Source organism: Pseudomonas machongensis, assembly GCF_034961125.1.
GTDB lineage: Bacteria > Pseudomonadota > Gammaproteobacteria > Pseudomonadales > Pseudomonadaceae > Aquipseudomonas > Aquipseudomonas machongensis.
Window position 1 is genome coordinate 1 of sequence record NZ_JAYFUI010000053.1, and the last position, 43,058, is coordinate 43,058.

Genomic DNA, 43,058 nt, shown 5'->3' on the forward strand with positions numbered 1-43,058 from the left:
CGCATGGAGAATGATGTCTTAAAGGAGTTAAAGGCTCTGCGGGAGGAGAAGGAGCGAACACGGACGAAAAAGCCCTGATCGTCTGCAAATTCAGACACAGGTATCCGCTGCCTGATCTTCTGCAGATCGTGGGGTTGGCGCGCAGCACCTTCTATTACCAGATCAAATGCCAGCAGAGGCCGGACAAACATGCGGCGCTCAAGGAGTTGGTACAGCAGGTCTATCACCGAGAGAAAGGGCTGTATGGCTACCGCCGCGTTGCCCTGGCGATCAGAAATCAGGGGACCTTGGTTAATAAGAAGGTCATTGAGCGGTTGATGGCTGAATCTGGCTTGCAGTCCATTGTACGCCCGAAGAAGTACCGATCTTATCGAGGCACTGTCGGCAAGGTGGCAATGAATTTGCTGGAGCGTAATTTCGTTGCGCAACGGCCTAATCAGAAGTGGGTGACCGATGTCACCGAGTTTAAAGTGGCCCAGCAAAAGCTCTACCTCTCGCCGGTGATGGACCTGTACAACGGCGAGATCATCGCCTATGAAACAGCCAGCCGGCCTACGTATGGTTTGGTCGGGAACATGCTGGAAAGGGCTCTCGATGGGTTGTGAGAAAAGCCAAAGCTAGTGATCCACTCAGATCAGGGATGGCATTACCAACAGGCCCAATACCGCCACAAGCTCACAGCGCGAGGTGTGAAACAGAGCATGTCTCGCAAAGGCAATTGCCTGGACAACGCTGCGATGGAAAGTTTTTTTGGCACACTAAAGTCAGAGTTTTTCTACCTAAAACGCTTTGAGAGCGTCGAGGAACTGAAGGCAGGGCTGGATGAGTACATCCACTACTACAACCATGACCGCATCAAGCTGAGGCTCAATGGCCTGAGCCCTGTGAGCTACAGGACTCAGGTCACCGGTTAAAACTGTCCAACATATTGGGGGCAGTCCATCCCTGTGGGAGCGGGCTTGTCCCGCAAAGAGGCCGGTAATGCCGGCCTCAATTCCAATCCGTTCCCCCTGGGCGCAACGCCCGCGCATAGCAGAACAGAAACAGATTCCTCACCAGCTCCTTCAGTACTCCAGGCTCACTCGAGTTCAGGCCGTCGAGGTCCAGGTCGCCCTGGTCACGCAGTTCGTCGAGCGCTTCTTCCTCGAGTACGGCACAGACTTCGCCGGTCTCGCGATGGAGGATGCGCAGGTAGGGATGGGGGCGGTCGAGCCAGGCGTCGATCAGGTAGGTCATGGCTATTCTCCTTGGAAAGCGTTCCAGTGAGAATAATTCTTATTATCAAAATAGCAAGTGACTATTGGATTAATTCTGCCGAAGGGTGCAGATGATCCCGTTGCAGGATCTGTCAGGGCCACCCGAGGGCAGCCCTGCAAATAGCCTCAGACCTTGCGCACGAACTCGGACTTGAGTTTCATCGCGCCGATGCCGTCGATCTTGCAGTCGATATCGTGGTCGCCGTCGCACAGGCGGATGTTCTTGACCTTGGTGCCGACCTTGACCACCAGCGACGAGCCCTTGACCTTGAGGTCCTTGATCACGGTGACGGTGTCGCCATCCTGCAGGACGTTGCCGACCGAATCTTTTTTCACCACGTCATCGCTGGCCGTCTCGGCGTCGCCGCTGGCCGACCACTCGTGGGCGCATTCGGGGCAGATCAGTTGGGTGCCATCCTCGTAGGTGTATTCGGAGTTGCAGGCGGGGCAGGGCGGCAGAGTGCTCACTTCGGTTCCTTGGTGTACAGAGGGTTAAAGGCGCACATTGTATAAGGTTTTGCCGCGAAAATGTTTTTTGTCCGCACAAAAGCATTCGCGGGCAAGCCCGCTCCCACAAAAGGCCTGATGTGCACGGGCCCTGTGGGAGCGGGCTTGCCCGCGAATGAAGACGATGCGATCTATCAGTGCGTACGCGCGACCGCAAACTCGCTCAGCTCGACCAGTGCATCACGGTATTCGCTTGCTGGCAGCACTTCCAGGCAGGCGATGGCGCGGGCGACGTAGTCGCGGGCCATCCGTGCGGTGTAGTCGAGTGCGCCGGAGGCTTCGACGGCAATGCGGATCTGCTCGAGGTCTTCCAGGCCGCCCTTCTGGATGGCCTGGCGCACCAGCGCCGCCTGCTCTGGCGTGCCTTCGCGCATGGTGTAGATCAGTGGCAGGGTGGGCTTGCCTTCGGCCAGGTCGTCACCGACGTTCTTGCCCAGGGTTTCGGAGTCGCCCTTGTAGTCGAGCAGGTCGTCGACCAGCTGGAAGGCCACGCCCAGGTGGTCGCCGAAGGTGCGCAGGGCCTCGCGCTGTTCGTCGCTGGCGCCGGCCAGCGCCGCGGCGCTGTGGGTCGAGGCTTCGAAGAGCATGGCGGTCTTGCCGCGGATGACGTCCATGTACACCTCTTCGGTGGTGCTGGCATCACGCACGCGCGACAGCTGCAGCACTTCACCCTCGGCGATCACCCGGGTGGCCTTGGACAGGATCTGCATGACCGGCATCGAGCCCAGTTCGACCATCATTTCGAACGAGCGCGAATAGAGGAAGTCGCCGACCAGCACGCTGGGGGCGTTACCCCACAGGGCATTGGCAGTGGAGCGGCCGCGGCGCATGCCGGACATGTCGACCACATCGTCGTGCAGCAGGGTGGCGGTGTGCAGGAATTCGATGGTCGCGGCCAGCAGGCGCAGGTCGTCGCCTTCACGGCCCAGGGCCTTGCCGCACAGCAGCACCAGCAATGGGCGCAGGCGCTTGCCACCCGCGGATGTGATATAGTCGCCGATCTTCGATACCAGCGGCACGCGCGAGGTCAGCTGCTTCTTGATGATCTCGTCGACGGCGCTGAAATCGTCAGCTACCGCGCGGTAGAAGGATTGGGGTTGCATCGGCTGCTCCATTGAGGTTGCGCGGCATGCTAGGTCGCGGGTCCCGGTGTGTCAAGGCGCGCTGCCTGCACGCTCGGGGCGGCACTTGCAAGGCTTTACCGGGTTGCGTACAATCGCGCACCCTAACTTCCTGGGCAGCACCTGCCTTACGCAATTGCACCGGGCCGTTCCAGCCTTGTGCAGCCATGCCAGCCAATACTCATCATATAAAGCGCTGGGTGAGCAGGATTATCGGAGATTCAAAATGTCCTACGCAGTAATCGTTACCGGCGGCAAGCAGTACAAAGTCGCTGAAGGTGAATTCCTCAAGATCGAAAAACTGGAAGTCGCCACTGGCGAATCCGTGACTTTCGATCGCGTTCTGCTGGTCGCCAACGGTGAAGAAGTCACCATCGGTGCTCCAGTCGTTGCTGGCGCCAAAGTAGTGGCCGAAGTTGTTTCGCAAGGCCGCCACGACAAGGTTCGTATCATCAAGTTCCGTCGTCGTAAGCACCACATGAAGCGCATGGGCCACCGCCAGTGGTTCACCGAGATCAAAATCACCGGTATCCAGGCTTAATCCCCTAGGTCCCCTGAATTTATTTGGAGAATTGAACCATGGCTCACAAGAAGGCTGGTGGTAGTACTCGTAACGGTCGCGACTCAGAATCGAAACGCCTTGGCGTGAAGATGTATGGCGGCCAGGTTATCAAGCCGGGCAACATCATCGTCCGTCAGCGCGGCACCGAATTCCACGCTGGCTACGGCGTTGGCATGGGCAAGGATCACACCTTGTTCGCCAAGATCGACGGCGTGATCAAGTTCGAGAAGAAAGGCGAGTTCAACCGCCGTTACGTGAGCATCGTCGCCGCTTAATCGCGACGTCGCTCCAGAAGCCCCGTCATGCGACGGGGCTGTTTCGTTTGTGGTGAGCCTCTTGCAAAGCTGTTTGTCTGGGCTGCCGGCGTTGGTTTCTGATGATACGGGGCCGCCGCGCTCATTTTTGCAAGAGCCTCAGGGTTTTCTGGTTTTCAGCTCGTCGTCCGACGAGAGGCGGTTTTGAATGAAGTTTGTTGACGAAGTATCGATCCGGGTAAAAGCCGGTGACGGCGGTAACGGTTGCATGAGCTTCCGCCGCGAAAAATTCATCGAGAACGGTGGTCCCAACGGCGGTGACGGTGGCGACGGCGGCTCGGTGTACATGGTGGCCGACGAGAACCTCAACACCCTGGTCGACTACCGCTACACCCGCCACCACGAGGCCCAGCGCGGCCAGAATGGCGGCAGCACCGATTGCACCGGCAAGAAGGGCGAGGACCTGTTCCTGCGCGTGCCGGTCGGCACCACGGTGATCGATGCCTCCACCCAGGAAGTCATCGGCGACCTGATCACCCCGGGTCAGAAGCTGATGGTCGCCCAGGGCGGCTGGCACGGTCTGGGCAACACCCGTTTCAAGTCGAGTACCAACCGTGCGCCGCGTCAGACCACGCCTGGCAAACCAGGCGACCAGCGCGACCTGAAGATGGAATTGAAAGTGCTCGCCGACGTCGGCCTGCTGGGCCTGCCGAACGCTGGCAAGAGCACCTTCATTCGCGCCGTCTCGGCCGCCAAGCCAAAGGTGGCCGACTACCCGTTCACCACCCTGGTGCCGAACCTGGGCGTGGTCAGCGTCGACCGCTGGAAGAGCTTCGTCATCGCCGACATTCCCGGCTTGATCGAGGGCGCCTCCGAAGGTGCCGGTCTGGGTATCCGCTTCCTCAAGCACCTGGCCCGTACCCGTGTGCTGCTGCACCTGGTCGACCTCGCGCCGCTGGACGAGAGCAGCCCGGCCGATGCCGCCGAAGTGATCATCAACGAGCTGGCGCAGTTCAGCCCGGCGCTGGTCGATCGCGAGCGCTGGCTGGTGCTGAACAAGGCCGACATGCTGATGGAAGACGAGCGTGACGAGCGTGTGAAGGAAGTCGTTGATCGCCTGAACTGGGATGGCCCGGTCTACGTGATCTCGGCGATCTCCAAGCAGGGCACCGAGAAGCTCAGCCACGACCTGATGCGCTTCCTCGAAGACCGCGCCGACCGCCTGGCCAACGACCCGGCCTACGCCGCCGAGCTCAACGAACTCGACCAGCGCATCGAAGACGAGGCCCGTGCCCAGCTTCAGGCCCTTGACGACGCTCGTACCCTGCGTCGTACCGGCGTCAAGAGCGTCCACGACATCGGCGACGATGACGACTGGGATGACTTCGAGGACGACGAGGACGGCCCGGAAATCATTTACGTGCGCGACTGACCGGTTGCAGTACACTGGACGCCGCTCTTCGAGCAGTGTGCCGTGATCAGGCTTGGGCGTTGAGCCCATCGCGGGACGAGCCCGCTCCCACAGGTCCGCTGCGATCCTTGTGGGAGCGGGCTTGTCCCGCGATGGCCTCAACACCCTCTCACGGTACGCCGCTCAAATGAGCGGCGTTTTGGTATCTACAGATTCGACATAGGTTGGAAGAGAAGATGCGAAGCAAGGTGACGGGCGCCAAGCGCTGGGTCGTGAAGATCGGCAGTGCGCTGCTGACCGCCGATGGCAAGGGCCTCGACCGTGGTGCGATGGCGGTCTGGGTCGAGCAGATGGTCGCACTGCGTGAAGCGGGCGTGGAACTGGTATTGGTCTCCTCCGGGGCCGTGGCCGCAGGCATGAGCCAGCTGGGCTGGACCACGCGACCGAGTGCGATGAACGAGCTGCAGGCGGCCGCCTCGCTCGGCCAGATGCGCCTGGTGCAGGCCTGGGAGTCGAGCTTCGGCGAGCACGGCAAGCACACCGCACAGATCCTCCTGACCCACGACGACCTCTCCGACCGCAAGCGCTACCTCAATGCCCGCAGCACCCTGCGCACCCTGGTCGACCTGGGCGTGGTGCCGGTGATCAACGAGAACGACACCGTGGTCACCGACGAGATCCGCTTCGGCGACAACGACACCCTGGCCGCGCTGGTGGCCAACCTGGTCGAGGCTGACCTGCTGGTGATCCTCACCGACCGCGACGGCATGTTCGACGCCGACCCGCGCAACAACCCTGAAGCCCAACTGATCTACGAAGCCCGCGCCGACGATCCGTCGCTCGACGCCGTAGCGGGCGGTACCGGTGGCGCCCTGGGGCGCGGTGGCATGCAGACCAAGCTGCGTGCCGCACGCCTGGCTGCGCGCTCCGGTGCCCACACCATCATCATCGGTGGCCGTATCGAGCGTGTGCTCGACCGCCTGAAGGCCGGTGAGCGCCTGGGCACCTTGCTGTCGCCTGAGCGCGGCATGCTCGCTGCGCGCAAGCAGTGGCTGGCTGGCCACCTGCAGACCCGCGGCACCCTGGTGCTCGATGCTGGCGCTGTGAAGGCCCTGCGCGAATCGAACAAGAGCCTGTTGCCGGTCGGCGTGAAGACTGTGCAGGGCAGTTTCCGCCGTGGCGAGATGGTGGTCTGCGTCGGACCCGATGGCCTGGAAGTGGCCCGTGGCCTGGCCAACTACAGCGCCCTGGAGGCGCAGAAGATCATCGGCCAGCCGTCGGACGCCATCGAAAGCCTGCTGGGCTACAGCGCCGAACCCGAGCTGGTGCACCGCGACAACCTGGTCCTGGTCTGAAGGAGACGCCCATGCTGAAAAGGATGTTTGCCGTGGCAGCGCTGATGCTGCCGATGCTGGCCGGCGCCGAGGAAATCGGCCAGGTGTCCACCGTGTTCAAGTTCCTTGGGCCCAACGACCGCATCGTGGTCGAGGCGTTTGACGATCCCAAGGTCGAGGGTGTGACCTGCTACCTTTCGCGAGCCAAGACCGGCGGCGTGAAGGGTGGGCTGGGGTTGGCGGAGGACCGCGCGGAGGCATCGATCGCCTGCCGTCAGGTCGGGCCGATCAACTTCAAGGGTGAGCTCAAGGATGGCGAGGAGGTGTTCAAGGAACGCACCTCGCTGGTGTTCAAGACCATGCAGGTGGTGCGTTTTCTCGACAAGAAACGCAACACGCTGGTGTACCTGGTGTACAGCGACCGGATAGTCGAAGGTAGCCCGCAGAATGCGGTGACGGCGATTCCGATCCTGCCTTGGGCGCATGCCCAATACACGACGCAGCTCCCCCTGTGGGAGCGGGCTTGCCCCGCGATAGGGCCCGACCTGGCGGCGAGGTTGCCAAGTCGGGCCCTATCGCGGGGCAAGCCCGCTCCTACAGGAATGGGCCGCGGTTGCCTCAGGCCAGCTCTTCGGCCTGATCCTCACGCACGATTGCCTTCACTTCATCCCGGCGGCTGATGTACTTCCAGTCCGCCTCGTCGATATAGATCCCGTTCGGCCCGCTGCCGCCTTCCAGGTCGATCGCCACGCGCGCCGACACCTGCGGCTTCACGCTCGCCAGAATCGGCACGAAGCCCAGTTGCTGACTGGTCTCCAGCAGCGCTGCCTGGTTGCGTTCGTCGATGTCCGCCGCTTCGTCGAGGTAGTAGGGCAGGCGGATGCGCCCGGCCAGGTCGCGGTCCATCAGGTGCAGCAACAGGTACATGTTGGTCAGCGCCTTGATGGTCATGGTGGTGCCGTTGGACGCGGCGCCGTCGATGTCGGCGTGGATCACCGGCTGGCTGTTGATCTTGGTGATCTCGAAGGCCAGCTCGAACAGGTCTTTCAGGCCCAGCTGGTTGTGGTTGGCCGCCACCAGCCGCGCCAGGTACTCCTTGGCCTCTTCGTTCTTGTGATCCTGCTCGGCGCTCTGCGTGAGGTCGAACACCGACAGCGTTTCGCCTTCCTCGTACTGGCCGGCACTGTGGATGATCTGGTCGATGTGCTTTAGCGCTTCCTTGTTTGGCGCCAGCACCACGCGGAAGCTCTCCAGGTTGGACACCTGGCGCTTGTTGATCTCGCGGTTGAACAGCGCCAGCTGGTGCTCGAGGCTGTCGTAGTCGCTGCGGATGTTGCGCAGGGTCCGGGCGATGTCGGTGACTGCCGCGCGGCGCGCCTTGGCCAGGGTGAGGGCTTCTTCAGTGCGGTGCGAGTAGGCGTTGATCAGCAGCATCAGGCGACGTTCCATGTCGTCTTCGCTGTCGAACTTGGCCACGCCTTTCAGGCGCACCTGGGCGTACAGCGCCTCGATCTGGTTGTCGACGCGCTGCAGCGCCTGCCAGCTGTCCTGGTAGTCGTTCAGCAGCGGCAGCAGGTTGTCCATCGAGTCGTCGACCGGCTCCATGAATGGCGTGCCGAACGGCAGGTCGGCCGGCAACAGTTGGCGGCGGCGCAAGGCGTCGTCCAGGGTGCGCTGCTTGGCTTCCATGTCGGCGATCTGGCGGCCGACCAGTTGCAGCTTGGCCGACAACTGCTGGACGCGTTCGGTGAAGGCGTCGCTGGAGCGCTTGAGCTCGTCCTGGGCGGCTTCGAACTGCGCCAGTTGCTCCATCTTCTCTGGCTCTTCGGCGCTCAGTGTCTCGGTGCGGCGGAAGTCCTCAAGGGCCTTCTGTGCATCCAGCACCTGCTGGTACAGCGCCTCGGTCTGGGCCTTGCTCGCGGCGCGGTCCAGGGCCACGGCCTGCTGGGTCTTGAGCTGCTTGAGCTCCTTTTCCAGGCGTTCTTTCTGGTCGCGCAGGGCCGCACGGTCGGCCAGTGCCTGCAGCGCTGGCGGCTCGATGTGCGACAGGTCGATGGACAGGCCCGGCACTTCGAAGCGCTCGCCCTTGAAGCTGTCGAGCACGCCTTCAAGCGTCTTGACCCACAGGTCGCTGTCGTCCAGTTCGATGCCCCGGTCACCCAGCGGCAGGCTGAACAGCGCGCCGTTGAACAGGCGCATCAGGCGGTCGACGTCTTGCTGCGAGAACTCTTCGCGCAGGCGTGCGTAGCTGTTGTTGTCGGCGTGTTCGAGCTGCTGCTTGACCGCCTTGACGCGTTTTTCGAGGTCGCGCACGCGTTCGTCGAGGTCTTCGGCGGAGAACTGGCGCGACTGCGCCAGGGCGCCGGCCAGCTCGTCGTGGGCGTCCTTGGCGGCGAGCAGTTGCTGCTCCAGGACCTTGACGTCATCGACCAGGGCGAAGCGGTGCTTGAGCACCGACAGCTCGCCGAGCCAGCGCTGGATGCCGGTGATCTCGCGTTCCAGGCGCATCAGCTCCTGGGTGCCGCCACGCTGGTCGTTCTGCAAGCTATCCTGCTCGGCGCGGTAGTGCTCGGCCTGGATCACCAGCTCTTCCTTGCGCGCTACGGCGTAGTCCTGCCAGGTGCCGAGCAGGCTGTCGAGCAGGGGGGAGAGACGGTGCAGCTTGCCGCGCAGGATGTCGCGCTGGGCCACGCCGCCGGCAAGTGCTTCGACCAGCGGGCCGGCAGCGACCAGGGCGTTGTAGTCCTGCTCCATGCGGCGCACGTCGCGGAAGGCTTCTTCACAAGCCGCAATGTAGTCGACGCTGCCCGAGCGCAGGCTGTGCTCGAAGGCATCGAGGAACAGCTGCTTGAGCTTGGCGGCAGTGATCTCGCGCATGTGCAGCAAGTTGATGAACAGCGCGCGGAAGGTCTTCAGGCTCTGCTCGCTGGTCGAGCGCAGCGGGATCAGGGTGAGGTCCAGCGGCACCGAGGTGTGGCCGCCGACCAGCAGCCGGCGCAGTTCGTCCGGCTTGAGTTCGTAGGCCTTGAGGCCGTTGCGCTCGAGGTTGGTGAACAGCTCCTTCTGGCGCAGGCAGGTGTCGTCTTTCTGGTAGTGAGCCAGGTCCAGCTCACCCTGGTAGGCGAAAAACTGGTGGCCGAAGCCGCCGCCCGGGCCGCGCCCGACCACGCCGATCACGTGCGGGCCGTGGGGCAGGTTCAGTTCGCAGAGGATGTAGCTGGTGTCGCTGGCGAAGTAGAAACGCCGCGATTGCTCCAGGCTGTACTTGCCGAAGCTCATGTCCGACATGCGCGCCAGGATCGGGAATTGCAGGGCGTTGATCGATGCCGATTTACCCAGGTTGTTCGCGCCATAGACCGACAGCGGATGTTCCAGCGGGAACAGGCCGAGGCTGTAGCCGGCGGTGTTGAGCAGTGCGAAGCGGCGAATGCCGTAGCGTTCCTGGCTCATGCGTCAATCTCCTGTTGCTCTTCGCGGATGGCCCGGGCCAGGGCGTCCTCTTCGCTCTCTTCGCCCTCGAAGGGGGTGAGGTCGAGCGGATCGTCGGTGCGGTTGAGTTGTTCCGGGGTTTCTTCCTCGACCAGCACCGGGACCGGCAGCGGCAGGTCGCTGTGCAGGGTGGCGGCCAGGTCGCGGTCCTGCTGGACCGACAGGCACACATCGAGGAAGCGGTGCATCGGCGGCAGGAAGCGGTAGATGCCGCCTTCTTCGTGGGCGAAGCCCAGCTGGGTCATGCGGCGCAGGATCTTCTCTTCGAGCTCCTCGACCGTCTGCACTTCGGCCTGCAGGAACAGGTCGCGGTATTTCTCCAGCAGCGAGGGCAACTCGTCGCGGCCGATGCTGCCGCCGTCGAGCACGGCCATCGGGTCGCGGCCCTGGTCGGCCAGGTGCTCGACCAGGATGAAGGTGAACAGCGACAGGCGCTGGGCGGTCTTGTTGACCTGCGCGGCGGCCTGCTCGGGGACGAAGTAGTAGAAGCCACGGGTGTCGCAGACCAGCTCGAAACCGAGCGCCTTGAACAGGGTGCGGTACTGGTCCTGGAAGTTCGACAGTTGGGCGTACAGTTCCGGGTCGCGGCGGCTGACGTGGAAGCCCTTGAACAGCTCGCGGAAGATCGGCGCGAGCTGGGACAGTTCGGAAAGATCAAGATGCATTGGCTGGGCTCGCGGTGGATTCGGTGGCTGCCGGTTGTTGTTCGCGGCTGGATGTCAGGGCGAAGGAACGCAGGCTGACCAGGTGTTCGCGGGTGGTGTAGTCCTGGCGCTGCAGGCGCTCGCGGCTGAAGCGCTTCTCGCGAGAGAGGCGCGAGAACCAGTACAGCAACTCGTCGGTGGCGCCTTCGGGTTCCTGCTCCAGCAGCCAGACCATCAGGTCGGGCAGCGGCAGGGCGTCTTCGCAGCGCTCGAGCATTTCCTTGACCGTACGCGGCGCGCGTGGCAGTGGGCCCTTGTGGGTCTTGTGCGCCTTGGGGAAGCGCGCAGGCTTGGGCTCGAAGCGGGCCAGGGCATAGACATAGGCCTCGACCTGGCTGGCGCTGCCGAGGAAGGTGCTTTGCGGACGGGTGAACATCGGCATGGCCGCTTGCGGTACGGCATCGATGCCTTTCTTGCGGATCACCGACAGCGCCAGTGCCGCGCCGCGGGTGACGGCGTTGTGCCGGCGCGCTTCCTCGCGCAGCGGCAGCAGCAGCTCGCGGGCGTGGCGCAGGGTGAGCTGTGCGCTGGTCTGCATCTCGAGGATGCGCGCGTGGGTGCGCAGCAGCATGTCGTCATCGACCAAGTGGCCGAGGCGCGCCTGCTCGCCCAGCAGGCGCAGCAGCACGGTCTCGACCTTGCGTACGCCCTGCTCGAAGGCACCGTCGGCGTTGACCAGCTGGATCATCGGCTCGACGTATTCGTCCCAGGTCGCTAGCACTTCGGCGTAGCGCTGGCGCAGCGGGATCTGGCGGTTGCTGGTCTTGGCCCGTTCGGCCACCGCGACCAGCGCCTGTTCGTCGTTATCGAGCTTCTTCAGCACATCGCGCACGCGCATGTCGAGCAGGCGCAGCTGGCGCGCCAGGTCGTCGCTGTCGCGGTTGTCGAAGGCGTCCTGGATGTGCCCGGCCAGGCGCTCGAGGTGGCGCAGGTAGGCTTCGATCTCCAGGCACAGGCCCAGGCGGTGCTCGCGACGCAGGTAGGCGAGGAAGTCGTGGATCTGCGCGTTGAGCTCGAAGCGGTTCGGGCTCTTGGCCACCGGGACCAGGATATCCAGGCGAATCCACACGTCGAGCAACTGGGTGATGTCCTGCGGCGTGCTCTCCACCTGCTGGCGGGCCAGTTGCTGACGCAGCTCGACCAGGCTCAGGGTGCCCTGGTCGAAGCGCTCGCACAGCGGCTCGATCAGGGCCCAGTGTTCGGCTAGGGCGCGCAGGACGCGCTTGGGTTCGATCATTGGCGGGTCGACTCTTGCCAAATAAAAGGGGCGATTGTACTGCATACGGGGGGGAGGATTTCACCCCTTGGTCCGGGATTTGCGTTGATCTGTGCCAGCCTCTTCGCGGGCAAGCCCGCTCCTACAGATACAGCGCCTGCCCCGTGGGAGCGGGCTTGCCCGCGAAGAGGCCGACAGAGGCAATAAATTTCCGCCAGCCTGTTGCGGCACGCCGCCGCCAACAGCGTTAGAATGCCCGACTGAACCAAACCCCCGGATACTCGAGCCTTGCTGACCGAACCCCGCCGCCGCGCCTACCTTTCCGCCATGCAAGTGGTGCACTGGCTGCCGCGTGCCGAACTGCCGTTCGCCGCGCCTTCGCGCCCCGAGCTGCTGTTGCCGGTGGCGCCGGTCGAGGATCTGGATGTCGAGGTGCAGCCTGTGCGCCAGGCGCCTGCGCAGGGCGAAGCCGCGCCGGCCCATGCCCGTTCCGGCGAACGCCCGAAAATCGAGATCCCACGCCCCGGCAGCACGCCCAAGCCCGTTGCCAAGTCGGTCGAGCGCGAAGAGGAAGCCCCCAAGGCCGCACGCCCAGCCCCGGTGCCGCCGCCGCGTTTCGCCCTGCAGCTGCTGCGTGCCGGCACCTGCCTGTTGCTGGTGGAACTCGCCACCGGCCAGCCGTTCCAGAGCCGCGACCCTTCTTACCTGTTGCTCAAGGACATGCTGCGCGCCGCCGGCCTGCCGGACGCGCCGCAGATCATCGGCGAGCCGGTGCGCTGGCCGCTGTTCGTGCGCGGCAACATGGAGCAGGGGCCGGAGGCTGCGCGTGATTTCGTCCAGGGTTTCATCCAGGCCCGCCTCGAAGAGGCCCCCTGCACCTGCCTGTGGCTGATCGGCCTGCCAGCAGTGCGGTTTGCCGGCGACGCCGATGCCCAGGCCTACTACCAAGCACTGAAGATCGATGGCCTGGGCGACGTCTGGGCGTTGCCGGGTCTTGAACTGTTGATGGACGAGCCGCAACGCAAGGCGGACGTCTGGAAAGCGATGCGCCAGCTGATGGCGCGCTGGAAGAGCGTTGAATGAGTGACTCGATCAGTTTCCGCCCGATGACCGAGGCGGATCTGGATAACGTGCTGAAGATCGAATATGCCGCCTTCAGCCACCCCTGGACCCGCGGGATCTTCCAGGATGCGCTCAAGTCCTACGAAGTGTGGCTGATGTTCGACGGCCAGCAACAGGTCGGGCATGGCGTGATCAACGTGATCATCGACGAAGCGCACCTGCTCAACATCACGGTCAAGCCGGAAAACCAGGGGCGCGGCCTGGGTTTGCGGCTGCTCGAACACCTGATGGCGCGAGCCTGGCAGCTCAATGGGCGCGAGTGTTTCCTGGAAGTACGTGCCAGCAACCAGTCGGCCTATCGTTTGTACGAACGCTACGGATTCAACGAAATCGGTCGGCGTCGGGATTACTACCCGGCCGCTGGCGGACGTGAAGACGCCCTGGTGATGGCCTGCACCCTGTTCGAAGAGTGACCGCCTGCACGGCTACCAGCCGAACAGCTCACAAGCGTTGCGTGTACTGGCCGCGGCCAGCGCAGCGCACTCCACGCCCATGACCTCGGCCAGCGCTCGGGCGATATCGGGCAGATGTTCGGGGCTGTTGCGCGCACCGGGGTGCATCACCGGCGCCATGTCTGGGGCGTCGGTTTCCAGTACCACGCTCTCCAGTGGCAAGCGTGGCAAGGTCTTGCGCAGGCGGAAGGCTTGCGGCCAGGTGGCGGCGCCACCCAGGCCCAATTTGAATCCGAGCTTGATGTATTCGCGCGCTTCTTCGTAGCTGCCGGCGAAGGCGTGGATGATGCCTGCGCGTACGGGCTTGTAGCGCTTGAGCGTGGCGATCACCTGGGCATGGCTGCGGCGTACGTGCAGCAGCGCAGGCAAGTCGAAGTCGCAGGCCATCTGCAATTGCGCTTCGAACAAGGCCTGCTGGCGTGCCTTGTCGAGCTCGGGCAGGTAATAGTCCAGGCCGAACTCGCCGACCGCGCACAGGCGCGGGTCGCCCCGCAGGCGTTCGAGCCACGCACGCAGTTGCGCCAGGTGCTCGGGCTGATGCTGCTCGAGGTACACCGGATGCAGGCCGAGGGCGGCTGGCAGGCGTGTGTCGCTGCAGGCCAGGTCCCAGACTCGCTGCCAGTTGCCCTGATCCACCCCCAGTACCACCATGCGCTCGACCCCCAGCGCCGCGGCGCTGGCCAGGAGGCGCTCGCGGTCGGCGTCGAAGTCGGGGAAATCCAGGTGGGTGTGGGTGTCGATCAGGCGCATGTTCAGGCCGAGATGCGCTGCTTGAAGGTTCGCGCCACGGCGTGTACGCCGGGGGCGTAGGTCTTCTGCTCGATGGCGGCCAGGGCCAGTTCCAGCGCGGTGGCGGCGATCTGGCCGTGCTGTTGGGCCATGGCGTTGACTGGCAGCGGCAGGAAGTCGAGCAACTGGTTGTCGCCGAAGGTGCCCAGTTGCAGCTCGCGTGGCTCGCTGGCACGGGCTTGCAGGGCATCGAAGACGCCTTGCAGCAACACATAGGAGGTCGTCACCAGTGCATCGGGCAGGTCGCCGAGCTCGTCGATCAGCGTTTCCATCAGGCGCTGGCCACAGGCGCGGCTGAAGGCGTCGCCTTCGTAACGGCGAACTTCGCCATCAAAACGCTGCAGGGCCTCGTCGAATCCTCCGGCGCGGGCCTGGCTGACTGACAGCTCCGGACGCGCACCGATCAGGGCGATGCTGCGAGGCTTGCTGCCCAGCAGGCTTTCGGTGAGTTGGCGGCTGGCCTCGCGGTCGTCGCTGATCACCGAGCAGAAGTGCGCGGGGTCGAGGCGACGGTCAATGGCAATCACTGGCAGGCCCTTGCTCTGCATTTCGCGATAGCTGTCATCTTCCGGCGGCAGGCAACTGGCGACGAACAACGCATCGCAGCGGCGAGCGCGGAACAACTGCTGCAGCTGGCGTTCGCTTTCGGGCTGGTCATCGCTGCTGGCGATCAGCAACTGGTAGCCACGGGCTCGCGCGCCTTGTTCGAGCTGCTTGGCGATGCGTGCGTAGCTGGGGTTTTCCAGGTCCGGGAGGATGAAGCCGAGGGTACGTGTGTGCCGGCTGCGCAGGCCCGCCGCCTGGGGGTTGGGCGTGAAGTCGTGGGCCTCGACCACCGCGCGCACTCGCTCGACGGTGGCGTTGCTGATGCGCTGCTGTTCGGCCTTGCCATTGATGACGTAGCTGGCAGTGGTCACGGAAACACCGGCCAGACGTGCGATATCGCTGAGTTTCACCGCATTTTCCTTGTTATTACCGGGGCGGCCAGGGGCGCCTGATCGGGTAGTCTTACTCAGAATTGTGTCCAAGTGCAGGCGACCATTGTCGCAATTGTTCCGACAAGCTGGGGCTTTTTCCTACGCAGATTATCGAGTAACGTGGCCGCCTGGTCAGATTAAACGTTTCAGCATCCGATCGAACGGGAACTGCCCCTGAGCCCGCGGGTGAAAAAACGCGTTGAATCCCACAACAATAACCTCAGTCCCGAACGACGGGTACTGCAAAAGGAGAAGGTCATGCTCGAGCTCGCGAGAGAGCAGATAGCCATGGGCCAGGTCGCCAGCGATAAAGCGGCGGCATTGCGCTTGCTGGCCGATCGGCTGGTCAGCGACGGTCTGGTCGCCGAGGGTTACCTACAGGGCCTTGAGGCGCGCGAGGCGCAGGGCTCGACCTTTCTCGGCCAGGGCATCGCCATCCCCCACGGTACCCCGCAGACCCGCGACCTGGTGTTTGCCACCGGTGTTCGCCTGTTGCAGTTTCCCGAAGGGGTGGACTGGGGCGACGGGCATATCGTCTACCTGGCGATTGGCATCGCCGCGCGCTCTGACGAACACCTGCGCCTGTTGCAACTGCTGACGCGCGCCCTGGGTGAAACCGACCTGGCCGAGGCGCTGCGCCGCGCCAGCTCCGCCGACGCACTGCTCAAGCTGTTGCAGGGGGCGCCGCGCGAGCTGGCGCTGGATGCACAACTGATCGGTCTGAACCTGCCCGCCGAAGACTTCGCTGAACTGGCCTGGCGCGGTGCGCGCCTGCTGCAGCGTGGCGGCTGTGTGGACAGTGGTTTCGCAGCGCTGTTGCAGCAGGCCGAGCCACTTCCGCTGGGAGAGGGGCTGTGGTGGTTGCACAGCGAGCGCGAGGTGCTGCAGCCGGGCCTGGCGTTCGTGACCCCGCAGCAGCCCCTGCGGCATCGCGATCAGCCCTTGAACGGTCTGTTCTGCCTGGCCAGCCTTGGTGCTGCGCATCAGGCCTTGCTCGAGCGTCTTGGTCAGGTGCTGATCGAAGGGCGTGGGCAGACCCTCTACCAGGCCACCAGCAGTCGCGATGTGTTGCAGGTGCTGGGCGGCGAGGCGCCGCCCGACTGGCCCAGCGTGCGCGTGATACTGGCCAACCCCCATGGCCTGCATGCCCGCCCGGCGAAGGTGCTGGCGCAACTGGCCAAGGGCTTCGAGGGTGAAATCCGCATTCGCCTGACCGATAGCGGCCATCCGGGCGTGTCGGTGAAAAGCCTGAGCCGCCTGCTGTCACTAGGGGCCCGGCGTGGGCAGGAACTGGAGCTGATCGCCGAGCCGGCCATCGCCAGTGATGCCCTGCCGCTGTTGCTGGAAGCCATCGAACAGGGCCTGGGCGAGGACGTCGAACCGTTGCCGGCGCTTGCCCTGCCGGTCGCCGAGGTGGTGCGCGACACCTTGCAAGCGCCGCTGCCCGGTAGCCAGGTCCAGGGCGTCGGTGCAGCGCCAGGCATCGCCAGCGGGCCGGCCCATGTGCGCATTGAGCGCCAGATCGACTATCCGCTGCGCGGCGAATCCTGCGCTCAGGAGCGTGCCAGGCTGCGTGCTGCCCTGGCGGCGGTCGACGCCGAGCTGCAGACACTGGTGCAGCGCAGCGACAAGGCCATCGGTGAGATCTTCATCACACACCAGGAGATGCTCGCCGACCCGGCACTGGGCGATGAGGTGGATCTGCGCCTGGCCCAGGGCGAAAGTGCCGCAGCGGCGTGGATGGCGGTGATCGAGGCGGCCGCCAGCCAGCAGGAGGCGCTGCGCGATGCGTTGCTCGCCGAACGTGCCGCCGACCTGCGCGACATTGGCCGAAGGGTGCTGGCGCAGCTGTGTGGCGTCGCCGAGCAGGCCGAGCCGCAACAGCCCTATGTGCTGGTGATGGCTGAAGTCGGGCCGTCCGATGTGGCGCGTCTCGACCCGGCGCGGGTTGCTGGCATCGTGACCGCGCAAGGAGGGGCCACCGCACACAGTGCCATCGTCGCCCGCGCCCTGGGCATTCCGGCGGTCGTCGGTGCCGGGGCGGCGATCCTGCTGGTGGAGGCGGGCACGCCGTTGTTGCTTGACGGCCAGCGCGGCAAGGTCAGCGTTGCGCCAGCTGCCGATGAGCTGCAGCGTGCGTTGGCCGAACGCGATCAGCGTGAGCAGCGTCTGCAGGCCGCCTGGGCGAATCGCCATGAGCCTGCCGTGACCCGCGATGGCCATGCCGTCGAAGTCTTCGCCAACATCGGTGACAGCAGTGGCATCGACAAGGTGGTGGAGCTTGGCGCCGAAGGTGTCGGCCTGTTGCGCACCGAACTGATCTTCATGGCCCATCCGCAACTGCCGGATGTCGCCACCCAGGAAGCGGAGTATCGCCGCGTGCTCGATGGCCTGCAGGGGCGCCCGCTGGTGGTGCGCACCCTCGATGTGGGCGGTGACAAACCCTTGCCCTACTGGCCGATCGCCGACGAAGACAACCCTTTCCTCGGCGTACGTGGCGTGCGCCTGACGCTGCAGCGTCCGCAGGTCATGGAGGAGCAGTTGCGCGCCTTGCTGCGGGCGGCCGACGACCGGCCACTGCGGATCATGTTCCCGATGGTCGGCCAGATGCACGAGTGGCGCGCGGCCAAGGCCATGGTCGAGCGGCTGCGTGAGGAGATCCCGGTCAATGACCTGCAGGTGGGGATCATGGTCGAGGTGCCGTCGGCTGCGCTGCTGGCCCCGCAACTGGCCCGGGAGGTGGACTTCTTCAGCATCGGTACCAACGACCTGACCCAGTACGCCCTGGCCATCGACCGTGGCCATCCGAGCCTGTCGGCCCAGGCCGATGGTCTGCACCCGGCAGTGCTGCAACTGATCGACATGACCGTGCGCGCCGCCCATGCCGAAGGCAAGTGGGTGGGCGTGTGCGGTGAGCTGGCGGCCGATCCGCACGCTGTGCCAGTGCTGCTGGGGCTGGCGGTGGACGAACTGAGCGTCGCGGCGCGCAGTGTCGCCGAAGTCAAGGCCCTGGTGCGCCAGGCCGATTACTCGACGGCCCGCGCCCTGGCGCGCGAGGCCCTGCAACAGGACAGCGCCGAGGCGGTACGGGCGCTGGTGGAGCGTGACTGAAATGGCCAAGATTCTCACCCTGACCCTCAACCCTGCGATCGACCTCACGGTCACCCTCGAGCAGCTGCGCACAGGCGAGGTCAATCGCACTCATGAACAGTGCAGCCACGCCGCCGGCAAGGGCCTGAACGTTGCCCAGGTGCTGGCTGACCTTGGGCATCAGGTGACGGTCAGCGGTTTTCTGGGGCGCGATAACCTGCAGCCTTTCGAAGCGCTGATTGCCCGTCGCGGCTTCGACGACGGGTTCGTTCGCGTGCCAGGCGAAACCCGCACCAACATCAAGCTGGTCGAGGCCGATGGCCGGGTCACCGATGTCAATGGCCTGGGCCCTCAGGTCGACGACGCGGCCCAGGCCGAGTTGCTCGAGTACCTGGCGCAACGGGCGGCTGGGCATGACGTGGTGGTGGTGGCGGGCAGCTTGCCACGTGGCGTCAGCGGGCAGTGGTTCTGCCAGTTGCTGGGCCAGTTGGTCGCCCAGGGCCTGAAGGTGGCGTTGGACACCAGCGGCGAGGCCTTGCGCGCCGGTCTGCAAAGTACGCCCTGGTTGGTCAAGCCCAATACCGATGAGCTCGGCGAGCTGTTCGGCATCACCGTGCAGGCTTTTGCCGAGCAGCGTGATGCCGCCCAGCGCCTGCTCGACGGCGGCGTCACCCACGTGGTGGTGTCCCAAGGCGAGCACGGGGTCAACTGGTTCGCCGCTGACCTGGCCCTGCATGCCCAGCCGCCCAAGGTGAGCATCGCCAGTACCGTGGGCGCCGGCGACTCGCTGGTGGCGGGCATGGTTCATGGCCTGCTGCAGGCCGAGAGTGCCGGGCAGACCTTGCGCCGCGCCACTGCCATCGCCGCCCAGGCGGTGACTCAGGTGGGCTTCGGCATCGACGACCGCGAACAGCTGTCGCGCCTTGAAGCTGCCGTGCAACTGACAGAACAACAACAAGAGGCTCGCCGATGAACATTGCGATCGTCACCGCCTGCCCGAATGGCCAGGTGTCGAGTGTATTGAGTGCGCGCTTGCTGGCCGCCGCGGCCCAACGTCGGGGCTGGAGTACCAGTGTCGAGGTGTGGGATGCCGAGCACCCCGAGCGGCGCCTGAGCCCTGCACAGATCGCCGAGGCCGACTGGGTGCTGGTGGTCAGTACCGGTTCGCTGGACCTGAGCCGTTTTGTCGGCAAGCCTGTGTACCAAAGCACCCCCGCCCAGGCGCTGGCTGATCGCGAAGGTTTCCTCGATGAAGCCGCGGCCAACGCCAAGGTGCTCGAGGCGAGCGTCGCCGATACGCCTGGTCGCAGCGCTGCGCCGCGTATCGTGGCGGTCACCGCCTGCCCGACCGGTGTGGCCCATACCTTCATGGCGGCCGAAGCCCTGCAGCAGGCCGCCCGGGAGCTGGGCTACGGCTTCGATGTCGAAACCCAGGGCTCGGTGGGCGCCCGCAACCCATTGTCGGCCGATGCCATCGCCCAGGCGGACGTGGTGCTGCTGGCTGCCGACATCGAGGTGCCGACGGCACGCTTTGCGGGCAAGCGCATCTATCGATGCGGCACCGGCATCGCCCTCAAGCAGGCGCGGGCGACCCTCGAAAAAGCGCTGGCCGACGGCAAGCAGGAAAGCGCCGGAGGCACGGCCGATACGCCCGCGAAAAGTGAAAAGGCCGGGGTCTACAAGCACCTGTTGACCGGTGTGTCGTTCATGCTGCCGATGGTGGTGGCGGGCGGGCTGCTGATCGCCCTGTCGTTCGTCTTCGGCATCGAGGCGTTCAAGGAGCCAGGCACCTTGCCTGCGGCCTTGATGCAGATCGGTGGCGAGGCGGCATTCAAACTGATGGTGCCGATGCTGGCGGGGTATATCGCCTGGTCCATCGCCGACCGTCCGGGCCTGGCCCCTGGCATGATCGGTGGCCTGCTGGCCAGCACCCTGGGTGCGGGGTTCATTGGCGGTATCGTCGCGGGCTTTCTTGCCGGCTATAGCGCCAAGGCCATCAGCCGCTGGGCGCGTCTGCCCACCAGCCTCGAAGCGCTCAAGCCGATCCTGATCATTCCGCTGCTGGCCAGCCTGTTCACCGGGCTGGTGATGATCTACGTGGTCGGTCATCCGGTGGCGGCCATGCTCGAGGGGCTTACGCGCTTTCTCGACAGCATGGGTACCACCAACGCGATCCTGCTCGGATTGCTGTTGGGTGGGATGATGTGCATCGATCTCGGCGGGCCGATCAACAAGGCGGCCTATGCCTTCTCGGTGGGCTTGCTGGCCTCGTCGAGCTACGCGCCGATGGCGGCGACCATGGCCGCTGGCATGGTGCCGCCAATCGGCCTGGGAATCGCAACCTTCCTGGCCCGGCGCAAGTTCGCCCAGAGCGAGCGCGAGGCAGGCAAGGCGGCATTGGTACTGGGGCTTTGCTTCATCTCCGAAGGCGCGATTCCCTTTGCTGCGAAGGACCCGTTGCGGGTGATTCCGGCGAGCATCGCCGGCGGTGCGCTGACCGGGGCGCTGTCGATGTATTTCGGCTGCAAGCTGATGGCGCCGCACGGTGGCCTGTTCGTGCTGCTGATCCCCAACGCGATCAACCATGCGCTGCTGTACCTGCTGGCGATCCTTGCCGGAAGCCTGGTGACGGCGGTGGTGTACGCGCTGATCAAGAAGGCTGAGCGAGTGGAGATGGTGGTGGCCCCGTCCAAGTGATCGCCCTGGGGGCAATGGTGGAGGCTTCGCAGGCGTGCCCGCGAGGCCTCTACCACCGATCTCAACGTTTGTGCCGCAAGGGCACCAGCAACTCCCCCAGACCGTTGTGGTCGATCTCATGCATCAATGCCAGCAACCCGCCCAGCTCTCCGGGCGGAAACCCCTTGCGCGCGAACCAGGCCAGGTAGTCGCCCGGCAGATCGGCGATGATCCGGCCTTGGTATTTGCCGAAGGGCATGGTCCGTGTGACCAGCAGTTGCAGGGATTCGGGTTTCATTCGGTGAACCTGGTGCGCTGAAAACGCCGACCATACAGCAATCGCTGCGCGCATCCACCCTGCAATCTGCACGAGCGCGCAAGCGGCGATCATGCAGAACACCGCTTCCCTGCCGTTGCGCTTAAAAAATAACTATATGATTTTTATGGATTTTTCATATTTTCCAGGCTTGGCATGAAGACTGCTCCTCTCATAGGGACTATCACCTGCCAAGGAGTTACCCCATGAGCAATCCCAACAAAGACGTGATCGACGTGCTGAACAACCTGATCGAGTACAGCAAGGATGGCGAGAAGGGTTTCAAGGAGTCGGCCGATGACGTCAAGAATCCTGAGCTGAAGACATTCTTCGTCCAGCGAGCGACGGCGTGTAACCAGGCCGCTGCCGAACTTCAGGCCGAAGTACGTCATCTTGGTGGCGATCCCGAGACCTCGACCAGCTTGAGCGGTGATATTCACCGGGGCTGGGTCAACCTCAAGTCGATGGTGACCGGCAAGGATGAAGAAGCGGTGCTCAACGAAGTGGAGCGGGGCGAAGACAATGCCCTGAAGGCCTACAAGGAAGCCCGAGAAAAGCTCGTCAAGCTCAATAACCCCAACGCGCAGAACGCGCTGACCCTGGTCGATCGCCAACTGCAAGGCGTACAGCGCAATCACGACCAGGTGAAAGCACTGCGTGACGCTGCCCGCGCCCGCTCCTAAGCAACAGGCGTGACAGGCCCTTCTACCCGGTTACGGCCCCCCGCCTTGGCCCGGTAAAGGGCTTCATCCGCGGCACCCAGCACTGCTGTCAGGTCGTGCTGGGTGCCGTGTTCGTAAAGGCCGATGCCAATACTGACCGTGATTGGCCGCTCATCTGCGCCGTATCGCGGCATCGCCTCGACACTCAGGCGAATGCGCTCGGCCAGCAGCAATGCGCCGGCCAGTTCGGTTTCTGGCAGCACTACCTGAAATTCCTCGCCACCATAACGCGCTGCCAGGTCGGCCGGCCTGCGAATGCAGCGATTGATGGTGCGCGCCACTTCACGCAGGGCATGATCACCGCCGGCATGACCGTGGCGCTGGTTGAACGCCTTGAAGTGATCCACATCCACCATCAGTACCGCCAGCGCCGAGCGGTTGCGTTGCGCGCGTGCCCATTCCTGGCGCAGGACCTGATCGAGGCGACGTCGGTTTGCCAGGCCCGTGAGGCTGTCGGTGGCTGCCAGCGTTGCCAGGCCTTGCTCGGCATCGTGGCGCCGACGCAGTTCGCGCCCCAGCAGCACGGTCAGCCAGAGTATGCCCAGGCACAGCACCCCCGTGGCCAGGCCGACGATCAGCGCCGTGCGCCGCCAGGCCTGGAAGACTTCGGAAGAAGAGTGCGCCACCAGCACGATCAGCGGCAGTTCGCCCACGCGCGCAAACGTATACATGCGCCGCTCGTCGAACAGGTTCGAGTGCGCGCTGAAGCTACCACTGTGCTCCTGGAGAATGCGCTGGAAATTGGGTTGCTGGCTGAAGTCGCTGCCGATCGCTGGGTCTTGTGGCCGGGTCGGCTCGCGAGCGAGCAACTGGCCGCTGGTGTTGAGCAGGTTGATGCTGCTGTGCTCGCCGATGTCCAGGCGCTGGAACAGTTCGTTGAAATATGACAGGCGCAGGGCACCGGTGGCCAGGCCTGCGAACTCACCGTTGGGGCCGGGGATGCGCCGGCTGAAACTGATGCACCAGTCCAGATCGCCAAGCCGCGCCTTGAACGGTGGGCCGACCAGCAGACCGAGATTGGCGTTGGCCTGGTGGGCCTTGAACACCCCCGTGCCGGCGAAGTTCGCCTGGCGTGGAATGATGCTGGTGGAGTCGCCCACCACATCGCCTTGGGCGTCGAGCCACAGCACATCGCCGCGGCTGCGGTCGACGAAGGCCTGGTTGAACAGCAGGCGTTGGCGCAACGGGCCAGGCACCTTCGGAAGCTCGCTGCGCCCGACCGCCCAGATCAATCCCTTGAGCGACTGGTCATAGAGTTCGGCGTTGCGCAGGATGTCACTTTCGATGAGCTGGACGATGTTGCTCGAGGCGCGGATGGAGGACTGTTCGACACTGTCCCGTTCGCGGCCGAGCAGATAGCTGACGATGCCTACAATCGCGAGCACGGCGAGGCAACTGCCCAGGTTGAGGATCAGCTCGGGGTGAGGCCTGGGGAGGATGGGGCGCGGGGATCGGGTGTGCAACATCGGGCTCGCTACTGCATAGGCCCCTCTTTCCGTGAGGGTAGGGCTATAAAGCGGCGGCGATATTCTAGGGAAGTGGCAATTGTCGGACAAGATTAGTCCGTCGGAAATGCATCAGGGGTTCGCGGGACGAGCCCGCCCCTACAGGACTGTAGGAGCGGGCTCGTCCCGCGATCACCGGCAACGCCGGTGCCATCCGCTGAGAGAGGGCCGATCAGAACACGTTAAGCGGATAGTCGACGATCACACGCAACTCGTCGTTGTCGTTATCCACAGCCGAGTACCCCTGGCTGCCACGATGGCTGGCATATCGCAGCAGCACCGACAGGTCCTTGAACTGGCCTTCCTGGAACACGTACTTCACGTCCAGGTCGCGTTCCCAGTGGCGCGCATCCTTGCCGTCCTCGCTGTACCAGTGGCCATAGCCGACGCTGTTCGGATCGGCCTTGGTGAGGTCCAGCTTGCCGCGCGAATACGACAGCGACGAGGTCAGCCCCGGGATGCCGAGCCCGGCGAAGTCATAGTCGTACTGTAGCTTCCAGGAGCGCTCGTTAGGGCCGTTGAAGTCCGAGTACATGCGCGAGTTGTCGAGGTAGATGCTGTCGCCCAGGTTGATGTAGTCGAACGGCGTATTGCCGTTGACCCGCTGGTAGGCGGCAGTGACGCTGTGATGACCGGCCGCCACGGTGAAGTGCAGGCTGTAGGTGTTGTTGTCGATCTTGCCCAGTTTCGACTGGCCAGTGTCCTGGGTGTGATAGAAGTGCACGCCCGGGTTGAGGCTGACCAGATCATTGACCGCGTAGGTGTAGTCGAAGTCGGCGTAGTACTGGTTCCAGATGTCTTTCAGCTCGGCGGCATAGAGGTTGGCGGTGATGTTCTCGGTGCCGTTCCACGCGGCGCCAGCCCACGACAGGTGCTTGCTGCGCTGGTCGTCGGTCTGCTGGCTGTAGTAGGTGTCGATGCGGCGGTGGCCGCTCTGGTTGTAGGGCTTGGTGAAGCTCACCTGGCCGCCTTCGAGCAGCAACCCTTCGACGCTGGTGTTGGTCAGTGCCACACCACGGAAGGTCTGCGGCAGCATGCGCGTCTCGCCACCGGCGATCACTGGATTGGTGAGGAGCAGGTCACCGGCTTTCAGTTCAGTGTCGAAGCCCTTGAGCTTGACCGCGGCGCCTGCGGTGGAGAACGAATGCGGCGCGGCGCCCAGTTCGTCTTCGTTCTTCTGGTGAGTCGGCAGAATGCTGGTGCCAGCGTGGCCGCCACCGCCATCGAGTTTCAGGCCCAGCATGGCGTGGGCATCGACACCGAAACCGATCACACCGGGCGTATAGCCCGACTCGAAGCGGGCGACGGCGCCCTGGCCCCACTCGCGATTGTCGCGCACACCCTGGTTGAGTTGGTTGCGGTTGAAGTAGGCGTTGCGAAAGTGCAGGTTCAGCGACGAACCCTCGATGAAACCATCAGCTTTTTCGTCGTCCGCCTGGGCGGCATGGGGAATCGTTGCGGCCAATGCAACGAACAGAGGCGTGAAACGGAAAGCGAGGGACACGAGTAAATGCTCCTTTGGTCTAACAGTGAGGCAGTTTCTAATTGTCGGAATTGCAGTTTCTTATGAGGGACGTTACAAACCGGCTGATAATTAAAACGCATAAAAAAAGCCGCTGATGCGCAGCGGCTTTAAAAGGCTAACATATCGACACAGGCACTGCCCATGGCGTAGCCGGGGGAAAACAGGGCGTGTTCCGGCTGCCGATCAGCTGTCGGCACTGTCATCGTTCGTGACTTTGGAAGCTGTCTGTTGCGCGTCTTTTACTGCACCTTGGTGCTGCGCGGCATAGGCATCCTGCGACTGTTGCAGGGTGGCGGCGATCTCGGCGTTACGGGCGACGAAGGCCGGCGATTCCTCAGCCATGGCCAGGGGCGACAACAACAGGGACGACAGGACGAAGACGCTGGCAATACCCATACTGTTGGACATTTGAAACAACCTTCTTGCGTGGCAAGTGTGAGTGAAGACAGGGCTAAGTTAGTCCTGAAGAGGCACTTGAAACAGCACCGCAGAGGATAATCACTCTTGCGCAAAAAGTAAGAATGACTGCGTGGGTCTTCAGACTTTTACCCTGAACCCGCGTAGTTGAGCGCTCGGCAGGTTGATGCCGAAAGTATTGGCGCCCCCTTCGCTGCGTACAAAAACACTGCCGCCATGCATCAGCGCAATGGCCTTGACGATAGCCAACCCCAACCCGTGGTTACCACCGCCGCTGTTGCTGCGCGCGGCGTCGACCCGATAGAAGCGTTCGAACAGTAGCGGCAGGTGCGCTTCATCGATAGCCGGGCCGGGGTTGCTTACGGCGATGCTGACCCGCTCTTGCTCAACGTCGATTCGCACCTGGATCACCTGCCCGGGCGCAGTGTGCTGTACCGCGTTGTTCAGCAGGTTGATGAGCGCGCGGCGCAGTTGTGCCTTTTCGATGGGGGCCTGGGCATCGCCGCTGACCTCGACGCTGACGCGCGCGTCTTCGAGGATGTAGTCCAGGTAGTCGAGGGTGGTGGCCACTTCCTCGGCCAGTGACGCCTGGGTCAGGGCGGTGGCCTTGCTGCCCTGGTCGGCGCTGGCCAGGAACAGCATGTCGTTGATGATGCTGCGCAACCGTTCGAGTTCCTCAAGATTCGATTGCAGCACCTCGAAGTAGTGCTCGGCGCTGCGCCCGCGGGTCAGGGCCACTTGGGTCTGTCCGATCAGGTTGGTCAGCGGCGAGCGCAGTTCGTGGGCAACGTCGGCGTTGAAGGCTTCGAGCCGCGAATAGGCCTGGCTGACCCGGTCGAGCGCGGCGTTGAAGGCCTCGGCAAACTGCGCCAGCTCCGGCGGTAAGTCCTGGGTGCGCAGGCGTCCGTCCAGGCGCGGTGGGGCCAGCGCCTGGGCCTCGGCTGACAGCGCCAGCAGCGGGCGCAGGCCGATGCGTGCGACCCAGTAGGCCAGCAGCGAGGCCAGCAGCACACCGAGCACGGCCAGGCCGACAATGGCCACCAGCAGGCTGTGCTGGGCCTGCCAGAAGGTTTGGGTGTCGATACCGATCATGAAACGTACCGCCGGCCGTTCACCCAGTGCCGGCAGTTGGCTGACCAGGATCTTGAACGGGTAGGGGTTGTCGGCCAGGCGCAGGTCGCGCATGCCTTCCGGGCCCTGGGCGAAGCGGCGCAACTGTTCGTTGGGGTGGCCGTACTCGAAGCGCGGATCATCGCTGACCACCCAGAAGCGGATGCGCCGGTCTTCTTCGGCCAGCAGGTTGAGTTTGTTGTGGATCTTCGCCCAGTGTTCCAGGGTGCCGAAGCGGTTGAGAGTGGACTCCAGCACGCTGAAGCGCGCATCCAGCTCCGCTGCTGGCAGCAGGTCGAGGCTGCGGTCGACCTGGCGGTACAACGCACTGCCGATCAGCACGAACACCGCCAGCGCCACCAGCGTGAACAGCAGCGACAGGCGCAGGGCCAGGGAGTTAGCCCGCACGGTTTTCCAGGACATAGCCCATGCCTCGGATAGTGTGCAGCAGCTTGTTGTCGAACGGCCCGTCGAGCTTGGCGCGCAGGCGCTTGATCGCGACCTCGACAACATTGGCGTCGCTGTCGAAATTGATGTCCCAGACCAGCTCGGCGATGGCGGTCTTGGACAGGATCTCGCCCTGACGCCGGGCCAGCACGCTGAGCAGCGAGAACTCCTTGGCGGTCAGTTCCAGACGCTGGCCCGCGCGGCTGGCCTTGCGCGCCATCAGGTCGATCCACAGGTCGGCGACCTGGATCTGCAGCGGCTCGTGGCTGGTGCTGCGACGGGTCAGGGCCTGCAGGCGGGCGACCAGTTCGAGGAAGGAGAACGGCTTGCCCAGGTAATCGTCGGCACCTTCGCGCAGGCCATGAATGCGGTCCTCGACCCGCTCGCGGGCGGTGAGCATGATCACCGGCGTCTGCTTGCGCGCACGCAGGGCGCGCAGCACGCCGTAGCCATCCAGGCCCGGGAGCATGACGTCGAGCACGATCACCGCGTAGTCGCCTTCGAGCGCCAGGTGCAGGCCATCGATGCCATCGCGGGCCAGGTCGACGGTGAAGCCCTGCTCGGTCAGGCCACGATGCAGGTAGTCGGCGGTTTTTTCTTCGTCTTCGACGATCAGCACACGCATGGGTTTGTCTCAACTGGCAGTCGCGGCCGCGTTGGCGACCGTGCGGCGGTGGAACACACGTTCCAGGGCCAAGTATATGACGGGGGTGGTGAACAGCGTCAGCGCCTGGCTGACCAGCAGGCCACCGACCACCGCGATGCCCAGCGGTTGGCGCAGCTCGGCACCGGCTCCAAAGCCGAACATCAGCGGCACAGCGCCGAGCAGGGCAGCGAGGGTGGTCATGATGATCGGTCGGAAGCGCGTCAGGCAGGCCTGGTGGATCGCCTGCTCGGGTGTCATGCCCTGCGTGCGCTGGGCATCGAGGGCGAAGTCGATGAGCAGGATGCCATTCTTCTTGACGATACCGATCAGCAGCACGATGCCGATCAGGCCCATGATGGTGAAGTCCTGGCCCATGGCCCAGAGCAGGATCAGTGCACCAAGCCCCGCCGAGGGCAGGGTGGAGATGATCGTCAGCGGGTGCACGAAGCTCTCGTAGAGCACACCGAGGATGATGTACACCGCCACCAGTGCGGCGAGGATCAGCCACGGCTGGCTCGACAGCGAACTCTGGAACGCCTGTGCCGCGCCCTGGAAACTGCCGACGATGGCGTCGGGCATGCCCAGCTCGCGCTGGGTCTGTTCGAGGATGCGCACCGCATCACCCAGGGCCACGCCGGGGGCGAGGTTGAACGACAGGTTGGCGGCCGGGAACAGGCCGTCGTGGGCGATCGACAGCGGGCCGGTGCTGGGCGGTGCGACATGGGCCAGGGCCGACAGCGGCACCATCTCGCCCGACAACGGCGAGCGCAGGTAGAAGTAGTTAAGGCTCTCGGCCTTGCCGCGCTGGCGGGCGTCGAGTTCGAGGATCACCTTGTACTGGTTGGTCTCGGTCTGGAACTCGCTGATCTGGCGCTGGCCGAAGGCGTCGTACAACGCCTGGTCGACGTCGGTGGTGGTCAGGCCGAAGCGTGCGGCGGCCTGGCGATCGATGTCGATGTGGGTGACGCTGGCGCCCAGTTGCAGGTCGTTGGACAGGTCGCGCAATGCCGGGTTTTCCCGCAGGCGTTCGGTCAGGCGCTGGGTCCACAGGTTCAGGGCCACGCCATCGTTGCTCTTGAGCACGTACTGGTACTGGGTGCGCGACGGGCCGGAGCTGAGGTTGATGTCCTGGCCGGCGCGCAGGTACAGGACGATGCCGGGCACCTGGGCGAGTTTCGGGCGCAGGCGGTCGATCAGTTCGCTGGCTGATACATCGCGCTCGCCGCGGGGCTTGAGACTGATCCAGAAGCGGCCGTTGGCGATGGTCTGGTTGCTGCCGGTGACCCCGACGGAATGGGAGAAAGCGCGCACCGCAGGGTCGGCTTCGATGATCTTTGCCAGGGCCTTGTGCTTCTCGATCATCGCCGGATACGACACGTCGGCTGCGGCCTCGCTGGTGCCGAGGATGAAGCCGGTATCCTGCAGTGGGAAGAAACCCTTGGGGATGGCGACATAGCCGATCACTGCCAACGCCAGGGTCAGGCCGAACACACCCAGCGTCAGGCGTTGGTGGGCGAGGGCGCGGTCCAGGCCCTTTTCGTACCAGCGCATCAGGCGCTGGCCAAAGCCGTCGTGGTGTTCCTGCGGCGGTTTGCGCATGAACAAGGCACATAGGGTCGGGGCCAAGGTCAGTGATACCACCACCGAAATCAGGATGGTCGAGGTCGCGGTCAGGGCGAACTCCTTGAACAGCCGCCCGACCACGCCGCCCATGAACAGTAGCGGAATGAACGCGGCGATCAGCGAGAGGCTGATCGAGATCACCGTGAAGCCGATCTCCCCGGCACCCTTGATCGCCGCAGTGCGGCTGTCGTCGCCAGCCTCCAGGTGACGGTGGATGTTTTCCACCACCACGATGGCGTCGTCGACCACGAAGCCCACGGCGATGACGATGGCCACCAGTGTGAGGTTGTTGAGGCTGAAGCCTGCCACGTACATCAGTGCGCAACTGGCGATCAGCGATACCCCCAGCACGCTGGAGACGACCAGGGTTGCCGACCACTGGCGCAGGAACAGCGCCATCACTCCGATCACCAGGATCACCGCGATCATCAGCGTCAGTTCCACCTCATGCAGCGAGGCGCGGATGGTCTGGGTGCGGTCGTTGAGTACCGACACCTCGACCGAGGCCGGGAGCATTTCCTGCAAGCGGGGCAGGGCGTCGAGCACGCGATCGACGGTGTCGACGATGTTGGCGCCGGGCTGGCGGAAGATCACCAGGTTCAGCCCAGGTTTGTCCCCGGACCAGGATTTGACATAGGCGTTCTCGGCGCCTTCGATCACCTTGGCTACGTCCTGCAGGCGCACTGGGGCGCCGTTGCGGTAGCTGACGATGAGCTGGGCGTAGTCTTCGGGGTGGAACAACTGGTCGTTGGCAGAGATGGTCGAGACGCTGTGCTCGCCGTACAGCGCACCCTTGGCCAGATTCAGGCTGGTCTGCTGGATGGCCTGGCGGATATCGGCCAATGTCAGGCCGATGGCTGCGAGCTTCTCAGGCTGCGCCTGCACGCGGATCGCGGGGCGCAGTTGGCCGGTGATGTTGATCAGGCCGACCCCGTCGATCTGGCTGAGCTGGCGCGCCAGCAGGGTTTCGGCATAGTCGCTGAGTTCGTTGCCGGGCATCTGCTCGGAGCTGACGGTCAGCACCAGCACGGGGCTGTCGGCCGGGTTGACCTTGCGCCAGGTCGGTGGGCTGGGCAGGTCCTGCGGCAGGCGTGCAGTGGCGGTGTTGATCGCGGCCTGCACTTCCTGGGCGGCGGTGTCGATGTTCTTGTCGAGGGTGAACTGCAGGATCAGCGTGGTCGAGCCCAGGGCGCTGCTGCTGGTCATCTGGGTCATGCCGGGGATGGCGCTGAACTGCACCTCCAGCGGCGTGGCCACCGAGGACGCCATGGTTTCCGGGCTGGCGCCGGGAAGCTGTGCGGTGACCTGGATGGTCGGGAAATCTGCTTCGGGCAATGGCGCCACTGGCAGGCGCGGGAAGGCGATGGCCCCCAGCAGCACCAGGGCGAAGGTCAGCAGCAGGGTGGCGATGGGGTGGTCGATGCACCAGGCCGAAACGCCTTTGCGGGTGATCATGGCTGGCTCCGGCGGTCAGCCACTTCGGGGCTGGCAGGCACGTCGGGGGCGACCTCGACCCGTGCCCCGGGCTTGAGGCGTGACTGGCCGTCGAGCACCAGGCGATCACCAGCCTTGACCCCGGCGACGATGTTCAGGTCGCTGTCCTGGTAGAGCACCTTGACCGGTACGCTGGCGACCTTGTCGCCATCGAGGCGGTAGACGTAATGACCATCGACGCCGCGCTGTACCACCGGTGGCGGCACCACCAGCGCCTGCTCATCGACAGCGGTGCGCAGGCGGATGGTCACCAGTTGGCCGGGCCACAGCAGGCCATCCTTGTTGTCGAATTCGGCCTTGATGCGCACCGTGCCGGTGTTGGCCGAGATCTGGTTATCGATCAGCGCCAGATGGCCCAGGCCAAGCAGGCTGCGTTCGCCGTCGGCGTCCATGTAAGCCTCGACCAGCGCCGGCGAGGGCGCTTTGAGCAGGGTCTGCAGAGTCGGCAGCACCTGCTGGGGCAGGGCGAACTCGACGGCGATCGGGTCGATCTGGGTGACGCTGAACAGACCCTGGGTGTCGCTGCTGCGCACCAGGTTACCGGGGTCGACATTGCGAATGCCGACGCGACCGGTCACCGGTGAGCGGATCTGCGTGTACGACAGCTGCACTTCGGCATTGGCGATGGCCGCCTGGTTGCCCTTGACCGTAGCCTGAAGCTGATTCACCAGCGCCTGTTGCTGGTCGAGGGTCTGCTTCGAGACACCGTCGTCGCTGCTCAACAGGCGGTAGCGCTTGAGGTCGACACCGGCCACTTGCAACTGTGCCTGGCTCTGGCCGAGCTGGGCGCGGGCCTGCTCAAGGCTGGCACGGATCGCGCGGTCGTCGAGGGTGGCGAGCAGATCGCCTTCCTTGACCCACTGGCCCTCCTTGACCAGCACCTGGGTGAGGATGCCCTCGACCTGCGGGCGTACATCGACGCTGTGCAGCGACAGCACCGAGCCGATCGCGCTGGCAAAGCGCGGCACGTCCTGCTGGGTGACGCTGATCACTCTCACCGGCACGGCGTTTTGTGCGCGTGGGGCAGGCGTGTCCTGGCGTAGGCGCAGCCAACCGGCCAAGGCGATCAGCAAGAGGATGGCCAGGGCGGCGAGGACGAGGGGGCGGGAGGGGCGTCGCATCGAGGCTGATACCGGTCAGTGGGGGAGGGCTGGAAACCGTGCTGGCGTCTCGCGGCTCCAGACTTTTGTCAGGTTCTTTTCTGCTTATAGCCCGCCGATCGGGTCGGCAACGTGACGTCTGGCTGACAGCGCTGACAGTTTCCAATCATTGATGGCCAGTTGCCAAGGAATTGCGCTGGACCAGTGCTCGTCCGGGATTTGCCCTGGAGTCGAACGCCAACGTTGGAGGTGAGGGACTCTGGATTCCAGCTCAGAACCCGATAAAGGCGTAGTACACCGGCGCTTCGCCGGTCGTCAGCAGCCCATGCCCCTGCAGCCCGTCGGCCAGTTCGGCATCTTGCACATGCACAGTCCATGGCACGTGCGCTTGATCGCTCTCCTGATCCAACGCCGCGAGAAACGCCTGCATGTCTGGCAGCCAGGCGGTAAAACCGTTGCCCTTGAGCGCGCTGGTGGTCATGCTCAGCGCCTGGCAGACGGCAACCTTGGCGGCGATGTCGTCGCGGTCGGCCTGGCGGGAGGCTTCGATCAGTGCGGCCAGTTGCGGGTCGACGGCCCTGTTGCCGACGATCAGTTGCGGGCCTTGTTGCCAGGCTTCGGGTGGGCAATCCTTGGCTTCGACGCGCAGAGGCAGGTGCGGGTTGACCTCGGCCGGATAGATACGACAGACCAGCGGGCGTGTTTCATAGATGCCGCACAGGTTGTTGGCATCCAGGTTGCGACAGCGCCCTGGATTGAAGGCCGCGAAGGTCACCGAGACCCGCACCTCTGCACTCCCGCAAGGCACGGCGAGCGAACGGCGCAGCACATGATCGCGTTGCTCGACCGGCATGCCCGGTCCATCGGTGATGAAGCCTTCGATCAGCACCACGACCTGATCGCCACTGGCAGCCCACTGGCGGGACTCGGCGAGCGTGAGGGGTACGTGGTGGCCGGTGCAACACTTGCCGCAGCCGGTGCAGGCGAAACGAATGCCGTCGCTCACTTGGCGCCTGGCTTCCATTCGGTGACGTAGGCTTGCTGCTGGGCGCGGTCGTACAAGCACAGTTCGGTGCCTGTCTGGTTCTTCATGGATTTTGGCTTGTACACGCCTTCGATCAGCAGGGCGCTGTAGGCGGTGCGGTCGTCGAACTCAGCGGGCTTGCCCAGGGCGTGGGCGTCCTTGAACTGGCTGGCGGCCAGGCAGCGCTTGACCATCTGCTGGCGGTACTCGTTCCAGGCGTCGGGGCTGGAGGCCTGGGCAAGACCACTGGTCATGGCGAGGGCAATCAGGGCAATGCGAAGAAGGGTCATAAGCGGTACCGGCAAGAAAACCTCGGAAGGGGAGTGATTATGCCCGAGTCCTCCCCACCATCAAGTGAAGGCATTGTGTCGCCAGATGTATCAGCGCTCGGCGAACCCGACCGCTCGCGCCGCGACGACGAGGCAGTCGGTCAGCTCGGGCGAGGAGAACTTGGTGAGAATCGCGTTGGCGCCTGCGACCTTGGCTTTTTCGGCGCTCATGGCGCTGTCCAGCGAGGTGTGCAGCAGCACGTAGAGGTGCTTGAAGTCCGGGGTCTCGCGCACGGTGCGGGTGAAGGCGTAGCCGTCCATCTCGGACATTTCGATGTCCGACACCACGATGTTGATTTCCTGGGCGGTGCCCTGCAGCTCCAGCAGGACGTTGATCGCATCCTTGGCGCTGCGCGCGGTATGGCATTCGACGCCGAGGTGGCGAAGGGTGTGCACCGATTGCTGCAGCGCCACCTGGCTGTCGTCCACCACCAGGATGTTGGCGGCAGCCAGCAGGCTGGCGTCTTCTGCGCTGAGTTCGCCGGGATGCGTTTCAGGTTCCGGCGGGGCGATGCCGTGGATGACTTTCTCGATGTCGAGCACCTGTACCAGCGTATTGTCGACCCGGGTCACGCCAGTGATGAAGGAGCGGTTGCCCGAGCCGTAGGGCGGTGGCTTGATGTCGGTGCTCAGGCAATGGACGATGCGGCTGACCGCCTGCACGTGCAGGCCCTGGCGGGTGCGGCTGATGTCGGTGACGATCAGGCAGCCGCCATCCGGGTCGGCCAACGGCATTTCGCCGATCGCCCGCGACAGGTCGATCACCGACAGCGAGTTGCCGCGCAGGGTCGCTACGCCTTTGACGTGGGGATGCGACTCGGGAAGCTTGGTCAGGGGCGGACAGGGGATGATCTCGCTGACCTTGAGCAGGTTGATAGCCATCAGCTTGCCGCTGCGCAGGGTGAACAGCAGCAGGGACAGCGAGTCCGCGCGGGCATTTTGCGTGGCCATGGATAACCTTCGGGCATGTCGGAAAAAGGAGTGGATGCCGGGTTATCGGCCTTTGCCGTTCAGGCTTTAGCCAAAAAAAGAGGGCCTCGCGGCCCTCGAAAGATTACCAGTTGTAACGCACACCCAGGTTCACTCCCCACGGTTGTTCGATGTTGTTGCCTTTCATGTAGTCGAAGCCTGCATTCACCTGCACGGTATCGGTGACTTGCGCGGCCACACCAGCACCGAGCTCGATGCGGCTGCCCGAGAGGTCGTTGTCGAACTTGTTGCCGTTGACCTTGACCTGATTGTTGCGGGCGAACTCGTGGGCTGCTGCGACCTTCACGTAGGGCTGCACGAAGCCGCCTTTATCCAGAGGGAAGGTACGGCCGACATGGCTACCGACCTTGCCCAGCAAGGAATCGGCATTGGCGGCGCTGGCGCGCATGCCGTTGTCCAGGTTGTAGCTGGCACCGTCGACCCACAGCGTCGACACCTGGGTATAAGGTTCGACGAACCAGCCGTCGTCCAGCTTGATGTGCTTGCCCACTTCGACCGAGGCGCCAATGCCGTTGTTGTTGTATTCGCCCTTGGCCTTGCGGCCATCGCTCATGCGCACGTCAGATGTGTTCTGGAAGCGGTTGGCCTTGATCAATGCATCGACGTACAGGCCATCGTCCGCCAACCAGGTGCTGTAAACACCGATATGGAAGCTGTCGACCTTGCCGCTGGTGCCACCGGACAGGTCCAGGTCAGAGCGGCTGTAGCCACCGGTCACCCCCAGCAGCCACTGGCCGCTGCTCGACGGCAGTGGAGCGTCGGCACCGAACGAAATGCCCTGCTGTACCTGGTCATAGGCGGCACCGGCGCCGGCAGATACCTTGTACTTGTTGCCGTAGGAGCGCAGCCAGCCGCCACCTTGGGTGTTGCCGTTGCGCAGCTCGCCCATGCGCGAGCGCAGGGTGGTTGCTTCGCCGTACCATACGGTAGGTGCGGCGCTGAACAGACCGGTGACTGTGCGTGTGCCTGGGGTGGTGGTATCGCCCTTGCGCACCAGGAACCAGTCGTCACCGCGCTGTTCCAGTTCGTAGGCAAAGGTACCGAAGTCCACTTGGCCGCCGATCAGGTCGAACTGCGATGTGCTGCCCTCGCCGGTGTGCACGACCTGATGGTCGCTCACTGCGGCGTTCGGATCGGTGCCGGTATTTTCCACCAGCAGGTGATGCTCACCGCTGGCCTTGCCGCTGACATCGACGAGGTCGCCCTGGCCGGTACTCAAGTCGGCGCCCAGGACAAAGGTGCCCGAACCAGACAGCTCGCCGAGTTCAAGACGGTTGAGGCCTGCGCTGCCTTCGACGCCGCGCAGGTTCACGGTTCCACCCGTGAGGTTCAGCTTGTCGACACTGGAATCACCGGTCAGGGTCCAGATCGAGGTGCCGTCCAGAGCCAGCGAGCTGGCATTGGTGATGCTGCCGGTGAGGCTGGCATGGTTGGCCAGGGCCAGGTCAAGTGTGCCTTCCTGGTCGACAGTGATATCGCCGATCAGTTGGCTGTTGTTGACCACGGCGTTGGCGCGAGCATCCCCTGCCACCTCGAGAATCACCCCGTTGCCGCCAACAAGCTGCGAGCCGTTATTGATTTCGATATGCGAAGTTTCGTTCGAGGCGGCGGTCCTGATGACTTTGATGGCACTGCCTTCACGGCCGACGGCCCGTGACTGGTCCAGGACAAGCTTCGCACCTTTTTCACTGGTGCCCGTGCGATGGGCGAACACCACGATGCCGTTGTTATCGCCCGAAACCACGCTTCCTTCTCGAACATAGGCGCTAGCGCCAGCAATCACCACTCCGGCGCCACCCGTCACGGCACCGCTGCCAGGGCTGCCTGCAAGGCCTTCGACCTGGGTATTGGAGATATCCAGAATGGCATCGCTGGTGACGTTGATGCCACGCCCATGACCTGAGACGAAACTGTTACTGATCCAAGCAGTGGACGCCTGTTCGCTGCCGCTCAGACTGAGTGCGAAAACGCTGGCGTTGGGGCGCGTTGGGTCAAGGCTGGCGATGATTCTTGCGCCATCGATGAGTGCGTGGCTGTTGTGCAACGTGATTCCAGTGATACCCACGGTGTTCACATGGCCGCCGGTGATGTTCACTCGTGACTGCCCGGTAGCGAATATTCGCCCGGTCTGTGCTTGCGGGAATACAGTGAGTCTCGAGCCTCCCAGGAGTTCATAACGTTGCACTGGCGTATCGGCTCGAACGGCGTATGAACTGTTGGGGGGAAGCACGACTACGGGTTCAGCCTGGATCGCTGTAGAGGCGGATATCACTCCAAGAGCAATCAACGTGCGAGTGGTTGCTTGGTTCATGGACGTTCTCGGTCAAAAAAGGGGAGCGTGATTTGACCGGGATAACACTTAATTTCCTGCAGGTATTTCCTTCTCGCCTTGTAGGAAAAGTCCTAGTTATTGAGTCCGAAAATTCACATGGCAACGCTTCACCAGGCAAATTGAACCCCCAGGTTTACCCCCCAAGGCTGTTCGATATTCTTGCCGTTGCTGTAGTCGATATTGCCATGAAGCTGCAGTACCTCGCTCACTTGGGCGATGATGCCAGCGCCGATCTCCCCGCGACCACCGGATAGATCGTCATGGAATCTTGTACGGTTGATTGTGACGTCGTTGTTTCGAGCGAACTCACGTGCAGCGGCCAGCTTCAGGTAAGGTTGTATGAAGCCTGAGTCTTTGAGGGGAAAGGTACGACCCACGTGAGTACCCACCTTGCCCAGCAACGAGTCGGCTCGGTTGCTGTCGGCTTCAAGGCCATTGTCGAGCGAGTAGTGTTCGCCTTCAATCCACAATGCGGACGCTTGCAAGTAGGGCTCGACGAACCAGCCATCATCGAGTTTGAAGTGTTTCCCAACCTCCACCGTTGCACCCACACCATAGTTGCTGTAGTCACCATCGGCCTTGGCACCGTTGCTCATTCGCACATCGGCCTTGTTATCGAAGCGGTTGGCCTTGATCGCAGCGTCGAGATAGTACCCACTGTCGCTCAACCAGGTGCTGTAGAGACCGACGTAGTAGCTGTCGACTCGTCCGTTGCTGCCCAAGCGCATGTTGAGCTGCGAGTTGCTATAACCTCCCATGATCCCCAGCAACCATTTCCCGCTATCCGCTGGCAGTGCTGTATCGACCCCGAACGATACGCCTTGCTGGGTCTGCTGATAACTCACTTGGTCAGCCGCTGAAACGTTGTACTTGTTACCGTAGGTTCGAGCCCAGAAACCACCTTGTCCATAGCCTTGGCGCAATTCGCCCATGCGGCTTCGCAAAGTGCTCATTTCCCCATACCAGACCGTCGGAGCTGCGCTGAAGACAGCGATTGCGACCTGTGCGCTGGGGCTGATGATAGGTGTGGACGCTTGTACCAGGTACCAGTCATCGGCGCGTCGCTCCAGTTCATAGGAATAAGCGCCCATGTCGGCCAACCCGGTAAGACCGACTAGCGTGAACTGCGCGGCGCCGCCCTCGGTATGGACGACCCGTTGGGCAGAATCACCGACTACAGGCTCAATACCTGTGTTGACGATATCCAGGCCGAAACTGCCATTCGCCATGCCTTCGATGTTCACCAGGTCGTTCTGCTGCCGGGCCAGATCCGTACCCAGAACGAAAGTGCCGGTACCGTCGAGGCTACTGGCGGTCAAGATGCGATAGTCACCATTACCGCCGCGCAGGTTGACCAGGCCATCCTGCAGGCTCAAGGCGCCGACACTGGAGTCGTTGACCATGTCGAACCTTGAGCGCGCATTGATACTGGTGCGGCTGGCGTTGGTAACGGTGCCGATCAATTGAGAGCCGTTGGTCAGGCTCAAAGTCCCTGAACTGTTCGTATCTTGAATGAGCTCGCCGGCCATTCGGCTGTTGTCGAGGCTCAGAGCTGCCGCGTGGCTGACTGATCCGGTCAAGGACGATCCGTTGACCAGGGCGACCGTGGTCGCGCTGCCTGGCAAAGAGGTGACATTGCCGCTCAGGGTGCTGCCATCCATGCGCAAACTGTCGATGTTGTTCACGTTGCCGGACATTACGGAGCCTGCAACCATGTTCATGGTCGACGTTGAGGCAGCAGGTTCGTTGACCGTGCCGTAGAGGCTGCTGGCATCGAGTTGGATGCTGCGCAGATTGTTCAGGGTGCCGTTAAGTACAGTGCCGTTTTTCATGGACAGATCGGCGACTGCACTATCAGCGACCTGGATATCACCGGACAGTGTGCTGGCCTGGATCAGGATATTCGCCTGAGCAACCTGGTCGGCAGGGTCTGTTGCGAACCCGACTTCGATCAGAGTGCCATTGGCCGAGGTCAGGGTCGTTCCGTTGAGAATCTCGATCTGCGCCTGCATTGCGTTGCTGCTCAGATTGCTCACCACAATTGCGCTACCCGTACCAGAAACAAGGTCGGAGTGATCGAGCACCAGTCGGGGTGTGCCGTTGGCAACTGTGTTGGCAAACAAACCAGCGCCCCAGTTGCTACCAGTAATCCTGGTGTCTGTCAGCAGCGCTTCCCCGCCGACCAGTGATACTCCCAGGCCACTCCCCGCTACCGATGGCCCGACAGCGCCTTGCGCGTCTATGGTCGAGCCGATGACCGTTGCCGTGCTGCCACCGCTGACATTCAAGCCGCGACCTGCGGCGGTAATACTGGAGTTCTCGATCAACACGACCCCGCCTCGCACAGTGGGGTCAACGCCTCGCGTGACGCTTACACCAGTATTGTTGGTCGACGTGATGTTCGAGTCGCGAATGACACCTTCGCTTTCCGAAACCAGGACGGCAGTGAGAGCACCACCTGAGACCGTCGCACCTTGCAGCAAAATGCTCGAACCTGGATTGGCCTGTATGCCCAGGGTTTGTCCTGACGGCTCGACGGTCAAGGTCGCGGCACGGAGTATCCAACGCTCGGCAGGGCTTCCGGCAGCGACGGTGGCACTTTCACCGGGAAAAAGCTCGGCAGCGAAGCTGACGACACTTTGGCCAGAAATGAACATGGCCAACGAAGGGATTATAAAAACCGAACGAACTGCGCAATATTTAGGCATAGGTGTGCAGGCTCGCCTTATTAGGGGAAAGGGTAAATAAGAAAGTAATTACGTGGCACATCACACTATACGCCGCGCGGTGGATTTGGCACCTGTTAAAAATGCTAGGTTACATCCATTTCAGGTTCCGTTAGCTTGAGGCTTTCTTCGGGTCAGCCGGAGAGAGCAGACCACTCAGTGTGGATCCGTCAGCCGCCCACAATACCTGGATTGACAGTGGGTTGTTATTAGGCGGATTACCCGTCAGCCTTCAGGAGTCCTGTTAAGATGAACGCGCCTAGTAATATTAAAAATATTAAATCGATGCCTCGGTTACTCACTGCACCGACCACTCCGCCCTATGTGCCCGCACGTGATCCAGTGCGCGGCATCATTCCGATCAGCGAATTGGGAGCGGACCTTCACGTTCAAGTCTCAAATGGGCCGGAATTTCGAGAAAGTTTGACTATACAATTGTTCGTAGGCAATGATCCCAAAGTGCCTGATAACAGGAGGGGTGAACTTCTCGAGCTGAAAGGATTTGATCTGACGGATCCTGACCTGAAGTTCGATTTGTACTACAAGGTTTCTGAATTTCCATCGGCGGGTGAGGATGTTACCGAATCACTTAACTACTTTCTTTTCGATCTTGACTCCGAGGAGGGTGAGGCTGGAGTACCGATCAATATTCGTTTTGACCGCAAACCGGCGGGTGGCGACGAACTGCCGCCGATTGCCTTCACTGATGATCAACTCAGCGGTATCACGAACAGCGATCTGGACGTCAACGGCGACCTCAATGTTCTGATCGACCCCTACTACCTAGGGGAGGACGGTGACGTCATTGAAATGTGGGTCGGCGACGCGGTCGGTTCAGGCAGCTATCTTACGCCGCCATTCACTATCACAAATCCAAAGTTACAGATGCAGGTCAAATATACGCGCGCCCAGCTCGAGGCTGCCGGTGATGGGCAAGATCTATACTTCGGCTACAAGGTAACCGACTTCGCCGGAAATGAAAGCCAGATCTCGAATCTCATTAAGATTCCTGTGTTCATCAATTTACCTGAGCTTGACGCACCGGTGGTCCCTGAAGCGGCTGATGGGCTGGTGACTTATAACGATGCCAACCCCAGCGTTACCGTAGACATCCCCTATTACGGCGGGGCTGCCCTCGACGATGAAATTGTCGTGATCTGGGCCGGCGCGCGTGCAAGCCGTTATCGCCTGACCCAGGAGGACATCGACCGTGACCCGGCATTACCGGTCGCCTCCATCGAAGTGCCCTTCGCTTTGGTCGCTGCTGGCGGTAACGGTACAGTGGTGGTTTCCTATGAAATGGACCGGGCGAATAACCCAACCACTCCGTCACCCGGCACCGATGTACCAGTCAACCTGACTACCCCGGGTGGCCCCGATCCAGACCCGGATCCAGAAACCCCTGAGCATGGTAATGTCAAGGCGCCGTTGATCAAGGTAGCCACAAGCCCGGATAACACGATCACTCCCGGCGACTTCGGTCAGCCCGGCACTGCGACCATCTTCCGTGTAGGTAACGATCTGAAGCCAATCTGGCTGGTCGGCGACGTGATTCAGATGCACTGGGGCACGGTTTCCAGTCCGCAGATCGCTTCTGTCGAAGTAACGACGGCCAATGAGGGGTCCAATATTCCGGTCCCGATTCCCTTCGATGATGTGATTGAGGCCGAAGGGGTGGGACCGATCCCGACCTACTTCACCCTCACCCGGGAGTTGCCGGTGCCGCCTCCGGGTTCGGGGACCGTACCTGTCACTATCAAGTCGGCGGAGCAGATCGTAACGGTCGCGTCCTCCGGGGCTTTGCCGGGAGACGGCGGTCAATTGCGTGCAGCGGTCTTCCCCGAAGCGAACGCCCGTAACATCATCACCAAGGCTGTAGGTAGTCGAGGTACTACTCTGCGTATTCTGCTTGATGGTCTTACGAACATCGAGCTTGCGAGTAATCCAAGAGTCAGCTACGAATTCGTCGGTATCACCAGTGGCGACGCGGGTGGGCCGCCCACTCCACCTGGCTCTCCGATCGAAGATTCGAGAATCAGTGGTGTGGATGTTCCTCTGACCCAGGCTGATCTCGACCAAGGATACTTCGAGGTACCTCTGCCTTATGCCAAGACTTATTACATCTGCCGCAACGGCGCCAAGGTGAACTACTCGTTGGCGAACGATGTAGGGCGTAATAGTGATCATGTCGAGGCATTCGTACGCTTTGCGATGAACGAAGCAGGCGGCACTTGCTTGGTCCCAAGGCTGTCCAGCTTTTCCGCGATGGCGACCCGAGGCATTGGGCTCCAAGGTTCTGCTGAGCAGGTGATGGGGGCGGTTTGCAGCACACAGAGCGCGGACACGGAGGCCCTCCCACCGATTGCTTTCACCGAGGATCAGCGTAGCGGGATCTCCGACGAAGACCTGGAAAACGGATTGCTGGTCGCTGATGTCAACCCCTATGGCGGCATGGAACCGGGCGATATCCTTCAACCGTGGGTGGGACTGTCCAATGCGGAGGGTTCAGGTCGCTATCTGGACACTACAAGTAGCGTGGATAAACCTGGATCGAAGACGCCCATCAGCTTCGCCCGTGCCGACCTGCTGGCTGTTGGTAATCAAGCCACGCTGTATTTCGGTTATCGCGTGAAGAGTGCCAATGGTGAGCCCACTGCGCTGTCTGCGCTGGTTCCGATCAGTGTGAACCTGACGGAGTAAAGCCATTAGTTATACAGGGGGGCGTAAGCCCCCCTTTCCGTTCGCTTGTCGAAGCTCGATGTGTTTTCGGACCCGCAGCAGACCCTTGGCTTTGTTCCTTTCTCGCTCACCGGACGCCCAGTCGGCGCGCCAGCCGGCTCAAGTTGGCGCGGTCGATACCCAGTTCCCGAGCGGCCGCGGCCCAATTGTCTTCATGGCGCAACAGACACTCCTCTATGAGCTGACGCTGATAGGTGTCCATCGCTTCGCGCAGCCCCCCTTCAGGCAATGGCAACGCTTTTATCCCCGCGATATCAGGTGAGTGATCCTTGATGGCTGACGCAATGTGCAGGTCCAGGTCGACTGCGTCCAGGGTGAGTATGCGTGGACGTTGTGGATGCCGACCCAACGCCTTGAGCGCGGAGCGGCCAATGAGGTGCTCCAGTTCGCGTACGTTGCCTGGCCAGTCGTAGGCCAGCAACGCTGCCTGGGCCTCTGCGCTCAAACGCAGGCTGTCCAGGCCCAGCCGGGAGCGATTCTGCTCAAGGAAGAAACCGGCGAGCAGCAGTACGTCTCTGTCTCGCTCGCGCAACGGCGGTACCTGTAGCGGGTAAACGCTGAGGCGATGGTAGAGATCGGCGCGAAAATGCCCGTTGCGCACCTCGCTGGCGAGGTCTCGGTTAGTGGCGGCGATCAGGCGCACATCGACCCTGTGTTCTTGATCCGAACCCAGGCGCTGCAACTGGCCGCTTTGCAGAACCCTCAGCAGTTTGGCCTGCACTGACAGAGGCAGTTCGCCCACCTCATCGAGAAACAGCGTTGCGCCGTCGGCCAGTTCGAACTTGCCACGGCGCTCGCTGTGCGCGCCGGTGAAGGCGCCTTTGACGTGACCGAACAGCTCGCTTTCCACCAAGGCTTCGGGCAGTGCGGCGCAGTTAAGGCTGACCAGCGGTTTGTCCGCACGCTTGCTGGCCTGGTGCAGCGCCAGTGCGACCAGTTCCTTTCCGACCCCCGTCTGCCCGGTGACCAACACGGTCAGGTCGCTGCTCGCCACCAGGCGAATTTCTTCCAGCAAGTGCTTGTGCGCAGGGCTTTGGCCAATCAGTTCCCTGT

33 protein-coding genes and 2 pseudogenes are annotated in these 43,058 nt (G+C 63.0%); 13 read left to right on the plus strand and 22 right to left on the minus strand.

Features of this window, described 5'->3' with window-relative positions; translation table 11 throughout:
- Window positions 1–914 (plus strand): annotated as a pseudogene (locus tag VA602_RS03490) (IS3 family transposase); the annotation flags it as partial.
- Window positions 915–990: 76 nt separating this feature from the next.
- Here the strand turns inward: VA602_RS03490 and VA602_RS03495 are convergent.
- The 3 genes from VA602_RS03495 to VA602_RS03505 form a co-directional block, all read right to left on the minus strand.
- Window positions 991–1,236 carry a PA4570 family protein gene (locus VA602_RS03495; RefSeq protein ID WP_323452479.1) on the minus strand — a complete coding sequence of 82 codons (246 nt, stop codon included), beginning with the start codon at window positions 1,234–1,236 and terminating at the stop codon, window positions 991–993.
- 146 nt (window positions 1,237–1,382) lie between these two features.
- The gene (locus VA602_RS03500; protein ID WP_054894069.1) at window positions 1,383–1,724 is read right to left on the minus strand and encodes a zinc ribbon domain-containing protein YjdM; all 342 of its coding nucleotides are present in this window, start codon (window positions 1,722–1,724) and stop codon (window positions 1,383–1,385) included.
- A 173-nt stretch (window positions 1,725–1,897) separates the two neighbouring features.
- Window positions 1,898–2,866, minus strand: a complete 969-nt coding sequence (locus VA602_RS03505) for a polyprenyl synthetase family protein (RefSeq protein WP_063546121.1) — start codon at window positions 2,864–2,866, stop codon at window positions 1,898–1,900.
- A gap of 244 nt (window positions 2,867–3,110) precedes the next feature.
- Between VA602_RS03505 and rplU the strand changes: the two genes are divergently transcribed.
- The 5 genes and pseudogenes from rplU to VA602_RS03530 all read left to right on the plus strand — a co-directional run.
- Entirely contained in the window at window positions 3,111–3,425 is a 315-nt protein-coding gene (rplU, locus tag VA602_RS03510) for a 50S ribosomal protein L21 (protein WP_003247466.1), read from the plus strand.
- Window positions 3,426–3,463: 38 nt separating this feature from the next.
- A complete protein-coding gene (gene rpmA / locus VA602_RS03515; RefSeq protein WP_029614211.1) occupies window positions 3,464–3,721 on the plus strand; it encodes a 50S ribosomal protein L27 in 258 nt (85 codons plus the stop codon).
- A gap of 187 nt (window positions 3,722–3,908) precedes the next feature.
- A complete protein-coding gene (cgtA, locus tag VA602_RS03520) occupies window positions 3,909–5,132 on the plus strand; it encodes an Obg family GTPase CgtA (protein ID WP_054894071.1) in 1,224 nt (407 codons plus the stop codon).
- A gap of 215 nt (window positions 5,133–5,347) precedes the next feature.
- Window positions 5,348–6,466, plus strand: a complete 1,119-nt coding sequence (proB, locus tag VA602_RS03525) for a glutamate 5-kinase (protein WP_054892485.1) — start codon at window positions 5,348–5,350, stop codon at window positions 6,464–6,466.
- A gap of 11 nt (window positions 6,467–6,477) precedes the next feature.
- Window positions 6,478–6,936: pseudogene (locus VA602_RS03530) on the plus strand (CreA family protein); the annotation flags it as partial.
- A 127-nt stretch (window positions 6,937–7,063) separates the two neighbouring features.
- On the opposite strand, the gene mksF reads toward VA602_RS03530, so the two are convergent.
- Genes mksF through mksB form a run of 3 tightly spaced genes read right to left on the minus strand, consistent with a single transcriptional unit; the run spans window position 7,064 to window position 11,875 of the window.
- Window positions 7,064–9,895, minus strand: a complete 2,832-nt coding sequence (gene mksF, locus VA602_RS03535) for an Mks condensin complex protein MksF (protein WP_323452480.1) — start codon at window positions 9,893–9,895, stop codon at window positions 7,064–7,066.
- The gene (mksE, locus tag VA602_RS03540; RefSeq protein WP_054892489.1) at window positions 9,892–10,599 is read right to left on the minus strand and encodes an Mks condensin complex protein MksE; all 708 of its coding nucleotides are present in this window, start codon (window positions 10,597–10,599) and stop codon (window positions 9,892–9,894) included. Before mksE ends, mksF begins: the two co-directional genes overlap by 4 nt.
- Window positions 10,589–11,875 carry an Mks condensin complex protein MksB gene (mksB, locus tag VA602_RS03545; RefSeq protein ID WP_054892490.1) on the minus strand — a complete coding sequence of 429 codons (1,287 nt, stop codon included), beginning with the start codon at window positions 11,873–11,875 and terminating at the stop codon, window positions 10,589–10,591. Before mksB ends, mksE begins: the two co-directional genes overlap by 11 nt.
- 267 nt (window positions 11,876–12,142) lie before the next feature.
- Here mksB and VA602_RS03550 point away from each other — a divergent pair, with 267 nt between their 5' ends.
- Both VA602_RS03550 and rimI read left to right on the plus strand, forming a co-directional pair.
- Window positions 12,143–12,937, plus strand: a complete 795-nt coding sequence (locus VA602_RS03550) for an energy transducer TonB (RefSeq protein ID WP_323452481.1) — start codon at window positions 12,143–12,145, stop codon at window positions 12,935–12,937.
- A complete protein-coding gene (rimI, locus tag VA602_RS03555) occupies window positions 12,934–13,389 on the plus strand; it encodes a ribosomal protein S18-alanine N-acetyltransferase (RefSeq protein ID WP_323452482.1) in 456 nt (151 codons plus the stop codon). The genes VA602_RS03550 and rimI overlap by 4 nt, the downstream gene beginning before the upstream one ends.
- Window positions 13,390–13,401: 12 nt before the next feature.
- Here rimI and VA602_RS03560 read toward each other — a convergent pair whose 3' ends face one another.
- Window positions 13,402–14,178, minus strand: coding sequence for a TatD family hydrolase (locus VA602_RS03560; RefSeq protein WP_323452483.1), 777 nt, complete (start codon window positions 14,176–14,178; stop codon window positions 13,402–13,404).
- Window positions 14,179–14,180: 2 nt separating this feature from the next.
- Complete coding sequence (gene cra / locus VA602_RS03565; RefSeq protein ID WP_153774720.1) at window positions 14,181–15,173, minus strand: catabolite repressor/activator; 993 nt, start codon at window positions 15,171–15,173, stop codon at window positions 14,181–14,183.
- Window positions 15,174–15,452: 279 nt separating this feature from the next.
- Here cra and ptsP point away from each other — a divergent pair, with 279 nt between their 5' ends.
- Genes ptsP through VA602_RS03580 form a run of 3 tightly spaced genes read left to right on the plus strand, consistent with a single transcriptional unit; the run spans window position 15,453 to window position 20,981 of the window.
- Window positions 15,453–18,305, plus strand: a complete 2,853-nt coding sequence (ptsP, locus tag VA602_RS03570; RefSeq protein ID WP_323452484.1) for a phosphoenolpyruvate--protein phosphotransferase — start codon at window positions 15,453–15,455, stop codon at window positions 18,303–18,305.
- A gap of 1 nt (window position 18,306) precedes the next feature.
- On the plus strand, window positions 18,307–19,257 hold the full coding sequence (gene pfkB / locus VA602_RS03575; protein WP_323452485.1) for a 1-phosphofructokinase: 951 nt from the start codon (window positions 18,307–18,309) through the stop codon (window positions 19,255–19,257).
- The gene (locus tag VA602_RS03580) at window positions 19,254–20,981 is read left to right on the plus strand and encodes a PTS fructose transporter subunit EIIBC (RefSeq protein WP_323452486.1); all 1,728 of its coding nucleotides are present in this window, start codon (window positions 19,254–19,256) and stop codon (window positions 20,979–20,981) included. Before pfkB ends, VA602_RS03580 begins: the two co-directional genes overlap by 4 nt.
- 61 nt (window positions 20,982–21,042) lie before the next feature.
- Here the strand turns inward: VA602_RS03580 and VA602_RS03585 are convergent, their stop codons facing one another.
- On the minus strand, window positions 21,043–21,258 hold the full coding sequence (locus VA602_RS03585) for a DUF3820 family protein (protein WP_054892498.1): 216 nt from the start codon (window positions 21,256–21,258) through the stop codon (window positions 21,043–21,045).
- A 224-nt stretch (window positions 21,259–21,482) separates the two neighbouring features.
- On the opposite strand from VA602_RS03585, the gene VA602_RS03590 reads away from it, so the two are divergent.
- Entirely contained in the window at window positions 21,483–21,959 is a 477-nt protein-coding gene (locus tag VA602_RS03590; RefSeq protein WP_323452487.1) for a ferritin-like domain-containing protein, read from the plus strand.
- Here the strand turns inward: VA602_RS03590 and VA602_RS03595 are convergent.
- The 12 genes from VA602_RS03595 to VA602_RS03650 all read right to left on the minus strand — a co-directional run bounded on the left by VA602_RS03595 (window position 21,956) and on the right by VA602_RS03650 (window position 39,197).
- On the minus strand, window positions 21,956–23,461 hold the full coding sequence (locus VA602_RS03595; protein ID WP_323452496.1) for a sensor domain-containing diguanylate cyclase: 1,506 nt from the start codon (window positions 23,459–23,461) through the stop codon (window positions 21,956–21,958). The two genes, VA602_RS03590 and VA602_RS03595, sit on opposite strands and share 4 nt — an antisense overlap.
- A gap of 214 nt (window positions 23,462–23,675) precedes the next feature.
- Entirely contained in the window at window positions 23,676–25,007 is a 1,332-nt protein-coding gene (locus VA602_RS03600) for an OprD family porin (protein ID WP_323452488.1), read from the minus strand.
- Between the two features lie 204 nt (window positions 25,008–25,211).
- The gene (locus tag VA602_RS03605; protein WP_153774715.1) at window positions 25,212–25,436 is read right to left on the minus strand and encodes a hypothetical protein; all 225 of its coding nucleotides are present in this window, start codon (window positions 25,434–25,436) and stop codon (window positions 25,212–25,214) included.
- Window positions 25,437–25,565: 129 nt separating this feature from the next.
- Window positions 25,566–26,978, minus strand: coding sequence for a heavy metal sensor histidine kinase (locus VA602_RS03610; protein ID WP_323452489.1), 1,413 nt, complete (start codon window positions 26,976–26,978; stop codon window positions 25,566–25,568).
- Window positions 26,953–27,627, minus strand: coding sequence for a heavy metal response regulator transcription factor (locus VA602_RS03615; RefSeq protein WP_063546106.1), 675 nt, complete (start codon window positions 27,625–27,627; stop codon window positions 26,953–26,955). The genes VA602_RS03610 and VA602_RS03615 overlap by 26 nt, the downstream gene beginning before the upstream one ends.
- Before the next feature lie 9 nt (window positions 27,628–27,636).
- Entirely contained in the window at window positions 27,637–30,726 is a 3,090-nt protein-coding gene (locus VA602_RS03620) for a multidrug efflux RND transporter permease subunit (RefSeq protein ID WP_323452490.1), read from the minus strand.
- Window positions 30,723–31,886: an efflux RND transporter periplasmic adaptor subunit gene (locus tag VA602_RS03625; RefSeq protein WP_323452491.1), complete on the minus strand. Its 1,164-nt coding sequence runs from the start codon at window positions 31,884–31,886 to the stop codon at window positions 30,723–30,725. The genes VA602_RS03620 and VA602_RS03625 overlap by 4 nt, the downstream gene beginning before the upstream one ends.
- Before the next feature lie 250 nt (window positions 31,887–32,136).
- Window positions 32,137–32,871 carry a YkgJ family cysteine cluster protein gene (locus VA602_RS03630; RefSeq protein WP_323452492.1) on the minus strand — a complete coding sequence of 245 codons (735 nt, stop codon included), beginning with the start codon at window positions 32,869–32,871 and terminating at the stop codon, window positions 32,137–32,139.
- The gene (locus tag VA602_RS03635) at window positions 32,868–33,179 is read right to left on the minus strand and encodes a hypothetical protein (RefSeq protein WP_054892507.1); all 312 of its coding nucleotides are present in this window, start codon (window positions 33,177–33,179) and stop codon (window positions 32,868–32,870) included. Before VA602_RS03635 ends, VA602_RS03630 begins: the two co-directional genes overlap by 4 nt.
- Window positions 33,180–33,269: 90 nt before the next feature.
- Window positions 33,270–34,169 (minus strand): chemotaxis protein, encoded by a 900-nt coding sequence (locus VA602_RS03640; RefSeq protein WP_054892508.1) that lies wholly within the window; start codon window positions 34,167–34,169, stop codon window positions 33,270–33,272.
- Between the two features lie 103 nt (window positions 34,170–34,272).
- Window positions 34,273–36,303 (minus strand): autotransporter outer membrane beta-barrel domain-containing protein, encoded by a 2,031-nt coding sequence (locus tag VA602_RS03645; protein ID WP_323452493.1) that lies wholly within the window; start codon window positions 36,301–36,303, stop codon window positions 34,273–34,275.
- Window positions 36,304–36,647: 344 nt separating this feature from the next.
- Entirely contained in the window at window positions 36,648–39,197 is a 2,550-nt protein-coding gene (locus VA602_RS03650) for an autotransporter outer membrane beta-barrel domain-containing protein (protein WP_323452497.1), read from the minus strand.
- Between the two features lie 318 nt (window positions 39,198–39,515).
- On the opposite strand from VA602_RS03650, the gene VA602_RS03655 reads away from it, so the two are divergent.
- Window positions 39,516–41,966, plus strand: coding sequence for a hypothetical protein (locus VA602_RS03655; RefSeq protein WP_323452494.1), 2,451 nt, complete (start codon window positions 39,516–39,518; stop codon window positions 41,964–41,966).
- Window positions 41,967–42,072: 106 nt separating this feature from the next.
- Here VA602_RS03655 and norR read toward each other — a convergent pair.
- Window positions 42,073–43,058, minus strand: a 986-nt coding sequence (gene norR, locus VA602_RS03660) for a nitric oxide reductase transcriptional regulator NorR (RefSeq protein WP_323452495.1), incomplete at its 5' end; no start/stop codon positions are given.

Excerpts from the sequence above, each read along its gene's own strand:
- VA602_RS03495 (WP_323452479.1), bottom strand. The coding sequence starts at position 1,236 with ATGACCTACCTGATCGACGCCTGGCTCGACCGCCCCCATCCCTACCTG.
- VA602_RS03505 (WP_063546121.1), bottom strand. The coding sequence starts at position 2,866 with ATGCAACCCCAATCCTTCTACCGCGCGGTAGCTGACGATTTCAGCGCC.
- rplU (WP_003247466.1), top strand. The coding sequence starts at position 3,111 with ATGTCCTACGCAGTAATCGTTACCGGCGGCAAGCAGTACAAAGTCGCT.
- rpmA (WP_029614211.1), top strand. The coding sequence starts at position 3,464 with ATGGCTCACAAGAAGGCTGGTGGTAGTACTCGTAACGGTCGCGACTCA.
- cgtA (WP_054894071.1), top strand. The coding sequence starts at position 3,909 with ATGAAGTTTGTTGACGAAGTATCGATCCGGGTAAAAGCCGGTGACGGC.
- proB (WP_054892485.1), top strand. The coding sequence starts at position 5,348 with ATGCGAAGCAAGGTGACGGGCGCCAAGCGCTGGGTCGTGAAGATCGGC.
- mksF (WP_323452480.1), bottom strand. The coding sequence starts at position 9,895 with ATGAGCCAGGAACGCTACGGCATTCGCCGCTTCGCACTGCTCAACACC.
- mksE (WP_054892489.1), bottom strand. The coding sequence starts at position 10,599 with ATGCATCTTGATCTTTCCGAACTGTCCCAGCTCGCGCCGATCTTCCGC.
- mksB (WP_054892490.1), bottom strand. The coding sequence starts at position 11,875 with ATGATCGAACCCAAGCGCGTCCTGCGCGCCCTAGCCGAACACTGGGCC.
- rimI (WP_323452482.1), top strand. The coding sequence starts at position 12,934 with ATGAGTGACTCGATCAGTTTCCGCCCGATGACCGAGGCGGATCTGGAT.
- VA602_RS03560 (WP_323452483.1), bottom strand. The coding sequence starts at position 14,178 with ATGCGCCTGATCGACACCCACACCCACCTGGATTTCCCCGACTTCGAC.
- ptsP (WP_323452484.1), top strand. The coding sequence starts at position 15,453 with ATGCTCGAGCTCGCGAGAGAGCAGATAGCCATGGGCCAGGTCGCCAGC.
- pfkB (WP_323452485.1), top strand. The coding sequence starts at position 18,307 with ATGGCCAAGATTCTCACCCTGACCCTCAACCCTGCGATCGACCTCACG.
- VA602_RS03580 (WP_323452486.1), top strand. The coding sequence starts at position 19,254 with ATGAACATTGCGATCGTCACCGCCTGCCCGAATGGCCAGGTGTCGAGT.
- VA602_RS03585 (WP_054892498.1), bottom strand. The coding sequence starts at position 21,258 with ATGAAACCCGAATCCCTGCAACTGCTGGTCACACGGACCATGCCCTTC.
- VA602_RS03590 (WP_323452487.1), top strand. The coding sequence starts at position 21,483 with ATGAGCAATCCCAACAAAGACGTGATCGACGTGCTGAACAACCTGATC.
- VA602_RS03605 (WP_153774715.1), bottom strand. The coding sequence starts at position 25,436 with ATGTCCAACAGTATGGGTATTGCCAGCGTCTTCGTCCTGTCGTCCCTG.
- VA602_RS03610 (WP_323452489.1), bottom strand. The coding sequence starts at position 26,978 with ATGTCCTGGAAAACCGTGCGGGCTAACTCCCTGGCCCTGCGCCTGTCG.
- VA602_RS03615 (WP_063546106.1), bottom strand. The coding sequence starts at position 27,627 with ATGCGTGTGCTGATCGTCGAAGACGAAGAAAAAACCGCCGACTACCTG.
- VA602_RS03620 (WP_323452490.1), bottom strand. The coding sequence starts at position 30,726 with ATGATCACCCGCAAAGGCGTTTCGGCCTGGTGCATCGACCACCCCATC.
- VA602_RS03625 (WP_323452491.1), bottom strand. The coding sequence starts at position 31,886 with ATGCGACGCCCCTCCCGCCCCCTCGTCCTCGCCGCCCTGGCCATCCTC.
- VA602_RS03635 (WP_054892507.1), bottom strand. The coding sequence starts at position 33,179 with ATGACCCTTCTTCGCATTGCCCTGATTGCCCTCGCCATGACCAGTGGT.
- VA602_RS03640 (WP_054892508.1), bottom strand. The coding sequence starts at position 34,169 with ATGGCCACGCAAAATGCCCGCGCGGACTCGCTGTCCCTGCTGCTGTTC.
- VA602_RS03650 (WP_323452497.1), bottom strand. The coding sequence starts at position 39,197 with ATGTTCATTTCTGGCCAAAGTGTCGTCAGCTTCGCTGCCGAGCTTTTT.
- VA602_RS03655 (WP_323452494.1), top strand. The coding sequence starts at position 39,516 with ATGAACGCGCCTAGTAATATTAAAAATATTAAATCGATGCCTCGGTTA.